Below are 43,837 nucleotides of genomic sequence, written 5' to 3'. Positions count from 1 at the left end.
GGTTTTACCATGGTCAACGTGGCCGATTGTACCCACGTTAACGTGCGGTTTTGTACGTTCAAATTTTTCTTTAGACATTGAGAGTCCCTCTAAACAAACACGGTTATCGATGGTTCAATTTACCAGACTAACCAAAGTATTAAAATTTGTAATGGAGAGATTATTAAGAAGTGGTGCTGATAGGCAGATTCGAACTGCCGACCTCACCCTTACCAAGGGTGCGCTCTACCAACTGAGCTATATCAGCGCTTGGAGCGGGCAGCGGGAATCGAACCCGCGTCATTAGCTTGGAAGGCTAAGGTAATAGCCATTATACGATGCCCGCCGTTCTTAATTCATCTGTCCCATCGGTCGCTTAGAAATGGTGGAGGGAGAAGGATTCGAACCTTCGAAGGCTGAGCCGGCAGATTTACAGTCTGCTCCCTTTGGCCGCTCGGGAATCCCTCCACTCTAAGTTGGAACTTGAATACGAGAAATGGTGCCGACTATCGGAATCGAACTGATGACCTACTGATTACAAGTCAGTTGCTCTACCTACTGAGCTAAGTCGGCGTCGTAAACAAGTGAGGCGTATTATAGGGATTTTTTTATGCCTGACAAGTTTTTTTTTAGTAAATAAAGTTTTTTTTGGTTATTCGTTTAATTATCAAGCAAAAACCCTCTAACGTCGGTGAATTTAGCTGATTATGCAAAAATTTTACTGCTCAATCCCTTATTTATAAGGTATATTTTGCAACCTATCATTGGCTAAAAAAGAGTAATTCAGCACGTGGACTTTTCGGTTTCTTCTTCTATGCCAGAACAACTGACGCCATTTTTATCATTTGATCGGCAACGTTGGGCAGAATTGCGTAAATCTGTACCATTAACACTCACCGAACAGGATCTCAAACCTCTGCTTGGGATAAATGAAGAACTTTCCCTTGACGAAGTTCGTACAATCTATTTGCCGTTAGTCCGTTTGATTAACTACTATATAGATGAAAACATTCGTCGCCAAAATGTGTTGCGCCGTTTTCTTGGTGAGAAAAGCACAAATGTGCCCTACATTATTAGTATTGCAGGCAGCGTAGCGGTAGGGAAAAGCACCTCAGCCCGGATTCTGCAATCGCTTTTAAGCCATTGGCCACAACAACGTAAAGTCGATTTGATTACAACAGATGGCTTCCTACACCCGTTAGCCTATCTTCAAGAACACAATTTATTGCATAAAAAAGGCTTTCCGATTTCTTACAACACGCCAAAACTGATTCATTTTTTAGCAGATATAAAATCCGGCAAGCCAAATGTTAGCGCGCCAATTTATTCTCACCTAACATATGACATTATCCCTGATCAATTTAATGTCATCGATCAACCTGACATTCTGATTTTAGAAGGGTTAAACGTCTTGCAACCTAACAGAAATCAAGCCAATGAGCTGTTTGTGTCTGATTTTGTCGATTTCTCTATTTATGTTGATGCGGAAGAAGACTTATTAAAAGAATGGTATATTCACCGCTTTCTGAAGTTCCGCCAAAGTGCTTTTACCGATCCGAACTCATATTTCAAACATTACGCCAATCTTTCTGAACAAGAAGCGGTTACCACGGCGGGAAAAATTTGGGATGAAATTAACGGATTGAACCTGAAAGAAAATATTCTACCTACGCGAGAACGCGCCGATTTAATTCTAAAGAAAGGCGCAAACCATGAAGTCGAATTGGTCACCTTAAGAAAATAACAAAAAAAAAGCACCGCACTTTGAATAATAAAGTGCGGTGCTTTTTTTAAATGGATTTTAAATATCCAAATTCGCTCTTAACGCATTGCTCTCAATGAACTCACGGCGAGGCTCAACTTCATCGCCCATCAAGGTGGTGAATAACTGATCTGCCGCCACCGCATCTTTGATAGACACTTTCAACATGCGGCGAGTGTTTGGATCCATTGTCGTTTCCCAAAGCTGTTCCGGGTTCATTTCACCTAACCCTTTATAGCGTTGAATCATCAAACCACGGCGAGATTCTTTCATTAACCACTCAATCGCCTGTTCAAAAGAAGTTACTGCAACTTTGCGCTCACCACGCATAACATAAGCATTTTCTTCTAATAAGCCGACCAATTTTTCACCCAATGCAATTAAGCGGGCATATTCATTACCGGTTACAAACTGGAAGTTTAAGAAATAATCCGTATCAATGCCATGGATTCTCACCGTCAATACCACTTCATGCACGTTTCGTTCAGCATTGAATTGCAAACGATAGCTATAATGTCTGCCGTCGGTTTCTTTTCCATTTAAAGAAACAACCAAAGAATCAGCCCAAGAATTGACCGCACTTTCCTGTTGCATTAACGCTGTGGTCAACGCCGGTTGATAAATCAATTCTTTCAACACGCTTTCCGGATAATAACGGCTCAAGCGGGTCGTCATTTTTTGCACTGCAAGATATTCAGAAGCGAGATTTTGTAGTGCCACACCTTGCATACCCGGCGCATTGTCATTCACATACAACGCCGCATTTTCCAACGCAATCGCCAATTCAAATTCCGCCATGGCTTCATCGTCTTTAATGTATTGCTCTTGTTTGCCTTTTTTCACTTTATACAACGGTGGCTGGGCAATATACACATAACCACGTTCAATCAGCTCCGGCATTTGACGATAGAAGAAGGTTAATAACAACGTACGAATGTGTGAACCATCCACGTCCGCATCGGTCATGATAATAATGCTGTGATAACGCAATTTATCCGGGTTATATTCGTCACGACCGATACCGCAACCTAGCGCCGTAATCAATGTCCCCACTTCTGCAGAAGATAACATTTTGTCAAAGCGGGCTTTTTCCACGTTCAGGATTTTCCCTTTTAACGGCAGAATCGCTTGGTTTTTACGATTACGCCCTTGTTTTGCCGAACCGCCCGCAGAGTCACCCTCCACGATATAAAGTTCAGATAACGCCGGATCACGCTCCTGACAATCCGCTAATTTACCCGGCAAGCCGCCTAAGTCTAATGCGCCTTTACGACGGGTCATTTCACGGGCTTTGCGTGCGGCTTCACGCGCGCGCGCCGCATCAATAATTTTGGTCACGATGATTTTTACATCGTTTGGATTTTCCAACAAATAGGTTTGCAAATACTCGTTCATCAAAGATTCCACCGCACTTTTTACTTCAGAGGAAACCAATTTGTCTTTTGTTTGAGAAGAGAATTTTGGATCCGGCACTTTCACGGAAATCACGGCCACCAAGCCTTCACGAGCATCATCACCGGAAGTCGCTACTTTAGATTTTTTGGTATAACCTTCATTTTCCATGTAGTTATTCAGCGTACGGGTCATCGCGCCACGGAAACCTGCCAAGTGCGTACCACCATCGCGTTGTGGAATGTTATTGGTAAAGCAGTAAATGTTTTCTGCATAGCCATCGTTCCACTGCAACGCAATTTCCACGCCAATGCCGTCTTTTTCTGCAGAGAAATAGAATGGTTTCGGGTGGATTGGCGTTTTACCACGATTGATATATTCCACAAACGCTTGAATACCGCCTTCATAATGGAAATGGTCTTGTTTGTCTGTACGTTCGTCAATTAAACGGATAGAAACACCGGAGTTTAAGAAAGATAACTCCCTTAGGCGTTTAGCTAAAATATCGTATTCAAATTCAATATTTGTGAAGATGGTCGAACTCGGCCAAAAACGCACCGTGGTTCCCGTTTGGGTGGTTTCGCCAATCACGGCTAACGGCGCTTGTGGATCGCCAAGGCTGTAAAATTGCTCATGCACTTTACCTTGACGACGAATAGTCAGTTGCAATTTATCGGACAACGCATTAACCACTGACACGCCCACACCGTGCAAACCGCCGGACACTTTATAGGAGTTATCGTCAAATTTACCGCCCGCGTGCAAAACCGTCATAATGACTTCTGCGGCAGAAACGCCTTCTTCCGGGTGAATATCCACCGGAATACCGCGCCCATCATCCTGTACGGAAACAGAATTATCGGAATGAATAGTCACGATAATGTCACTGCAATAACCTGCCAAGGCTTCATCAATGGCGTTATCCACCACCTCAAAAACCATATGGTGTAGCCCCGTTCCATCGTCTGTGTCACCGATATACATGCCGGGACGTTTACGCACCGCATCAAGCCCTTTCAGCACTTTAATACTGTTTGCACCATAAGTTTCTGGAGTAGTTGTTGACATAATTCTTCTCTGTGTAATTCGTAAAAAATTGGGCGAGATTATAGCAAAATTTTGTGCAATTAGCTAAACATAACTGCACTTAAATGGCACGTAGACTTATTCGGCTGCACGGGCATTTTTATGTTCGCGAATTAACGCCAGAAACGCTTGTCCGAAACGCTCCAATTTGATCGTACCGACACCGTTAATTTGCAACATTTCAATGTTGCTGACCGGTTGGTATTGCGCCATTTCTTGCAAAGTCGCATCGTTAAACACGATATACGGGGGAATGTTTTCCTTATCGGCAATTTGCTTACGCAGGAAGCGCAAGCGTGCAAATAAATCTTTGTCGTAAGAACCGACCGCACTTTTGTGCATCATGGCAGTAGTGACGATAGATGACAGACGTGGCGTTGCCAATTCCAACGGGATTTCGCCACGCAAAATCGGCTTCGCATTTTCCGTTAACTGTAACGTGTTACCGTACTCGCCGATGATTTGGCGCACAAAGCCCAAATGAATTAACTGGCGTAATACTGACTGCCAATATTCCGTGCTGTGTTCCTTGCCGATGCCGTATACACTCAGTTGGTCGTGTTGCTGGTCACGAATTTTCTGATTATTCATACCACGCAAGACAGCGATGACATAATGTGCACCATAAGATTGACCGGTGCGATAAATTGCCGACATAATTTTTTGCGCGTCCAACAACCCATCGTATTTTTTCGGTGGATCAAGACAAATATCGCAATTTTGACAGGCGGTTTGACGATGTTCGCCGAAATAATTCAATAAGACCAAACGGCGACAGGTTTGACTCTCAGCAAATTCGCCGATGGCTTGCAATTTATGCTGTTCAACTTGGCGTTGTAGCGTTTCCGGCTTTTCCATCAACATTTTATTCAACCATACATAATCCGCCGGATCGTAGAACAACACCGCCTCAGCCGGCAAATCATCCCGCCCTGCACGGCCGGTTTCTTGATAGTAGGATTCAATGCTACGCGGTAAATCGAAATGCGCCACAAAGCGCACGTTGGATTTATTAATCCCCATACCGAAGGCGATCGTCGCCACCACTACTTGAATATTATCCCGCTGAAAATCCCGCTGCACTTTTTCCCGTAAGCTATTTTCCATGCCCGCATGATACGCCGCCGCCCGCACACCTTTGTTGCACAGGGTCTCCGCAATACGCTCTACTTTGTTGCGGCTGTTGCAATACACAATGCCGCTTTTGCCTTTTTGTGCCACCACGAAACGACACAGCTGTTCCATCGGCTTAAATTTTTCCACTAAGGTATAACGAATATTCGGGCGATCGAAACTGCCCACATGAAAGTGCGGTCGATTTAGCCGGAGATTTTGCAGAATATCTTGTTGCGTTGTCTGATCCGCCGTGGCGGTAAGCGCCATAATTGGCACCTTAGGGAAACAACCTTTTAGCCCGCCCAGTTGGGTATATTCAGGACGAAAATCATGGCCCCATTGGGAAATGCAATGTGCCTCGTCGATAGCAATAAAGCTGACGTTGCAATGAGAAATAAATTGGAAAAAGCTGTTCGTCATGACTTTTTCCGGGGACAAATACAATAATTTTAACTGCCCGGAAATCGCCCTATTTTGCACCTGTTGCTGTTCTTCAAAGGTTTGCGAGGAGTTTAAATAATCCGCTTCTACGCCACTGGCGCGTAGCTGATCCACTTGGTCTTTCATCAGTGAAATCAACGGCGATACCACCAAGGTCATCCCATCAAAACATAACGCAGGAATTTGGTAGCACAACGATTTTCCCGTGCCTGTCGCCATAATGACCAAGCAGTCTTGCCCATTCAGCGCCGCCTGGATAATTTCCTCTTGCCCTTTGCGGAAAGCTTGATAGCCGAACACCGAATGCAACACATTCTTTGCCGTCGTATAAAGTGCGGTGGATTTTGCCGACGATTTATCGAGAAAATCCACCGCACTTTTCATGGGTTCGGATGAGGTAAGGTGATTCATTAACCGAGCTGCACCTGCTCACCATGTTTAGCAAGCGCTTCAGTTAGGGCTTGCCAAAAATCCAAGCCGTCGTTGCTGACCCAACGTTCGTTTTTATAGGCAAAATGGAAACCGCCATTATGGCTCGCCAACCATAATTCCAACAACGGTTCTTGTTTGTTGATCACAATTTGGCTGCGATCGCCAAGCGTAATCGTGAACACGGAGCCTTGGCGTTCACAATCGGCATCACAATCTTGCGCCTCCAGTTGCTCTTCAATTTCATCCCAAATTTGCTCGATCTTCTGATGAAACTCGACGATATTCATAAAATCACTCCAATAAATGACAGTAGGGCGGAAATTATAAAGATTTTCTGTGCGTTGTGATAGCACAAAGCCGGATTTAGTGGTAAAAAGAACAGTCAAATTTGAGCACAAGGAACAACCAATGAAAAAACTGATTTCCGTATTTTTACTCGTGACATTGTGTGCGCTAAGTACCGGCTGCGGCGTAAAAGGTCCGTTGTATTTCCCCGAACAAGACAGCGCTCAGAAAACAACCAAATAACTTTTTATAGGCGACCTTATGGACTTTTTCCAATATAAAAACAATCAACTCATGGCGGAAAATCTGCCGGTCAAACAATTGGCCGAACAATTTGGTACGCCGTTGTATGTTTATTCCCGAGCCACCCTTGAACGCCATTGGCACGCATTTAATAACGCTTTCGGCGAGCATCCGCATTTGGTGTGCTTTGCCGTAAAATCGAACCCAAATATTGCGATTTTAAACGTGATGGCAAAATTAGGATCAGGCTTTGATATTGTGTCTCAAGGCGAATTGGAACGCGTTCTTGCCGCCGGTGGTGACGCGGCCAAAGTGGTCTTTTCAGGAGTCGCAAAATCCCGCCAAGAAATCGCTCGTGCCTTAGAAGTCAATATTCGTTGTTTTAACGTGGAATCGGAAGCAGAATTATTGCGTATTAACCAAATCGCCGGTGAAATGGGCAAAATCGCACCTATTTCGTTGCGCGTAAATCCGGACGTGGACGCCCACACGCACCCTTACATTTCCACAGGGTTAAAAGAAAATAAATTCGGCGTGAGCGTAGAACAGGCTCGAGAAGTCTATAAATTAGCCGCCACCTTACCAAATATTAAAATCGTCGGCATGGATTGCCATATCGGCTCTCAACTAACGGAATTACAACCCTTTTTAGATGCCGTAGATCGCTTAATTGTCCTCATGGAACAATTAAAACAAGATGGCATTCGTTTAAAACACTTAGACTTAGGCGGCGGTTTGGGTGTGACTTACACGGACGAAACACCGCCACATCCGACAGAATATGCCAAAGCGTTATGGGAAAAGTTAAGTGCGTTCAGCGAGCTAGAAATCATTGTCGAACCAGGTCGCGCCATTACCGCCAACGCGGGTATTTTGGTAACCAAAGTAGAATATTTAAAATCTAACGAAAGTCGCAATTTTGCCATTGTGGATGCGGGTATGAACGACATGATTCGCCCGGCACTGTATCAGGCCTACATGAATATTTTAGAAATCGACCGCACTTTAGTGCGTGAAGAAAAAATCTATGATGTGGTCGGCCCAATTTGCGAAACCTCCGATTTCCTCGGCAAACAACGCAAACTTGCCATTGCGGAAGGGGATTATTTAGCCCAGCGTTCTGCCGGTGCCTACGGCGCAAGCATGTCTTCCAACTATAACTCTCGCCCAAGAACAGCGGAAGTGATGGTGGATGGCGATAAAGCATATCTTATCCGCCGTCGCGAGGCTTTAAACGAATTGTGGCAATTAGAAAGCTTATTGCCGTAACACAAGGTGAAATATAAAAAATCCCGCAAACTGATTTGCGGGATTTTTTATAAACACATCGGTTAACAAAACTACGCTCTTACGGCAATGGCCTCAATTTCTAAGCCAACATCTTTCGGCAGGCGGGCCACTTCCACACAAGAACGAGCAGGGAAACTTGGGTGATGATTTTCTTTGAAGAAACGCTCATATTCGCCATTGACTGCCGCAAAATCATTTAAATCTTTCACGAATACCGTTGTTTTCACAATATCAGCAACGGTGAGTCCGGCTTGTTCAATGATCGCTTTCACATTTTCCAAAGACTGGCGAGCTTGTGCCACAATGTCTTTCGGCACTTCACCGGTTGCCGGATTGACCGGAATTTGTCCGGAAGTCAGCACTAAATTGCCTAAATCAACGGCTTGTACATAAGGCCCAATCGCGGCCGGTGCCTTCTCTGTATGAACTACTTTCGTCATTTTTTTCTCCTAACTGATGATTTTGTGGAACGCTATTCTACGTTGAAATTCACCCTATGTCAGTTGTCATGCTAATCAAACTCTCTCGGGTCAGACCCCACATAATCCGCAAAATCCTCTTGATGAAACCCATGTGACAGCATGTATTGCCAAATTTTTTGGCGCATTTTCGGCGGTTGCTTTTCCTTATAATCAGGAAACTTTTTGCGTAACACATTTAACGCCAATGCCGACCAATCAATATCGCATTCACGGACAACCGCTTCAATGGTTGCGCTTTCAATCCCTTTTAATTGACGCAATTCTTGTTTAATTCTATTCACACCATAGCCTCGTTGAGAACGACTATTCAAATAACTTTCAGTAAAACGTTGATCACTTTGCCAATTTTTTTGCTGGCAATGTGCGATGGCCTGATCAATGTCTTCCTCGGAAAAGGCTTTTTCCTGCATTTTGCAACGCAGTTCAAATTCGCTGTATTCACGGCGAGAAAGTAAATTCATCACACAAGTTAAGGCAAGGGAGGACATATTGTGTTACTTGTTATTATGGTTAAAAACCGATAGAAAAAGTGCGGTCATTTTTGACCGCACTTTTTGACATCACTCATCTTATTCGAAGTCAGCTTCACCCGCTTCGTCTTCAACGTCAGCGGTAATGGCCGTTTCCGGATGCGCTAACAATTCATCACGCAAAGTGCTTTCAATTAATTTCGCTTGCTCCGGATTCTCTTTTAACCATTTCATTGCATTGGTTTTACCCTGACCGATTTTCTCGTTTTCATAAGCATACCATGCACCGGCTTTGCTGATGAGCTTGTGTTTTACGCCAAGATCAATCAATTCGCTTTCTTTAGAAATGCCTTCACCGTACAGAATTTGGAAATCCACTTGACGGAACGGTGGTGCGACTTTGTTTTTCACCACTTTCACGCGGGTTTCGTTACCAATCACTTCATCGCCTTCTTTAATTGAACCGACACGACGAATATCCAAACGCACAGAGGCATAGAATTTCAGTGCATTACCACCGGTAGTGGTTTCCGGGTTACCAAACATCACGCCGATCTTCATACGGATTTGGTTGATGAAAATCACTAAACAGTTGGCATTTTTAATTTGTCCGGTTAATTTACGCAACGCTTGAGACATAAGACGTGCTTGCAAGCCCACATGAGAATCACCCATGTCGCCTTCAATTTCCGCTTTCGGCGTTAAAGCTGCAACGGAGTCAACAATAATCACATCCACCGCACCGGAACGTACTAAGGCATCACAGATTTCTAACGCTTGCTCACCGTTGTCCGGTTGAGAAACCAGCAACTCTTTCACATCAACGCCAAGTTTAGAGGCATAAATTGGGTCTAAGGCATGTTCTGCATCGATAAAGGCACAGGTTTTACCTGCTTTTTGTGCTTCGGCGATAACAGAAAGCGTTAAGGTGGTTTTACCGGAAGATTCCGGGCCAAAAATTTCAACGATACGTCCCATTGGCAAACCGCCGATCCCTAACGCTAAGTCAAGACCGAAGGAGCCGGTGGAAATCGCTTCAATATCCAATTTTTGGCTGTCGCCTAATTTCATGATGGCGCCTTTACCAAATTGTTTTTCGATTTGACCTAACGCGGCTTCGAGCGCTTTTTGTTTTTCTTCTTGAGTTGCCATTTTTTTACCTCGGGAAAATCATTATCAAAATTCGCGCTTATAATAACTGTATCAATATACAGTATCAAGTGAAATTTTGATCTTTTTAAAATTTATGTGATGTCGCTTCCAAAACAAGATTATTTTTCCGTTTATTCTGCTTGAGACATGATGTCTTCTATACTTTCTTGCACTGCTAACCAGTCAACTTCCACCTCTTCCAACTGCTTTTTCACCTGCACCTGCTCGGCTAAAAGTGCGGTCAATTTTGCTTTCATTTCTGCGTCATACAAACTCGGATCCGCCAAGTCCGTTTCAATCTGTTGCAATTTAGTGCCCCATTTTTCCATTTTATTTTCCAGCTGCGTTGCTTGTTTACGTAATGGCGCAAGTTGTTGGCGAAGTTCCGCTTCTTTACGTTTTTGCTCTTTACGGTTGGCAGCAGAATTTTCATTTTCACTCAGCTCATTTTGTGCTTTTATCTCTGCTGGTTGTGCATTCTGCTCGTTCAGCCACTTCTGATAATCCGCCAAATCACCTTTAAATTCTTCCACTTGCTTGTCATGCACCAAATAGAATTCATCTACAGTATTGCGCAACAAATGGCGATCGTGTGACACCAACACCAAAGAACCTTGATAATCCACCAACGCTTCGGTTAGCGCCTGACGCATATCTAAATCTAAATGGTTGGTCGGTTCATCCAGCAACAGTAAATTAGGACGTTGCCACACAATAAGCGCCAGCACCAAACGCGCTTTTTCACCACCAGAAAAAGACGCCACCGGTTGATTCACTTTGTCGCCATGAAAAGCAAATCCACCCAAATAATCGCGCAGTTGTTGTTCTGTTTGTTGAGGCGCAATTTTTTGTAAATGCCACAAGGCGCTTTCATCCGCGCGCAACGTGTCTAATTGATGCTGGGCGAAATAGCCTAATTGTACGCCTTTGGCTAATTGAATCGTGCCACCGATCGGTGCGATCTCACCCGCCAATAATTTAATTAAGGTGGATTTCCCTGCACCATTTTTACCGAGCAGCCCGATACGTGAAACGGGCACCAGATTCAGTTTAATTTTACTTAAAATTTCCACCGCACTTTCGCCCGAGCCATAACCTGCAGAGGCATTTTCCATCATTAACAAAGGGCTTGGCAGGGAGAGCGGTTCACGAAATTCAAAATGAAACGAATTATCCACATACGCCGGCGCAATTTTTTCCATGCGTTCCAATGCTTTAATACGGCTTTGTGCTTGCTTGGCTTTGGTGGCTTTGGCTTTGAAACGGTCGATATAACGCTGCAAGTGATCAATTTTCAGTTGTTGCTGGCGATACATGGCATTTTGTTGCGCTAATTTCATTGCCCGTTGCAATTCAAAGGAAGAATAATCGCCCGTGTATTCATTGAGTTTTTGTTGTTCAATATGCAAAATTTTGCCGACAATCGGATCTAAAAAGTCACGATCGTGCGAAATTAGAATCAATGTACCCGGATATTGTTTTAACCAACGCTCCAACCAAATCACCGCGTCCAAATCTAAGTGGTTGGTCGGTTCGTCAAGCAATAATAAATCAGAGCGACAAATCAAGGCTTGGGCCAAATTCAATCGCATCCGCCAACCACCGGAAAACGCCTTCACCGGTTGCACTAATTCCGCCTGAGAAAACCCCAAACCGTGCAATAATTCGCCGGCGCGAGCTTCAATCGTCCAAGCATCAATGGCATCAAGTTGATTATGCAAAGTGGCAATCGCATTACCGTCATTGTCCGCGTTCGCTTGTTGCAATGCCTGTTGCAGACGGCTGTATTCACGGTCGCCCTGAATCACATAATCAATGGCGCGACAATCCAGTGCGGGCGTTTCTTGATTCACCCACGCCAACGCCCAAGTTGACGGGAAAGACACCTCACCACCTTCGGCGCTCATTTCATTTTTAAGCAACGCAAATAAGGAGGATTTGCCGCAACCGTTTTTGCCGACCAGGCCGACTTTTTGTCCCGGATTAATGGTGGCATTGGCGTTTTCGAGGAGCGTAGTCAAGCCCCGTTTTAGGGTTAAATTTGTGAAAAAAAGCATTGGTTTATAATGAATTTAATATAAGATATTGATTTGTAAAAAGACGCGTTATTTTCCACTTTTTTCTCGGAGTTGCCAATGTTTGATTCTCTCGTCGTTCAATTTGTGGTGCTGTGGGCGGTCATCGATCCGATCGGTTCTATTCCCGTTTATTTAACCAAAACAGTTGGCCTTTCAGTAGAAGATCGCCGCAAAATCGCGTTAAAAGCGGTCATGATTTCCGCCGGTATTTTGATTTTCTTCCTCATCGCCGGACAAGCCTTGTTAGAAGCGATGCAAATTCCCCTCACCGCCTTCCAAATTGCCGGCGGTTTGGTGTTATTACTGTTCGCCTTGACCATGATTTTCGGCGAAGGCAAACCGGAACAAGAAATCAGACTCTCATCCAATCTGAACGAACTGGCCGTGTATCCTTTAGCCGTACCGTCTATTGCCTCACCCGGCGCCATGATGGCCATTGTATTACTCACCGACAACCATCGTTTCAGCCTGTTCGATCAAACCATGACAACCTTAATCATGCTTTCTGTGTTGTTGATCACCTATCTTTTATTCCTCGCCGCCAACCGCATTCAACGTTGGATTGGTAACACCGGCGCAGCGGTGATTAGTCGCGTCATGGGATTAATTTTAGCCGCGGTTGCCATTAATAATATGTTGGTGGGCATTCGCGATTTCTTCACGCAGATGAGTTAATTCATTTATTTTCTATAAAGTGCGGTCGAAATTTACAATGAATTTTCACCGCACTTTTTGTTTGCCTTTAGCTTTTCCCTTGAAATAAAAAAGCGGCTTTAACGCCGCTTTTGTTTTTTATGTGAAATAGCCTACTTCGCGCCAATAAACCCAATGGCGTCATACACTTTCGCTAACGTTTCTTGTGCACGTGCTTTGGCTTTTTCCGCACCGTCTTTAGCAATTTGGAGGAGTAATGCCTCATTATTGCGGAAATGATGGTAGCGTTCTTGCAACGTGGTCAACATGGCGGAAACCTCGTCAGCGACAGCGCCTTTTAAGTGACCATACATTTTGCCTTCAAATTCCTGCTCAAGTTCTGCAATGGTTTTGCCACTCACGCCGGAGAGAATGTCGAGAAGATTGGACACGCCCGCTTTATTTTTCACGTCATAACGAATCACCGGCGGCTCGTCGGAGTCGGTTACCGCGCGTTTGATTTTCTTCGCAACCGCTTTCGGGTCTTCTAATAAGCCGATAACGTTGTTGCGGTTTTCGTCCGATTTAGACATTTTCTTTTCCGGTTCCAACAAGGACATCACGCGCGCACCTGCTTTCGGGATAAACACTTCCGGCACCGCAAAGTGCGGTCCGTATAAGGCATTAAAACGTTGCGCGATGTCACGGGTGATTTCCAAATGTTGTTTTTGGTCTTCGCCTACCGGCACTTGGTTGGCTTGATAAAGCAAAATGTCCGACGCCATTAACACCGGATAAGTGAACAAACCTACGTTGATGTTTTCTGCATAACGGGCGGATTTGTCTTTAAACTGGGTCATACGACTCATTTCGCCGAAATACGTGTAACAATTTAATACCCAAGCCAACTGTGCGTGTTCCGGCACATGAGATTGAATGAAAATCGTAGATTTTGCCGGGTCGATGCCACAGGCTAAATATAATGCCAACACGTCCAAAGTGGCTTTGCGTAATGCCGCCGGATCCTGGCGCACGGTGATGGCGTGTTGATCCACAATACAGAACAGGCATTCGTAATCATCCTGCATTTTCACCCACTGACGCAACGCACCGAGGTAGTTACCGATAGTTAATTCACCAGATGGCTGTACGCCGCTGAACACGATAGGTTTGGTCATTTTTACATCCTTAATTTTTAAATCTTATTATTGATAGCGCAAGCATTCACGCTTGTACTGTAGCCAAAATTAAATAAAGGCACAAACGTGGACGTTTGCGCCATCCATTCAGAAGAATCAATCAAACAAGCGTCAATAACTCCGCGAAATCCTCAAAGACCCAATCCGGATGGGATTCAGAGATTGGAATATTGTAGTTGTAACCGTAGGTTAATCCCACCACCGGGCAACCGGCATTATGGGCAGCAATAATATCGTTGCGGGAATCGCCGACGAACAGCACTTGTTTCGGGTATAAACCGAATTTGCCGCATAAATAGAACAGCGGGCCTGGGTGCGGTTTGATGGCCGGTAAAGATTGTCCGCCCAACACTTCATCGAATAAGTCTTCAATGCCGAAAGCCTTTAACACAGGGCGGGTATGTTGGGTCGGTTTGTTGGTAACCACAGCCAAACGGTAACCTTTGGCTTTGAGTTTCTGCAAAGTCTCTTTCACGTGAGGGAATAAACGGCTGCGGTTACAGATATTTTCGCCGTAAAAGACATTAAAACGCTCTTTTAATGTGGCAGTTTGGCCTTCTGTCAAGGTTTTGCCCGATTGTGCCGTTGCCCATTCCAATGCGCGTGCAATTAAAATCTGCGCACCGTTACCAATCCAAGTGAGCACCAACGTTTCAGGCGCTTGTGGCAAATCGAATTCTGCTAACGCCGAATTCACGGATAATGCCAAGTCCGGCAAGCTGTCCACCAAGGTGCCATCCAAATCAAAACCGATTAATTTAAATTGTCCTGTCATGCTTATTTTCCTACTGCGGCTAACTGCTGACGCATTTCATCAATGACTTTTTTGTAGTCCGGCTGATCGAAAATCGCCGATCCAGCAACAAACATATCCGCACCGGCACTGGCAATTTCTGCAATGTTGCTGACTTTCACGCCGCCATCCACTTCCAAACGAATATCCAATCCGCTCTCATCAATACGTTTTCTTGCCTGTTTCAGTTTTTCTAAGGTTGCCGGAATGAAAGATTGTCCGCCAAAGCCCGGATTCACCGACATCAATAAAATAATATCCACTTTGTCCATCACATAATCTAAATAGCTTAACGGCGTTGCCGGGTTAAATACTAAACCGGATTTACAACCGTTATCGCGGATAAGTTGCAAAGTGCGGTCGATATGTTCAGAGGCTTCCGGGTGGAAGGTAATGTAGCTGGCACCGGCTTTAGCAAAATCCGGGATAATACGATCCACCGGTTTCACCATCAAATGCACATCAATCGGCGCAGTAATACCATAATCGCGTAAGGCTTTGCACACGGCAGGCCCGAAAGTTAAGTTCGGGACATAATGGTTATCCATCACATCAAAATGAACGACATCACCACCGCACTTTAAGACATTTTCCACATCTTCACCCAAACGCGCTAAGTCAGCAGAAAGAATGGAAGGAGCAATTAAATAGGGTTTCATGGGCACCTCACAGGCTATTAAAAATTGCCTTATCTTACTACGATACACCTCAATTTTTAAGAAATTATTCGGCGCAGAACGGCGCAATATCGCATTTTGGTGCAATTCAAGGTAAACTAAGCGCAATTTTTTCGATTCGATTTACCGGTTTTTTATGCGCTTATTTCTCTCTTTATTATTCGCGGTTTTGGTGCTGTTCCAATACGATTTTTGGTTCGGCAAAAACGGCTATTGGGATTATAAAAACACCACCAAAGAAATCGCCGTCCATCAACAGGAAAATGAAAAACTTTCCCAACGAAATCAAATCATTGCTGCAGAAATTAAAGACTTAAAAGAAGGGGTAGATGCCATTGAAGAACGCGCCCGTTTACAGCATGAAATGGTGAAACCGAACGAAACTTTCTATCACATCGTCAAAGAACACAAATAATGACCTCAAATCGCAAGATTATCGCCGTTGTGCCGGCAGCCGGCATTGGCAGTCGGATGCAGGCGGACAAACCGAAACAATACCTTCCTATTCACGGACAACCTATTTTGCAGCACACCTTAAACGTGTTGCTTTCTTATCCACACATCAGCCAAATCGTGTTGGCAGTGGCTGCCGACGATCCTTACATTGCTCAACTTAATCTGACACAAAACCCGAAAATGACGTTGGTCGAAGGTGGGGCAACCCGTGCGGATTCGGTGTTAAACGGATTAAACGCAATACAAAATTCCGGCAAGAATGTTTGGGTAATGGTGCATGATGCGGCACGTCCTTGTTTAACCCACGGCGATTTGGATAAATTGCTTCAAATTGAGGATGACAACGGCGCGATTTTGGCCATTCCGGCGACGGATACCATCAAGCGAGCTCTGCCTTCACAACAAATTGCCCACACTGAAGATCGCAGCCAACTTTGGCTGGCGCAGACGCCACAGTTTTTCCGCGCGGAGCTATTACGAAACGCGTTAATCCACGCCCAACAGCAACAGCTTGCGGTGACTGACGAAGCCTCTGCCATGGAACTCGCGGGATTTCAACCGCACTTAGTGGCAGGACGTAGCGACAATATTAAAGTTACCCGCCCGGAAGATTTGGCGCTGGCAGAATTTTATTTAATGAGGAAGACAACATGATACGAATCGGCCATGGTTTTGACGTTCACGCTTTCGGCACCGACAACCCGCTCATTATCGGCGGCGTCACCATTCCCTTTGATAAAGGCTTTATCGCCCATTCCGACGGCGATGTGGCGCTCCATGCGCTAACCGATGCCTTACTCGGCGCAGTCGCCTTGGGTGACATCGGCAAACTGTTCCCCGACACGGATATGCAATACAAAGGCGCAGACAGCCGCGTGTTATTACGGGAAGCGTATCGCCAAGTACAGGCAAAAGGCTATGTTGTAGGCAATGTAGATGTAACCATTATCGCCCAAGCACCGAAAATGCGCCCGCATATTGACGCCATGCGCTCCCTCATTGCGCAGGATTTAGCCGTCGATATCGAACAAGTGAATGTTAAAGCCACCACCTCGGAAAAACTGGGCTTTACCGGTCGCGGTGAAGGCATTGCCTGCGAAGCCGTGGCATTGTTGGTACGCAAACCATGATGGACTTAGCCTACTTGCAAAAAACACCGCCAAAACAGACCGCACTTTTAAAAGCGGAATGTGCAGATTTTGTGGTGAAAGAACAGCTCGGCTACGACATGACCGGTGACGGCGAATTTGTTGCCGTGAAAGTGCGCAAAACCGATTGCAACACCTTGTTTGTAGGCGAACAACTGGCAAAATTTGCCGGCATTTCCGCGCGCAATATGAGCTACGCCGGTTTGAAAGATCGCAAGGCTGTTACCGAGCAATGGTTCAGTCTGCAAATGCCCGGGCAGCCAACACCAGATTTCAGCCAATTTTCCCTCGAGGGCGTAGAAATTCTCGACGTTACCCGCCACCAACGCAAAATTCGTATTGGCAGCCTACAAGGCAATCATTTTGAGATTTTGCTCCGTAATGCTGAAGAAACCGACGAACTCAAAGAGCGGTTAGATTTTCTGGCAAAAAACGGCTTTCCGAATTATTTCACCGAACAACGTTTTGGCCGTGATGGCAATAACTTAACGCAGGCATTACGCTGGGCAAACGGCGAGATTAAAGTCAAAGATCGTCATAAACGCAGTTTTTATCTTTCCGCTGCGCGTAGCGAAATTTTTAATTTAATCGTGTCCAAACGGATGGAATTAGACTTGGCACAGCAAATTTTGATCGGTGATGTTTTGCAACTGAACGGTTCACACAGTTGGTTTGTGGTGGATGAATCGGAAGATTTGGCGCAGCTGCAACGACGCTTGGCGCAACAAGATGTTTTACTCACCGCGCCACTTATCGGCGAAGAAGAGAAAAGTGCGGTGGATTTTGAAAATGAAATTTTCGCCCAACATCAAGCGTTATTCGCGTTAATGCGCCAAGAACGTATGAAAGCGGCACGCCGCCCAATATTAATGCAACCTCAGCAATTCCAATGGCAATTTGAACCAAACGGCTTGCGCCTTCAATTTGACTTACCGGCGGGCAGTTATGCCACTGCGCTCATTCGCGAACTGGTCAATGTCGAAAATTAAAATACAGGAAGAATATGAATATTTTATTGAGTAACGACGACGGCATTCATGCCCCAGGCATTCGCGCCATGGCAGACGCCTTACGCAATATCGCCAACGTCACCATTGTGGCACCGGACAGCAACCGCAGTGCCGCCTCAAGTTCGTTAACCTTAGTGAAACCATTGCAACCGTTACATTTGGAAAATGGCGATTATTGCGTTAACGGTACGCCCGCTGATTGCGTTCACATTGCGCTCAACGGTTTTCTTTCCGGGCGCATCGATTTAGTGGTATCCGGCATTAACGCCGGCGCAAACTTGGGGGACGATGTATTGTATTCCGGTACCGTGGCGGCCGCCTTTGAAGGGCGTCATCTTGGCTTGCCGTCTATTGCGGTATCTCTTGACGGCCGTCAACACTTTGAAACGGCAGCGCGGGTGGTATGCGAACTCGTCCCTAAATTACATTCTCAATTATTAGGCAAACACGAAATTCTCAATATTAATGTGCCGGATGTGCCTTATGAAGATCTCAAAGGCATTAAAGTCTGCCATTTGGGTTACCGTTCTTCTTCCGCCGAAGTTATCAAACAACAAAGTCCGCGTGGCGAAGATATTTATTGGATTGGACTGAGCGGATTACCGGAATATGAGGGCGAAGGCACGGATTTTCATGCAGTAAAAAACGGCTATGTGTCCATCACGCCAATTCAAGTGGACATGACGGCGCACCACTCAATGAAGGCTTTACAACATTGGTTAGAAAGTGAATAATTTCATCTTTCAACATAAGGAAAGTAAATGAATTTGTTTGGCGCAATGTACGATAAAACCATGGTTTGGTCGAAACACCGTTTCGCCCCATTTTGGTTATCGTTTGTCAGTTTTATTGAGGCGATTTTCTTCCCCATTCCGCCGGATGTCATGCTTATCCCAATGTCCATGTCAAAACCACAAAGTGCGGTGAAATTTGCCTTATTTACGGCGATTGCCTCCGTCTTGGGCGGCATCATCGGCTATGCATTGGGTTATTACGCGTTTGATTTTGTAGAACATTACATTAACCAATGGGGCTATCAATCACATTGGCAAACCGCTATTCAATGGTTTGAAAAATGGGGCATTTTAGTGGTGTTTGTGGCAGGTTTCTCACCTATTCCTTACAAAGTTTTCACCATTTGTGCCGGCGTGATGCAAATGGCATTTTTACCCTTTGTCATCACCGCATTTATTTCCCGTGCGGCAAGGTTCTTATTGGTCGCCAAATTAGCCGCTTGGGGTGGCGAAAAATTTGCAGCGAAACTGCGTAAATCCATTGAAGTCATCGGTTGGTCGGTGGTGCTTTTAGCCGTTGTCGCTTATTTTATTTTACGTTAATCAAGGTTATAAAATGAAAAAATCAATTTTATTATTGTCTATGGTATTAACTCTCGCGGCTTGTTCTTCTGATGACGCACGCAAAGACGAAAATTCACTTCCGCCGGGCATCATGCAACCGGTAGAAGGCACCGGCGCTATCGCAGGCGGTAGTTGGATGCCGGAAATTCAACAACAACGTATGCCAATAAATATGCAATAAGGAATATCTCCATGAAAAAATTCTTTTTACTTTTACCAATTACCCTTGCTGTTCTTACAGCTTGTAGCTCAGATTCTCCGGCCCCAGTAGAAAGTGCCGACGGCACGTTATCACCGGGCATGATGCAGCCGGTTGATAGCCCATCTATGGGGGGGAATGCGACATGGGAACCGCAAATTCAACAAAGTAGCGTGCCCAACAGCATGAATATGCCAATGCCTCAAGCCCCGGCACAATCTGCGCCACAGCCGAATTTCCAACCAACTTATCAACCGCAACCGGTGCAAAAACAACAACCAGCTCCGGCAGTGCAAAATAAACCGCAACAAACTTCTCAGGATTTCACGATTCCGCGCAATCCAACCACCAACGCACCGGATTACAGCCAAATTAACAAAGGCTTCTACAAAGGTGACACTTACACCGTGCGCAAAGGCGATACCATGTTCCTTATCGCGTACATTTCCGGTTTGGATGTGAAAGAATTGGCGGCTTTAAATAATATGAAGGAACCTTACAATTTAAGCGTAGGGCAAACTTTGAAAGTGTCTAACGGACGTACTCAAAGCGTAGCACAACCTGCTGTTGCGCCTCAACCACAAGCGCCAGTTCAACAACCGGTGAGCAGTGAGCCAACCGTCACTTACACGCCGGGTGCAAATGGCACACAATATGGTTCTGATGGCACTATCACCGGCCCGGTAAAAGCAACCGCAGGTGGTTTACCGCCGGTAAATAGCGCACCGGTAAATCAACCAGTACAAGTTCAAAACCAACCCGTGGTAAGCCAACCAATCCCACAAGACAATGCACCGGTCACCTCCACCATTGCTTGGCGCTGGCCAACAAGTGGTAATGTCATACAAGGCTTCTCCAGCTCCGATGGCGGCAATAAAGGGATTGATATTGGCGGTTCTCGTGGTCAAGCCGTTAACGCTGCGGCAGGTGGCCGTGTCGTTTACGCCGGCAATGCACTCCGCGGTTACGGAAATCTTATCATCATCAAACATAACGATGATTTCCTCAGTGCCTACGCCCACAACGACAGCATCTTAGTGAAAGATCAGCAAGAAGTGAAAGCCGGCCAACAAATCGCCAAAATGGGTAACACCGGCACCAACGATGTAAAACTTCACTTTGAAATTCGCTACAAAGGCAAATCTGTTGATCCGACACGTTATTTACCACGTCGTTAATTTCAAGTGATAAAACCAAAAGTGCGGTCAGAAATTTAATTATTTTTCTGATCGCACTTTTTATTTAATCAATTCACTCTATTATTTTTCAACTCAACTTGAATCGCCCCGACTTTTGCGCTAAAGTTCGCACCAATTTCCAAAAGGAAGATCGTCGTTTCCGGTGAAGCGGCAGGACTTCAAATCCTGTTGAGGCTGCCAGCAGTCTCGGGTAGGTTCAACTCCTACGATCTTCCGCCAATCCATGTCATCCCGCATAAATCCACATAAAAAACCCACCAAACAAACCCAGTGTTTAAAAGACTTTATTGTAAATCTACATAAACTACTAGCAACGATTTTTAGTACTATTTTTAGTACTATATTTTGCCGATAGTACTATTTTTTTCTAATTTACTCCCTAATAACTCGCTAACTATCAAAAAATTATAGTACTAAAACGCTGTTTAGTTCTTATAAATCAATATACTAGAAATCGGCAATTAACAGCCCCCTTCTGTTTTTGATGGTACTAAAATTCATGGCACGCATAATTAAACCCTTAACCGACAAAGAAATTCGCACTGCCAAAGCGGATAAATTCCCACTCAGAGACGGCAACGGATTATCTCTAGAACTTACCACCACCGGCGCGAAAATATGGCGTTTTAACTACTTTAAGCCCTTTACCCAAAAAAGAACCAATATCAGCCTAGGCAAACTATCTGATATGACATTGACACAAGCACGGGCAAAGCGTGAAGAATATCGGCAGTTATTAGCAAAGAATATCGATCCACGCACCTATGAAGCCCAAGCTAAACAAGAAAGCACCGACAAACAGAACCGCACTTTTGAGCGTATGGCGGAAGCATGGTTTAAGGATAGACAGCTTAAAGCCAATTTCACCGAACGTACCGCAAAAGACACATGGGCTTTATTTGAACGGCACATTCTCCCTGCTATCGGCAAATATCCAATCGACCAACTGACCGCACTTATCGGCATTAATGCTTTCAAGCCATTAGAGCGCGCAGGAAAATTAGAGACCGTTAGAAAAATATTAAACAACGTGAATCATGTAATGCGCTATGCCTTGCACCGTGGCTTGATTGCCACCAACAACTTAGCCGAAATTCAACGGGAATTTGATAAACCGCGTGTAAAAGGTATGAACACCATAGAACCGGACGAGCTGGCGGAATTTTTAGCGAAATTCTATCAAGCAAGAGATGACGGCAGATTTTCTCTCTTATCGTTCTATGCCGTGATGTTGGCAGTGTTAACCGGAAGCAGACCAAGTGAAATAGCGCGGGCGCAGTGGGAAGATATAGACACCTCAGCGCAAACATGGAGCTACCGAGTACAGAAAGGCAATAAGAATTTACCGGAGGGGCGATTGCATATCGTCACACTCTCCCGTCAAGCCGTGGCTATCTTTGAGAAAATGCGGGAAATTCAGACCGCACTTAATCTAAGCAGCCCTTTTGTCTTTGCCAGCACCACTGCCAAAAGTGGACATATCACTATTGAAGCCTTGCGCATGGCAATTATTCGGAGCGTTGGCGAGGGAAGATTAACAACCCACGGCATTAGACACCTATTCAGCACCTCACTTAATGACAAAAACTACAACGCAGATTGGATTGAGAAAGCGCTATCGCACAAGGATAAAAACGCCATTAGAGGAACATATAACAAGGCTTACTATATCAATCAGCGGGCGGAAATGTTGCAAGCATGGGCGGATTATGTGGAATCATTAGCCCCCTCTCCAATAGTCGGGAAATAACAATCAGCTCACATTCTTTTTACACTCGAACGGTAGTCTTTATAGGCTGCCGTTTTTTATTAATTAATTCTGTTGCGGGAGTTTTTTTTCAAATCTTAACCACTTTGCCACTTCAACCACTTATTTTCTTATAAGTCATTAAAAAATAAAGAATAGTTAGAAGTGGTTACACAAGTGGTTAAAGTGGTTACTAAGGGGTAAAAGAGCTTTTTTGACGATTTAAACCCGTTTTATTTTTTGTTTTTTGAGGATTATTTAGAATAAAAGCAAGCGGCAGGGGCAATAAAATCTCTACCACCGGCAGCAGAATAGACCGCTCATTCAATGCAATTTTCATCACCGCGAAATTAAGATTTAACATGATGGCAGATAAAACAGAACGATTCGCCAATGAATAAAGGTACTCCTGAGGGGAATAGTACTTCCACGGGGTTTAGGGCGCGCGGAGATTGACTATTTTTTGAATTTCTAACCATCATCATCTTCTAGTTAAATTGCTTTTTTTATATCGTTCCGAAACCTGTTTATTTATACAGATTTTTCTTGCAGACAGTATTGAAACACCACTTGCCTTATGAAAGAATAAACCAACGTAAAATGCCGTAAAGCCACAGAAATATGAATAAAAATTTAACCGCACTTTTACAGCAATGTGATGAATTAAAAAGCCACCTTTCCACTTTGAGACCACTCACCGGAGAGGAGCTAGCACGGTTGCGTAAAGAATTTGTTATTGAGACAACGTACAACTCAAACGCTATTGAGGGAAACTCGCTTACCTTGCGGGAAACTGCGCTTATTTTAAATGATGGCGTAACCATTGCCGAAAAACCAATAAGAGAGCATTTAGATGTTATTGGCTATAAAGACGCATTTTATTTTCTCTTTTCAATGGTGGCAGATGATGAGCCGTTAAGTGAACGCACAATAAAAGAACTGCATTCATTGGTATTAATGAGCAATGCCGAACACAAAGGGCAATATCGGAAAATTCCTGTGAAGATACTTGGGGCAGAAAATTCACCAACAGAACCGCACTTCATAGCAGAAGAAATGGCGCGTTTAATAGATACCTATCATGAGCGAATAAGCCACCACCAAGAACACCGGATAGAATCTATCTCGTGGTTACATTTAGCCTTTGAATCAATTCACCCGCTTATTGACGGCAACGGCCGCACCGGGCGTTTACTATTGAATTTTGAATTAATGAAACACGGGCTTTTACCGGTAGATATTAAATTCACCGACAGAGCAAAATATTACGCTTGTTTTGACGATTATCACCGTACAGGTAAGGTTGATATGTTGGCGGAGTTAATCGCCGGTTATGAACGGGAAAAACTGGCGCAATATGTGGCGATTTTAGAGAGTTAGAACAAAATTCAACCATTAGAAAATTTCTAATAGTTCAACAGGCTAGCAAACAAAGTGCGACTAGGTGCGGATTAATTACCCACACCGAAAGAGTGAAACCCTATTTTCATTTTGTCGCACTTCCTTTCATGAATAGGGCAACGCATAGGGGCGTTTTTATGAGCAAATTTCCATACAAAGCATGTTATGATGAAGAAGATTTTACTTGCTGGATTGAAAAAAACCAAGATTACTTTTTAAGTAAAGATGCATTTAATGAAAAAGTGGAAAGCTTAAAGCGTATTTTAGACAATGTGGTAACATTCTACGGGAGAGATATTTTTGAAGATTTTAGTGAACTTGAGGATGAACTAAGCAGAAAAATAGATCTTTTCAGTTTTAAAACTGAACTTATTTCCTTTCTGCTTTATATCGGAGAGACTGGGCAAGGTGAGTTGTTTAAAAAAGACAATATATTAAGAATTGCTCACTTAGTCGCAAAACATGAGCACTTGCTCAATTTACTAAGTATAGCTAAAAATGCAGTCGCAAAACAAAATAGAGCTAAACAAGACCGGACTAATCCTAATAAACAAAAGGCAATCGAAGAAGCTATAAGAATATGGGGAAATTCCCCTAGTTATTCGCTAGATGAGGTGGCGGAAAGAATTAGAAATGCTAGAATTACCCATAAATCACATTCCACAGTGAAACAATGGATTTCAAAATATAATCCAACTAGAAGAAAGAAAAAATAGCCGGTTTATACCGGCTTTTTTATTGCCTAAAATATTCAATCAACAGTCAATAAAACTATTTAACAGTTATTGAATTTTATCTACTGTTAATGCGATTTTATTTACCGTAAAAGCCTCCCACAATACCCCTACGCCGTCCACTGATGGCGGTTGATATTCACTTATAAACGTAAGGGGTAAAAATGACACTTCAAACACATACAGATCCAAATAAACGTTGTTCACTAGCAGAAGTAAAGAATCTTGCCGGCGGCGTATCACACACATTCATTTATCAGCAAGTGAAAAAGGGCTTATTAGCACCGCCTGAAAAATTAGGACGTATGAGCCGTTGGAAATATGCCGATGTGATGGCGTGGCTGAATGGCGAAACCGCACAGGCGCACTAATGGGGAGGGGAACGAATGAATCAAATGCCTTTTCTTTCCACCACCAGCACCGGCGAACAACGCCGATTCACTATTGAGCGATTAAAAGAGCGCCCGCACAGCACAAACGAACTGCGACAAATGGGCGTTTATTCTCCGCCGGCACGCATCAAGGAATTACGCAATCAAGGTTATCTAATCGATACGTTCTACCGAAAGGAAACAGACAACACCGGCTTAATTCACCATGTAGGTGTTTATGTTTTACATGAAAACGCAGTAAGCCAAAAACGCAATCAGACAAGCATAGAAGAAGTTTAATGATGAATAGCACAAACACAACACCAACTCAACCACAAAAGCACGGCACAGCAACACTGTGGAGCATTGAAGCTCAAATTGCCGAGATTTACGAAATCGCAGACGCAGGATTGAACGGTGCGATTTATCAAGTGAATGAACACGGCGAAAGAATCAGCAAGAGCAAAGAGGAAGTGTTAGAGCTGATTTTGGATAGGGTCACATTGGCTTTGATGGATATTGATGATCTAAAACGACAAATTGAAGCCCTAGCCATTCACCACGAAGCCAAAGCTGAGCGGGATTATTTAACGTTGCCGGTGGTGGACTTAGGAGGGGCGCAATGATTGAACAAGAAACAAACCAAGCCACCAACGAAGAACAAGAAAAGCCTACGCTGACAATGGCGCGGGCATATATCGCCAAACTGAGAGAAATTAGCGGCGCAATGGTGGCAGGAAGAAAACTTAAAGACAACCTGACACCAACCGATATATGGAATCTTGTTCATGTGCAGTTAGGTAACACAGAACGCTTGATTGAAATCGCACAAGAGCAACTAAAGAGGATTTAGATAATGAGTTACGGGCAGGAAGTACGAAGCCAATTTGCCAAAGCCTACGCCAAGATGGGAAACGCTACCCACGCTTTGCGAATGGTATTAGGGGAAGAACGCGCCGGCAGAATGAAATCGCACACACTACGGGCAAAAGCCAGCGAGTTACTGAATCATTATCAAGTAGTGGAACAAATTGAGAAAGAAAAGGCAGAAATGCAACAGCACGGGAAAGACTTGCCGCATTACCGCTTGAGAACATGGCGGGCGGATTTAATTAGTGATGAAGCCGACCAGCCGATAGAACCACCAATACGAGCTTTTACGATTCCGTGGGGAATGAAAGGACTATTGAAAAGAATGGCGAGCTTAAAAAGATCCCCCAGTAAAACCTCTCCTTTTTGAAACTGAATGGGTAAGTATTTAATGAAATGCGCAATCGCCAAACATAACCCGCTCATTTTGCTTCAAGCGGTTAAACACTATCAGAAATCAGCTCAAATCTTCACTTTTTCTAGCCTGTATAACGATTTTGAGCCTTATCCAATAAAAGAGGTGGTGGACGTATTAAAGCTCAAGGTAAGCGATTTAGAGCGCGCTATAGACACTCACCCGCTGAATGAATCGCTGAAAACAAGTTTTTACACCACAAAGAAACATTTAGACAGCATGGAAAAACGTTTAAAGGAGACTACACAATGACAACCAAAACAAACGGAAATTTAACTGCACTTTTGCCGGTAGAGAAATCCTTTTACCAAGGCATAACCACATACCACGTTAACGCGCGGGCATTGCATGGATTTTTGGAAAATAAACGCGACTTTTCTAACTGGATCACTCAACGAATTAGCCAATATGGCTTTCTCGAGGGAGTGGATTACACCATTGTTTGCCCAACAAATTTGTTGAGCAAAGAGACCAATAAAAAATCTTTAACTCACAAAATTGTGAAGCAAAAAGACAGATTACGTTACTCAAATTTGAGTAAAACTAAATCTACTTCTCGCCGTGGAGGTCACAATAAGATTGATTATTTACTTTCGTTAAACATGGCGAAGGAATTGGCAATGGTGGCGAATCGGTTTAAACAAGCGGCATAAACAAAACGCCCGAGATAACACTGCGGGCGTACTATTTAGGAAGAATAAATCAAATGTGCTTAAATTATATTCAAATCAAAGAAATTCACAATAACCACTTTACAAAGTGCGGTCAAATTTGCGAGTATATTTCCGTCTTAGCAAAATCTAAGGCCAGCCGTGGAAAGCTGAATTATTTACTGGCGAACGATAGCACGCCTTTTAACCGTGCTTTTTTTGTTCGTAACATTCGCACACCTCAAGAATTTGCGGATTTTGTTTTATCTAATCTAAAAATTCATTCAATGGTAGAGCGTAGCGGGCAACCCTTAGCGGTTGGCTGCTTTCCAGTAAAGGCAGTTTTCCACCCTGTTACGTTCTACCGCCCGACCGTGGAAAGTCTAGCGGTAGTTTCTAAAAATCTTTTACTGGAAACTACGCAAATGTATCAATTCATTTTTGCGGCTATTCGCCGTACCGATTTATCTAATCACATTCAAAAAATCCGCATCACCGCCGATACAGAACAAGCTGCGCGCACTCAATGCGCCCGTGATTTTGTTCTTGTACTTGCCGGCAAAATCAATCTTCAAAACACCGTGAAAAACGACCGCACTTTTTCGGCAATCTCTCGTGATTCTATGGAGGTGGCTCATGCTTAGTTATGGCGCTATTCAAATGGCATTAAATGACGTAGTTGCTCGTGATGATATTGATGAAATGGAGCTTATAAAGTTACGTTCAGAAAGCGAAACGCTTTGCGAAACTATCGAGTTCGGACTAATGGAATTAGGCGATATGGTAAGCCGTTTAGGGCATTTTGCTGATTCTAAGCAGGATTTTGATAATCAAGCGATGAGCAATGACAATGTAAAACATATCGGAGCATTAATTCAAGCCAACGCATATTTTCTAAACACATTGCGCAATATATCAGCAGATGCCACCTATCACCTTAACGGTGGAGATAAGGGGGTGAAATGATGAGTAACACTAAATTCCCTTACACCCTTGTTTTTACCTATGATGACGGCGACCAATTCACAGCCGGGCAATATTGTTCACTTAGAGACGCACTACAAGCCAAGATACGGGCAAAAGCTGAGATTGGCAAAATAGACGTTTTAGGCAGACGTTTAGAAGCTATTACTGTTTTAGCGGAGGGCGAAAATGAAACCAACTAACCCAATGGCACAACTTCAACAATGGAAAGCGAACAATACTAAGAGGTTAGTAAGCGATGGCGGGGTATCAGTTAACGGCGTACACCCTAACGCGCTCAAAATTGAGCTGGTTAAAAGTGCGATAAAAAACTGCGAAATTGATTGCGAAACTGCGAAACGAAGCAAAACACAGCGAACCCTTGATAATACTGGCTTTATAAAAAGAAACTGCGAAACAGGCTGCGAATTTGCGAAAGCCCAAAATGATTCGGTTAAAAATGCCAACCAAACCAATTTTGGTTTAGTTAAAAATTCGCAAGGAAACGAACATAGAGAGACTAAAAATAAATACCAAGGGAAACTATCTATCAATCCATTGGTGGCGGAATATAGCCAGCTTACGCGCCAATTTAAGCTCATTCATGATAGTAACCGCAAATGTCTAGAAGTTTACCCGGGCGACTTCCACCACAAACTAAAAATGCGTGGGGAATGTGTTGATTTAGTGGAGCGATTAAAAGGTGGTGGAAAGTTATTCAATGAATTAGCCAAAGGCACCAATTTAAACGCGGAACAGACCGCACTTTTGAAATCGTTTAATCAACTGAACGGGTATCTTATTTTCAAATTCGCTGAGGTGGCGAAACAGATTGATGAATTGAATCTTGAGCGCATGGAAAGTATCAAGTTACAAGGGGGAAATGATGAGTAAAACTGTTTTTGCGTTAACTGCCCTCTTGCCATTTTATAACGATTCAAGCCTTTCTATCGTGGTTGCCGTGCGAGAGACGAAAGAGGAAGTAAAAGCCTTGCACCATGATTATTTGCAGCAGGGGAAGATGACAGGGATAAAAGCAATTAACCTTGAGCATTACTCCTTGGCAATCGTGACCGGTAACGCTAATCCGCCAATGATTCTTGCCACAGGTAAGAAACAACGTGAAACCATGGAGGGCGCACGAGAGAATTTTAAAATGCTGCTCCCTCATGCACAAATCATTGTGGCGAAATTTGCTGATATGGCATTGATTCAACAGCGTGGCACGCTTGAGTTTATAGCGGGGTAACTTATGGCAAGATTAAAATATGCACCCAACTTAAAACTTCAAGATCAAACGGGCAATTCTGAAATTGTTATTTGCGTGGGCGTTCAAGCATGGGACTTTGCCAAATACATTAAAGAGCAAGAAAGCCCGTATATTAGCCCTGTGGTGGTGGATAACGAGATATTGGAAGAAATCGACAAGTACCGAATCGCACCGAAGAAAGCACGGTTTATTCGTCTGATTCGAGCTAATAACGCTACGTCATTGGATAAACTAGCCTTTGGGCAGTTATGCGCTAACCTTGCCGGCACGACCAAAGCAATTATGGTGGAACTGTACGATGAAGCCGGACAATTAATTGATAATTTGAATGATTATGTTGGCAAAATTCGCAAAGGAGAAAGCGCACTGCCACCAACGACAGAAAACGAAGATTATGCCACTACCTTTAACACGAAGCCTGATAACAAGCGGGTTAGTGATTTTTTGGCATGGTACCGCAAGCCTTTACGCTTAGATGAAGTTAGTGACACCCTTTACACCTACACGGGGAAGAAGTGGGAGGCATTGACGGAAAAAGCCGTAGGACGCATTGTGAGAGACTTTTTCAAGGAAAAGGGCATATCTTACAGCGCACGCCGTATTGATGGCATGGTTAAGCTCATGATTGATTATGAACTGGAATTAATGGGCAAGCGTAACCCTGATTTATTGGCATTTTCCAACGGAGTATTGAATAAGAAAACAGGAGAATTTTTACCGCATGATGATCAGTATTTTTTAACCTCGTTCATTGATATTCAATACGCCGAACAGCCACAAAATACACCGCACTTTGATAGATGGTTGCAGTGGGTTAGCGACAACGACCAAAACAAAGCACGCCGCATTTTGGCGGGGTTATATATGATTCTTACGAATCGCTATGAATGGCAGTTATTCCTTGAAGTGACGGGCGTTGGCGGTAGTGGTAAATCCATTTTTAACGAACTGGCGAAGATGTTAGCCGGCGAGGGAAACACGGCAGCAATTAGCCTGAAAGAATTAGAAAGCGTTACAGCAAGAGCAAAACTCATTGATAAAACGTTTTTCTATTCCTCAGATCAAGAATCATATATTGGCGATGGCGCAGAACTGAGAGCGATTACCGGCGGGGATAGTATCAGCGTTAAACTGCTTTATAAAAACCCGTTTGATGTGGTGGTGCGTGCGGTTTACATGATGACAAATAACACCTCGATTATTTTTAAAGAGAATAACGGGGGAATTATGCGCCGTAGAGTGATTTTTCACTTCAATAGAAAAGTACCCGATGATATGCGGGATAATCACTTGAAAGAGAAACTGAACGCCGAAGCGTCTGGGATTGTACGCCGTTTACTTGATACTTTTTCAGATCCAAGTGAAGCAGAAAAGCTATTGCACGAACAACGGGAAAGCATGGAGGCGTTAAAAGTACGGCGACAAACCGATCACATTCTCGACTTTTGCCGACACTTCACCAGTAAGCAGACAATTAACGGGTTATATGTGGGCAGTGCAAGAACGGCAGCAAATGCAGAGAAACGCTATTTATACTCAGCTTATCTTCACTACTGCGAATGCTTAAATATTACTAAACCACTAGGGAGAAACCGCTTTATTCAAGCCTTTAAGCAGGCAATGAAAGAAAGCCAATTTACCTATGAATTTGAGCAGCGTTCAAAAGATGGCTATTTGATTACTAACATTTATTTTATTGATTCAGACAGCTCATTGAATGAATGGCGGGGATAGTGAGCGTAATAAAAATGAAAGGCTTGATACTATTAAGGTATTGAGCCTTTTTTATTAAAACATGCCCTAATACTTAGTTTTCTTTGTTCACATTTTCTCTCTCCAGCATAGACAACTTTTCAAAAAAGTGCTTAACTAACGCAGTATTTTAAAATTGCGTTGTTTTTCTATGAAAGTATCAAAACCAAAACCATTAGCAGAATTGCTAGCGACAGAACTAACCCCTGAAAATATTTCATTGATAGGGCAATATAAAGCTATTGATGAAAAAGGGAGGTATTTGCATTGGGATAAATTCAAGCGGATTTACACAAAAAATACAGAATTAGCTTGGATGGCTACAAAATTAAGCCGTGGGGCGTTATTTAATCATTTAACGATTGGGCAATACCACTTTAATTATTCTGCTCCCACATCATTACTAGCCTTGTTGCATTTTATTGATAAAACCGCAGGTGGCAGTATTGGCGCGAACAATCTTGCAGGATTAAGTCACAGCGAACAATCTAGATTTTTATTGAAATCTTTAATAATGGAAGAGGCGATAACATCCGCACAGCTTGAAGGCGCAGCTACTACTCGCAAAGTGGCAAAGGAAATGTTAGAGACTGCACGGAAACCTAGAACCAAAGACGAAAGGATGATTGTCAATAACTACCGCTTAATCCAACAGGCTATTGCCCTCAAAAACACCCCTCTTTCTCTTGACGTGATTTTGAAAATGCACCGCATAGCTACAGATCAAGCAATAGAAAACAATGCAATATCAGGCGAATTTAGAAAAGATGATGATATTTATATTGCAGATTACGACGGAGACATTGTACACCAGCCGCCCAAATATGAGGATTTACCATCACTAATGCAAAGTTTTTGTGATTTTGCTAATACTAATCATAACGGCGTAGATGGGGAATTTATTCACCCTGTGGTTAAAGCAATAATTCTTCATTTTCTTATCGGCTTTATTCACCCTTTCGGAGATGGTAACGGCAGAACCGCACGCGCCTTGTTTTACTGGTTTATGCTAAAAAATGGGTATTGGTTGTTTGAGTATATTTCTATCAGTCGGTTATTAAAAGAAGCACCGTCAAAATATGCGCGGGCTTATCTTTATACAGAAACAGATGATTTAGATATAACCTATTTTCTATACTACCAAGCAGAAACAATAAAGCGAGCTATTATTGATTTAGAAAAATATATCAGTGATAAACAAAATAATTTCAAAGCTTTTAGTTCCGCAATAGCAAAATTTACCGCAAGCGTAGTGCCTAGACTAAATGACAGGCAAATTCAGCTACTGCAAAAAGCCGCCAAGGAAATGGGAACTATTTTTACTGCAAAAGAAGTTAGTATTGAATATGGCATTACAGAAAATACTGCACGAAAAGATTTGAAAAGACTCGCCGACCTAAATCTTTTTGGACAGTTAAAGAGCGGAAACCAAGTAGGATATATATCACCTAGCGACTTATTGGAAAGGTTACAACAAACTAAAAACTAGCCATTAAACGCGATTTGATCGCGTTTTTCTTCTTTGCTGGTGGTTAGAGGTGGTTACCAAGTAACGACTGAAACCCCGTGGATTGGTTACCCTGTCTTTGGAAGTGCCTTTTACCGGAAAGAGTTACAGAATTTTCAAATTAGTGCGCTCAAAAAAAAAAGACAATTTATACATTTTTATACATTCAATGTATAGTTATACAAAGCATATATAATTTTGTATAAAGGTGTATAAATTATACCAATTTACACGTACAGATCATTGAAAGCGAAACCGAATAACCCAAACAAAGCGGCTTAAACAGTCGCTTTTTTATTGCAGAAAATTCACCAAAAACACATTAAAAACGTGCTAAAAAGTGGTTACTGAGGGGTAAAAGTGGCTAAATAAGTGGTTACCAAGTGGCAACTGAAACAAGTAACCACTTCTATTTTTATATTTAAATTCAAATGGTTAAACTAAAAACAACCCTAAGAAGTGGTTGAAGTGGTTACTTTTCACAAAAAAACTTTTTCTTTTTTATTTTTTTAATTTTTTATTTGTCGTAATCTCTTTTTTATAGAGTAAAAAAACTATCATGCTGAGGTGGTGGAAATACAAAAGGTCAAAGCGAATAGCAATACAGATAACTATCAGAACAGCCGATTTAATGCCGTGAAACATGGTGGATATAGTACGGCTTTTCTCTCTTTGAGTAAGGAAGAACGGGAGCAAATTTTCGACCGGTTAAACCGTAGGGAAAAGTGCTTGCATGGGGTTGATTTTAAAAAGCCCTCATGAGCTTAAAAGTTGTGTGAAAAATAGACAAAATAAACGATTAAAAAAATTTTAGTACTATAAATAGTACCATAATTAGATGTGGTGAAAATTAAATCATTTAAAAACAATTAATTAAGTATTAAATTCAACTCCTACGATCTCCACCAATCCATGTCATCCCGCATAAATCCACATAAACAACCCACCAAACCAATATCTAAAAAGCTTTATTGTAAATCTACATAAGTTACTAGTCATCGTTTTTTAGTTCCCCGTGTAGTTCCCCAGATGAAGAATTTTTAATTACTCCCTAATTTTTATATAAATAGGTTCTTTGCGAGGACCTAAAATAGAAATTAGAAAATCGAAGCGCAAATCGAAGGAATATACGCTTTCCGATGGAGCGGTCTTATTCTACGCATAAAGCCAACTGGGGCGAAGTTATGGATTTTTAGTTACTATCATCCTCACCTCAAGAAGCGGGATAAATTAGGCTTAGGAAGCTATCCTGAATTTTCCCTTGCTGATGTGCGCGCTAAGCGAGAGGAATATCAGCGCTTATTGGCAAATAATATTGATCCGCGTACCTACGAAGCCAAGCTAAACAAGAACGCGCCGCCAAACAGAACCACCCGTGAAATGCATCAACACCATCAACCCCGACGAGCTGGTAGAATTTTTAGCGAAATTCTATCAAGCACAAGATGACGGCAGATTTTCTCTGTTGTCGTTTTATACCGCGATGTTGGCAGATAAAACAGATTTACTGAAAGGTACTCCTGAGAGAATAGCACCTCCACAGGACCTCTGACGCGCGGAGACTGCCAATTTTTCATATTTCTAACCATCATCATCTTCTGGTTAAATCGCTTTTTGATAATTCCCAAAAACCTCTTTTTTATAACGTTCCGAAACCTCCCGATTACCGCCATTTTTTATAGGCACTTTAGATTTTAGTTATACGGAATAAAAATCAAATTATACAGTTCTAGCAATAACAGTAATTAACAATTTAGATAAGCCTAGCCCAATAAACTAAAATAAAAAGCCTTTAAAACAAAAGTTTTAAAGGCTTTTTATTTCTTATAATACGGTGCGAACCTATGCGGAATTTCCTTATTTCACCGAAGACTTTACGCTAGCACCTGTTGCCGCTTGTGTTTTTTCATCCATTTTGACACTGATATTATGATCTACTACTACATTCATGTTGATAGTAATGCCTTCTTTAGGGGTGTCTAGCTGAATCGTTGGGGTACAAGCCACAAGTACAAAACAAAGCAATAAGCAAAAAAAGTGCGGTGATTTTTTCAGGTGTTTTTTCATTTTTCTAACTGCCGATAAAGTCGATGTTGTAATTTTTGTTCAAATTGCGAGCCGTAGTCTATCATGTCCCACAACTCAAACATATTTTCTCTATGCATATAATTTAAAGTTATTGGATGATGGCTTTGCTTAGTAGGATTAAACCCATTGATAGTCGCACGTAATGTCATTTGCCCATTCGGCGCTAAATCAATGGAAGCCTGAGAACCGTTTAATTCCAATTCTTTAAGTAAATCCACCAAAATACCTTCTGTCCAACCACCTTTTTTTAAGCCATCCACAACACTCTCATTCACTTTAAGGTGTAATTTACCAACTTGCTCTAACGTACCATTACAAATCAAACAAGTTTTATGTTCCAACCAAAAAGGAAATGTTGCATTTGCCCGTCCGTTTAAACTCAACTGATTATACTGCGCCATTTCTAGCACTTGTGATAAGTCAATATTTTTAAAGGAAAGGTTCGCTATTTGATGCTGAGGAATATTCAGCTTATCTACCGTTAATTCTCCATCAAACAAACCTATTTTTACTTTACTTAAAGTCAACGGATGATGCTCTGAATAAGGATATGTTCCGAATATATCAAATGCGCCATTATGCGTTGTAAGCACTCCCATTCGCATATTTTTAACAGAGAGATGAATCGGTTGGGTTGGTTTAACCTTTAATTTAAGATTTTGATAATTCAAAGGAAAAGAAATATTAAGCCCTTCAATTTCACCATCCGGCATGGTGATTTTTCCATGGTGTAAATTGAATATGCCTGTCATGGCAATGCCGTTACTATTAATAACGAAATCACTTTCCCCTTTAATACTACCTTGGTGAATAATCCATTCCCATTGTTGTGGAAACAACGATTGGAAGACTTTTGCCGATTGTTCTTTCCAACTAATTTTTCCGCTAAGCGCATTATTTTCATATGTTGCAAACAAATCTAACGGACCAAGTGAACCCGCTTTTAAATCCCCTGCAGCATTAAAGTGATCGATGCTTTTTCCATCAATCCCTAAACCAAAAACCGGTTTTTCAAACCGTCCACCATAGGCAAATTCAATCCAGTCAGTTTTTGCTTGCATCAATCCTCGAATATGTTGTTTTTCGTAATTCCAACGTAAACGATCTTTCAGCTCTAAAGAAAGAGGAGCCATTTTGACGCCATCAATACTCACTTTTCCAGAATGCGCAAAAAGTTGGTTAAGCTCAATATGATCCCCCTCCCAAAAACCAATACCTTTCATATTTACCGGCGTCTTTAAAGATTTCCACAGCGCATCACCTTCAATTGTCCAATCCCAACGATTTGCAGCCTGCAATTCAGCTACACGAAGTTTTTGTCGCTCATCACGCAATTCAAAAATTGTTTTAATACCGGCAATAAACTCATGTGCCAGCCCATCTAATTTCAAATCCAATTGTTCAAATTGTGGTGTAAATCCTTGCAACGTTGCTTGCAATCGCCCTTCTAAACCATAGCGCCCAATTAGAACATCATCTAAAGGTATGCGCACATGGATTTTTGAGTCAGGCTGTAAATTATCCATTTTAAAAATAGAGCCGGGGTAAAAACGCAATAAAGGCAAATCAAAGTCACCACCAATATGATATTTCAAGTTCGTTTGCGCCACTGTATTGTTATAACGTAAATCCCCTCGAGTCGTCAGATCAAAGAAAAGCGCATTCTTCTTTTCACCGCCTATCTCACCATTTTTACCTGAAATAACAATTTCCCCTTTGCCTTGTTCGCCAAAGGTTTGCAATATAACGTTTAAATCTAGGCCTAAAGGTAGCCAACCTTCTTGTGGCTTACGAGCAGCCAAACCCAAGAAGCCTTTTATCGGCTGATACCCATCAAACGTCCAATAAAAAGTCCCCCAAGAAATATCCAATCCGCTCTCCGTAAAAGTAAAAGGAATATCAAGCAAAGGTGCATTTCGAGTTAAATCTTGCGCGGTTATTTTTCCCTCAACCCCATTCCAAACAAATTGAAAATGTCCTTTTTCCACAGTCCATTGAGAATTCTGCCAATCCAGAATAATGTCTCCCTGTGAAGGTGGCTGCCATAATTCATCATTAAGTTGCAATGTGAAATTTAAATGATAGTTCTCTGTGGTAGAGGGATGAAAATCTGTTTGTCCACGCCATTGAAAGACAGAATGTTGACGAATAAGAGTAGAATGATGTTGTAATAGCAATCCCACATTCGTTCTAGTATTAGCATGAAGCTGCAGTTGTTCACCATCATAATGCGCGGTTACTGACATATCAGAAGAAATCAATTGATGTAACATTGGTTGTTGTATTTCATCCAGCCCTTTAATGCGTAAATGTTCAATAACCAATTCACTATCAGGAATAATGTCAAAAAGTGCGGTCAATTTTAACGGTGTTTTTGACTCTTCACTCACTGGCAAATGCTCAAAACAAGCATAATCCACTACCGTATTTTCCACCTCAAGACGAGGCGGCCACCAATTCAAACGAACATTTTGTAACCTAGCAAGTGTGCATTCTGAGGTAGCCAGCTGTAATTCAGAAAGTTGTAGTTCACTACTTTGCATCAACCATTGATCTGAAAGCTGTAAACGGTATTCAGGAAATAAAAAATGGTTAGCCATTTGTTCTACCTGTTTGGGCGTCAACCACCATGGCAGAGAACACACCCCAACCACTAACACAAATAAAACAAACAAGGCATATCGCCACCATTTTTTCATTACAACCTCATATAACATTTTAATAGCCACGCAGGCAAAACCACTGTTCTCGACACATTCTAACGGAATATTGCAGTGAAAAACACGGTAAAAACCCACCGCACTTTCTCTCTCTTTTCTTGATACCTATAATAAAAAGCACAAAGATTATTCTCACTTACGGCAAAACCTTAGAAACGTTAAATGGATCACGTTCATTAAATTTATTTTAGTTATAATTGTTTGATTATTTTTCTAAGGAGGAAATACAAATGGAAGCAAAACAAATTGCACATTACATTGATCATACCGCACTAACCGCGGAAAAAACCGAAGCAGATATTTTGAAACTTTGTGATGAGGCTATTGCCCATCAATTCTTTTCTGTATGCATTAATTCTGGTTACATTCCTTTAGCAAAACAAAAATTAGCGCATTCCAATGTAAAAATCTGTACCGTTGTAGGATTTCCGCTAGGTGCCAATTTAACTTCAGTAAAAGCATTTGAAACTGAACAGGCTATCGCTGCCGGCGCAAATGAAATTGATATGGTAATCAATGTTGGCTGGATTAAATCGGGAAAATGGCAAGCTGTAAAAGAAGATATTCAAGGTGTTCTTAATGCCTGTCATGGGGTACCACTAAAAGTAATTCTGGAAACTTGCTTGCTTACCAAAGAAGAAATTGTCCATGCTTGTGAAATTTGTAAAGCATTGCAAGTGGCTTTTGTTAAAACCTCTACTGGCTTCAACAAAGGTGGAGCTACCGTAGAAGATGTTGCACTAATGAAACAAACTGTAGGCAATATTGGCGTTAAAGCCTCCGGCGGTATTCGTGATACACAAACAGCATTAGCAATGATAAATGCCGGTGCAACTCGTATTGGGGCCAGTGCGGGTATTGCTATCGTAAACGGATTAAAAAAAACAGATGTAGATTATTAGGAAGTAGAAATAAAAAAATCTGCATTCTAAATAACGAGATAATTCGATTATAGAATGCAGATTTAATACAGGTTTTAAAGTGCGGTGAAATTAGCGTTTAGATTTCACTAACTTCTCAGTAAGTTCGTAAGCACGAAGTTTTGCCAATTCTTTAGAAAGTTTAGACATTAACAATTCGTAATCAGCATCATGGTGATGTTGATGAATGTTTTCTTCCGCACGTTTCTTAGCAGCAAGAATTCTCTCGCTATCAAGCTCTTGACCACGAATTGCTACATCCGCAAGAACAGTAACAATCGTTGGTTGAACTTCTAAAAAACCACCAGAAACATAGATAACTTCTTCGCTATCATTTTCTAAAGTAAATTTAACAATACCTGGCTTGATTGCCGTCAATAAAGGGGTGTGCCCTGGTAAAACACCGAGTTCACCCTCAATACCTGTTGCTTGAACACTTTTCACATTACCGGAAAAGATTTTTTGTTCTGCACTTACGACTGTTAAATTAAATGTTGCCATGTTTTTCTCCTTCAAGTTTGATATGCATCAGCTTGAAGTGATTACATATTTTTGGCTTTTTCTAGCGCTTCGTCAATTGAACCAACCATGTAGAACGCTTGTTCCGGGACATGATCGTATTCGCCGTTTAAAATACCTTTAAAGCCACGAATGGTTTCTTTTAACGGAACGTATTTACCTGGTGTACCGTTAAATACTTCGGCAACGAAGAACGGTTGTGATAAGAAACGTTCGATTTTACGCGCACGCGCTACCACTAACTTATCTTCTTCTGATAATTCATCCATACCAAGAATTGCAATGATATCTTTCAATTCTTTATAACGTTGTAAGATACCTTGTACGCCACGAGCAACATCATAATGCTCTTGACCAACAACTAATGGGTCTAATTGACGAGATGTAGAATCTAATGGGTCAACCGCAGGATAAATACCTAAAGACGCAATTTGACGGCTCAATACAACGGTTGAGTCTAAGTGCGCAAAGGTTGTTGCCGGAGATGGGTCAGTCAAGTCATCCGCAGGTACGTAAACCGCTTGTACGGACGTGATAGAACCTGTTTTAGTTGAAGTAATACGCTCTTGTAATACACCCATTTCCTCAGCAAGGGTCGGTTGGTAACCTACCGCTGATGGCATACGGCCTAATAATGCAGATACTTCCGTACCAGCAAGGGTATAACGATAGATATTATCCACGAAGAATAATACATCACGACCTTCATCACGGAATTTTTCCGCCATAGTTAAACCGGTTAACGCAACACGTAAACGGTTACCCGGTGGCTCATTCATTTGACCGTAAACCAAAGATACTTTATCCAATACGTTGGAATCTTTCATTTCATGATAGAAGTCGTTACCTTCACGGGTACGCTCACCTACACCTGCGAATACGGAGTAACCTGAGTGCTCAATCGCAATATTACGGATTAATTCCATCATATTTACGGTTTTACCTACACCCGCACCACCGAATAAACCAACTTTACCACCCTTCGCGAATGGACAAATTAAGTCGATAACTTTGATACCGGTTTCTAATAATTCTGTACTGTTTGATTGTTCTTCATAGCTTGGTGCAGAACGGTGAATAGACCAACGTTCTTCTTCGCCAATCGGACCTTGTTCATCAATTGGGTCACCCAACACATTCATAATTCGACCAAGGGTTTTTGTTCCTACCGGTACTTGAATCGGATCGTTTGTGTTTTCTACTTTCAAACCACGTTTTAAACCGTCGGAAGCACCTAATGCGATACAACGTACCACACCGCCACCTAATTGTTGTTGAACTTCAAGGGTCAAACCTGTTTCAACATTTAATGCATCATAAACTTTTGGTACTGCATCTTGTGGAAATTCGACGTCAATCACCGCACCGATGATTTGTACAATTTTACCTGTCGCCATTACCGTTCCTCTTCTATTAAATCGCAGCCGCACCGGCAACGATTTCATTTAATTCATTTGTGATACTTGCTTGACGAGCTTTGTTATACACCAACCGCAGGTCATTAATTAAATTGCCTGCGTTATCTGTTGCTGCTTTCATCGCTACCATTCGAGCCGCTTGTTCTGAAGCTAAATTATCTACAACCGCTTGATAAACTTGAGATTCTAAATAACGAACTAAAAGGCTGTCTAATAACACTTTTGGTTCAGGTTCGTAAATATAATCCCATGCCTGTTGTCTTTCGATTAAGTGATCGTTTTCCATTTCCGGTAAAGGAACTAATTGTTGTACAACCGGTTTTTGCGACATCGTATTAATGAATTTGTTGTATGCAATATAAATTGCATCAATTTCTCCATTACGATAAGCATCAAACATGGTATTTGCTACACCAATTAATTCTTCTAAAGAAGGGTTATCGCCCAAACCGGAAAGTTGGCTTTTTACTTTAAAACCAAGGGAACGGAAAAAACTAATCCCTTTGGAACCAATCAAGCCAAGCTCAGTCGTCGCATTTTGTGATTTCCAATCTTTAATTTGGTTAAGTGTGGTTTTAAACAAATTCACGTTTAAACCACCACACATTCCACGATCAGTAGAAATAACTAAAATACCCACTTTTTTTACATCCCGTTCAACTAAAAACGGGTGTTTATAACCGATACTTGCTTTAGACACATGGCTGATAACACTACGGATAGTTTCAGAATACGGACGAGATGCCGCCATACGGTCCTGCGTTTTACGCATTTTCGAGGTTGCAACCATTTCCATTGCCTTAGTAATTTTCTGCGTACTTTGTACGCTGGCAATTTTGGTTTTTATCTCTTTTGCACCTGCCATCTTATTTCTCCGTTACTACCAAGCACTATTAGCTTTGAAACTATCTAAAATACCTTTTAATGTATCTTTGATTTCATCATTATAGTTACCGGTTTTAGTAAGCTCTTGCATAAACTCGGCATAATTACGATTTGCATAATCTAGAAGTACAGTTTCAAAACTTGCAATTTTAGATAATTCAACATCGTCTAAATAACCAAATTCAACCGCAAATAACACTACTGCTTGCTCAGCAACAGAAAGCGGAGAAAATTGTTTTTGTTTCAACAATTCGGTTACTTTTTCACCGTGAGAAAGTTGTTTACGAGTTGCATCATCAAGATCTGAAGCAAACTGAGCAAATGCCGCTAATTCACGATATTGTGCAAGTGCAGTACGAATACCACCCGCAAGTTTCTTAATAACTTTAGTTTGTGCAGAACCACCTACCCGAGAAACAGAAATACCCGGGTTCACCGCAGGACGAATACCTGAGTTAAACAAGTTAGATTCTAAGAAAATCTGACCATCGGTAATAGAAATCACGTTAGTAGGAACGAATGCAGAAACGTCACCCGCTTGAGTTTCAATAATTGGAAGAGCAGTTAAAGAACCGGTTTTTCCTTTTACTTCACCTTTGGTGAATTTTTCTACGTATTCTTCATTTACACGAGAAGCACGTTCAAGCAAACGTGAGTGTAAGTAGAATACGTCACCTGGATATGCCTCACGACCTGGCGGACGACGTAATAATAAGGAAATTTGACGATAAGCAACCGCTTGTTTAGAAAGATCATCATAAACGATTAATGCATCTTCACCACGATCACGGAAATATTCACCCATTGCACAGCCGGCATAAGGCGCTAAATATTGCAACGCTGCAGATTCAGACGCAGACGCCGCAACCACGATAGTATTAGCTAATGCACCATGTTCTTCTAATTTACGTACTACGTTAGCAATTGTTGATGCTTTTTGACCAATAGCAACATAGATACATTTAATACCTGAGTTACGTTGGTTAATGATGGCATCAATAGCTAATGCTGTTTTACCGGTTTGACGGTCACCGATAATCAATTCACGTTGACCACGACCGATTGGTACCATGGAGTCAACCGCTTTATAACCGGTTTGTACAGGTTGATCAACGGATTTACGTTCAATTACACCTGGGGCGATAACTTCAACTGGAGAGAAACCGTCATTTTCAATTTCACCTTTACCATCAATTGGTTGGCCAAGAGTGTTTACAACACGACCTAATAAACCTCGACCAACTGGTACTTCAAGAATACGGCCAGTACATTGAACTTCCATTCCTTCAGCAAGATCTGCATAAGGTCCCATTACCACAGCACCAACAGAATCTCTTTCTAAGTTTAATGCCATTGCGTAACGATTACCCGGAAGTGTAATCATCTCTCCTTGCATTACTTCGCTTAACCCATGAATACGAATAATACCATCGCTTACAGAAACGATTGTACCCGTATTACGCGCTTCACTTTCTACATTAAACTGGGCAATGCGTTTTTTTATTAATTCACTAATTTCAGTTGAATTTAGTTGCATTTTCTAATCCTCTTATAATTGCAACTCATTTGCTAAACGGGCAAGTTGTCCACGACTACTTCCGTCAATCACAAAATCTTCTGTACGAATGATAACGCCAGCAATGAGTGAGCTATCAACGTTGCAATTTAACTTAACTTTTTGGGCTAATCTTTTTTCCATTGCGGCAGCAATTTTTTCTTGTTGCATGGCGCTTAATGGTTGAGCCGATGTTACTTTAACTTCCGCAATAGCCTTATATTCTTCAACATAATGTTGAAATTCTTTAAAAACTTGCGGAAGGGCAGCTAAACGCTTATTTTCAGCCATTAACCGAACTAAGTTTTGCCCATATTGATCTAATTGTTCACCACAAATTGAGATCACCGTATCTGCTAGTTTTTGAGCGGAAAAAGAACTTGTTAAGTAACTTTGCATTGCTTCGTTTTTCACTAATTCAGCAAGAAAACCTAACATTTCATTCCATTTTTCCACCGCACTTTTATCAGATGTACTTTGTTCAACGGCAAAATCAAACGCTGCTTTAGCATAAGGGCGAGCTATGGTAGTTAATTCTGACATAAGCTCAACCTTCTTATAGTTCTGCAACTAATTTATCAATAATGTCATTGTTGGCTGCTTCATCCACAGTACGCCCAACAATTTTTTCAGCACCTGCAATAGCCAAAGACGCAACTTTAATACGTAATTCTTCTTGAACACGTTTACGCTCAGCTTCAACTTCTGCATAGCCTTGTTCAATAATTTTAGCTTTAAGTTCTTCGGCTTCTGCCTTCACTTCGTCTAAAACTTCATTGCGACGTTTATTGGCTAAATCTAAAATTTCTTGGGCTTGAATTTTTGCTTGAGAAATTTCTTTTTCAACAAGCATTTTTGTATCTGCTTGTTCTTTTTTCGCCGCTTCAGCAGAAGCTAAAGCATTCGCAATTTGGCTTTGACGTTTTTCAATTGCATTAATAATTGGTGGCCAAACAAATTTCATGCAGAACCACACGAAAATTGCGAACGCAATAAGTTGACCAATCAATGTTGCATTTAAATTCACAACGTCCTCCTTAATCTGCTTGTTTTACGTTGATAAGCAAATAAGGTGATTATTGTAATAAACCGATGAATGGGTTTGCGAAAATGAAAAGTAAAGAAATACCAACAGCAATCATCGCAATCGCATCCAATAAACCTGCAACGAT

Annotated in this window: 51 protein-coding genes, 5 tRNA genes and 1 pseudogene (1 of these 57 running past the window's edge); 32 read left to right on the top strand and 25 right to left on the bottom strand. The window is 42.1% G+C overall.

Annotated features, from left to right (window positions below):
* From DK415_RS07885 to DK415_RS07865, 5 genes and pseudogenes are all read right to left on the bottom strand, one after another.
* Positions 1-78, bottom strand: a pseudogene (locus tag DK415_RS07885) (GTP-binding protein); the annotation flags it as partial.
* 93 nt (positions 79-171) lie between these two features.
* Positions 172-247 (bottom strand) — tRNA-Thr (locus DK415_RS07880).
* A gap of 3 nt (positions 248-250) precedes the next feature.
* Positions 251-325 (bottom strand) — tRNA-Gly (locus tag DK415_RS07875).
* A 37-nt stretch (positions 326-362) separates the two neighbouring features.
* A tRNA-Tyr gene (locus DK415_RS07870) sits at positions 363-447 on the bottom strand.
* Positions 448-476: 29 nt separating this feature from the next.
* A tRNA-Thr gene (locus DK415_RS07865) sits at positions 477-552 on the bottom strand.
* Positions 553-793: 241 nt separating this feature from the next.
* Between DK415_RS07865 and coaA the strand changes: the two genes are divergently transcribed.
* Positions 794-1,723 carry a type I pantothenate kinase gene (coaA, locus tag DK415_RS07860; protein WP_109433152.1) on the top strand — a complete coding sequence of 310 codons (930 nt, stop codon included), beginning with the start codon at positions 794-796 and terminating at the stop codon, positions 1,721-1,723.
* Positions 1,724-1,780: 57 nt separating this feature from the next.
* Here the strand turns inward: coaA and gyrB are convergent, their stop codons facing one another.
* The 3 genes from gyrB to cyaY form a co-directional block, all read right to left on the bottom strand.
* Positions 1,781-4,201, bottom strand: coding sequence for a DNA topoisomerase (ATP-hydrolyzing) subunit B (gene gyrB / locus DK415_RS07855; protein WP_109433151.1), 2,421 nt, complete (start codon positions 4,199-4,201; stop codon positions 1,781-1,783).
* Between the two features lie 96 nt (positions 4,202-4,297).
* Complete coding sequence (recQ, locus tag DK415_RS07850; RefSeq protein WP_109433150.1) at positions 4,298-6,187, bottom strand: DNA helicase RecQ; 1,890 nt, start codon at positions 6,185-6,187, stop codon at positions 4,298-4,300.
* A complete protein-coding gene (gene cyaY / locus DK415_RS07845) occupies positions 6,187-6,495 on the bottom strand; it encodes an iron donor protein CyaY (protein ID WP_021615942.1) in 309 nt (102 codons plus the stop codon). The genes recQ and cyaY overlap by 1 nt, the downstream gene beginning before the upstream one ends.
* 121 nt (positions 6,496-6,616) lie before the next feature.
* Between cyaY and lptM the strand changes: the two genes are divergently transcribed.
* Both lptM and lysA read left to right on the top strand, forming a co-directional pair.
* Positions 6,617-6,736, top strand: a complete 120-nt coding sequence (lptM, locus tag DK415_RS09545) for an LPS translocon maturation chaperone LptM (protein ID WP_006719816.1) — start codon at positions 6,617-6,619, stop codon at positions 6,734-6,736.
* 18 nt (positions 6,737-6,754) lie between these two features.
* Positions 6,755-8,005, top strand: coding sequence for a diaminopimelate decarboxylase (gene lysA, locus DK415_RS07835; protein ID WP_109433149.1), 1,251 nt, complete (start codon positions 6,755-6,757; stop codon positions 8,003-8,005).
* Between the two features lie 71 nt (positions 8,006-8,076).
* Here the strand turns inward: lysA and DK415_RS07830 are convergent, their stop codons facing one another.
* The 4 genes from DK415_RS07830 to DK415_RS07815 all read right to left on the bottom strand — a co-directional run bounded on the left by DK415_RS07830 (position 8,077) and on the right by DK415_RS07815 (position 12,187).
* Positions 8,077-8,466 carry a RidA family protein gene (locus DK415_RS07830; protein WP_109433148.1) on the bottom strand — a complete coding sequence of 130 codons (390 nt, stop codon included), beginning with the start codon at positions 8,464-8,466 and terminating at the stop codon, positions 8,077-8,079.
* 71 nt (positions 8,467-8,537) lie between these two features.
* Positions 8,538-8,996, bottom strand: a complete 459-nt coding sequence (gene recX / locus DK415_RS07825; protein WP_109433147.1) for a recombination regulator RecX — start codon at positions 8,994-8,996, stop codon at positions 8,538-8,540.
* 81 nt (positions 8,997-9,077) lie between these two features.
* Complete coding sequence (gene recA, locus DK415_RS07820) at positions 9,078-10,130, bottom strand: recombinase RecA (RefSeq protein ID WP_006719824.1); 1,053 nt, start codon at positions 10,128-10,130, stop codon at positions 9,078-9,080.
* 131 nt (positions 10,131-10,261) lie between these two features.
* A complete protein-coding gene (locus DK415_RS07815; protein ID WP_109433146.1) occupies positions 10,262-12,187 on the bottom strand; it encodes an ABC transporter ATP-binding protein in 1,926 nt (641 codons plus the stop codon).
* Positions 12,188-12,265: 78 nt separating this feature from the next.
* Between DK415_RS07815 and DK415_RS07810 the strand changes: the two genes are divergently transcribed.
* Entirely contained in the window at positions 12,266-12,883 is a 618-nt protein-coding gene (locus DK415_RS07810) for a MarC family protein (RefSeq protein WP_006719828.1), read from the top strand.
* A gap of 131 nt (positions 12,884-13,014) precedes the next feature.
* On the opposite strand, the gene trpS is transcribed toward DK415_RS07810, so the two are convergent.
* The 3 genes from trpS to rpe form a co-directional block, all read right to left on the bottom strand.
* The gene (trpS, locus tag DK415_RS07805) at positions 13,015-14,019 is read right to left on the bottom strand and encodes a tryptophan--tRNA ligase (protein WP_109433145.1); all 1,005 of its coding nucleotides are present in this window, start codon (positions 14,017-14,019) and stop codon (positions 13,015-13,017) included.
* Positions 14,020-14,140: 121 nt separating this feature from the next.
* The gene (locus tag DK415_RS07800; RefSeq protein ID WP_109433144.1) at positions 14,141-14,815 is read right to left on the bottom strand and encodes a phosphoglycolate phosphatase; all 675 of its coding nucleotides are present in this window, start codon (positions 14,813-14,815) and stop codon (positions 14,141-14,143) included.
* A gap of 2 nt (positions 14,816-14,817) precedes the next feature.
* On the bottom strand, positions 14,818-15,492 hold the full coding sequence (rpe, locus tag DK415_RS07795; RefSeq protein WP_109433143.1) for a ribulose-phosphate 3-epimerase: 675 nt from the start codon (positions 15,490-15,492) through the stop codon (positions 14,818-14,820).
* A 154-nt stretch (positions 15,493-15,646) separates the two neighbouring features.
* Between rpe and ftsB the strand changes: the two genes are divergently transcribed.
* The 10 genes from ftsB (at position 15,647) to DK415_RS07745 (ending at position 22,630) form a co-directional block, all read left to right on the top strand.
* Positions 15,647-15,925, top strand: coding sequence for a cell division protein FtsB (gene ftsB / locus DK415_RS07790; protein ID WP_032998222.1), 279 nt, complete (start codon positions 15,647-15,649; stop codon positions 15,923-15,925).
* A complete protein-coding gene (ispD, locus tag DK415_RS07785) occupies positions 15,925-16,620 on the top strand; it encodes a 2-C-methyl-D-erythritol 4-phosphate cytidylyltransferase (RefSeq protein ID WP_109433142.1) in 696 nt (231 codons plus the stop codon). The genes ftsB and ispD overlap by 1 nt, the downstream gene beginning before the upstream one ends.
* Entirely contained in the window at positions 16,617-17,096 is a 480-nt protein-coding gene (gene ispF / locus DK415_RS07780) for a 2-C-methyl-D-erythritol 2,4-cyclodiphosphate synthase (protein ID WP_109433141.1), read from the top strand. The genes ispD and ispF overlap by 4 nt, the downstream gene beginning before the upstream one ends.
* Positions 17,093-18,103, top strand: coding sequence for a tRNA pseudouridine(13) synthase TruD (truD, locus tag DK415_RS07775; protein WP_109433140.1), 1,011 nt, complete (start codon positions 17,093-17,095; stop codon positions 18,101-18,103). Before ispF ends, truD begins: the two co-directional genes overlap by 4 nt.
* 14 nt (positions 18,104-18,117) lie before the next feature.
* Entirely contained in the window at positions 18,118-18,858 is a 741-nt protein-coding gene (gene surE, locus DK415_RS07770; RefSeq protein WP_109433139.1) for a 5'/3'-nucleotidase SurE, read from the top strand.
* A gap of 27 nt (positions 18,859-18,885) precedes the next feature.
* Entirely contained in the window at positions 18,886-19,461 is a 576-nt protein-coding gene (locus DK415_RS07765; RefSeq protein ID WP_109433138.1) for a YqaA family protein, read from the top strand.
* A 13-nt stretch (positions 19,462-19,474) separates the two neighbouring features.
* Positions 19,475-19,663 carry a lipoprotein gene (locus tag DK415_RS07760; RefSeq protein ID WP_109433137.1) on the top strand — a complete coding sequence of 63 codons (189 nt, stop codon included), beginning with the start codon at positions 19,475-19,477 and terminating at the stop codon, positions 19,661-19,663.
* Between the two features lie 11 nt (positions 19,664-19,674).
* A complete protein-coding gene (nlpD, locus tag DK415_RS07755) occupies positions 19,675-20,859 on the top strand; it encodes a murein hydrolase activator NlpD (protein ID WP_109433136.1) in 1,185 nt (394 codons plus the stop codon).
* Between the two features lie 145 nt (positions 20,860-21,004).
* Positions 21,005-21,099, top strand: a tRNA-Sec gene (locus DK415_RS09470).
* Positions 21,100-21,379: 280 nt separating this feature from the next.
* Positions 21,380-22,630 (top strand): tyrosine-type recombinase/integrase, encoded by a 1,251-nt coding sequence (locus DK415_RS07745; RefSeq protein ID WP_109433135.1) that lies wholly within the window; start codon positions 21,380-21,382, stop codon positions 22,628-22,630.
* 190 nt (positions 22,631-22,820) lie between these two features.
* Here the strand turns inward: DK415_RS07745 and DK415_RS07740 are convergent, their stop codons facing one another.
* Positions 22,821-23,021 (bottom strand): hypothetical protein, encoded by a 201-nt coding sequence (locus DK415_RS07740; protein WP_109433134.1) that lies wholly within the window; start codon positions 23,019-23,021, stop codon positions 22,821-22,823.
* A 227-nt stretch (positions 23,022-23,248) separates the two neighbouring features.
* On the opposite strand from DK415_RS07740, the gene DK415_RS07735 reads away from it, so the two are divergent.
* The 17 genes from DK415_RS07735 to DK415_RS07650 all read left to right on the top strand — a co-directional run bounded on the left by DK415_RS07735 (position 23,249) and on the right by DK415_RS07650 (position 34,009).
* On the top strand, positions 23,249-24,007 hold the full coding sequence (locus DK415_RS07735; protein WP_109433133.1) for a Fic family protein: 759 nt from the start codon (positions 23,249-23,251) through the stop codon (positions 24,005-24,007).
* A gap of 158 nt (positions 24,008-24,165) precedes the next feature.
* Positions 24,166-24,744 (top strand): hypothetical protein, encoded by a 579-nt coding sequence (locus DK415_RS07730; protein ID WP_109433132.1) that lies wholly within the window; start codon positions 24,166-24,168, stop codon positions 24,742-24,744.
* Between the two features lie 182 nt (positions 24,745-24,926).
* A complete protein-coding gene (locus DK415_RS07725; protein WP_109064919.1) occupies positions 24,927-25,133 on the top strand; it encodes a helix-turn-helix transcriptional regulator in 207 nt (68 codons plus the stop codon).
* A gap of 24 nt (positions 25,134-25,157) precedes the next feature.
* Positions 25,158-25,433 (top strand): helix-turn-helix domain-containing protein, encoded by a 276-nt coding sequence (locus tag DK415_RS07720; RefSeq protein WP_109433157.1) that lies wholly within the window; start codon positions 25,158-25,160, stop codon positions 25,431-25,433.
* Complete coding sequence (locus DK415_RS07715; RefSeq protein WP_109433131.1) at positions 25,433-25,759, top strand: hypothetical protein; 327 nt, start codon at positions 25,433-25,435, stop codon at positions 25,757-25,759. Before DK415_RS07720 ends, DK415_RS07715 begins: the two co-directional genes overlap by 1 nt.
* Positions 25,756-25,986: a hypothetical protein gene (locus tag DK415_RS07710; protein WP_109433130.1), complete on the top strand. Its 231-nt coding sequence runs from the start codon at positions 25,756-25,758 to the stop codon at positions 25,984-25,986. Before DK415_RS07715 ends, DK415_RS07710 begins: the two co-directional genes overlap by 4 nt.
* A 3-nt stretch (positions 25,987-25,989) precedes the next feature.
* Positions 25,990-26,373, top strand: coding sequence for a terminase (locus tag DK415_RS07705; RefSeq protein WP_109433129.1), 384 nt, complete (start codon positions 25,990-25,992; stop codon positions 26,371-26,373).
* Between the two features lie 6 nt (positions 26,374-26,379).
* Complete coding sequence (locus DK415_RS07700) at positions 26,380-26,670, top strand: hypothetical protein (RefSeq protein ID WP_239305647.1); 291 nt, start codon at positions 26,380-26,382, stop codon at positions 26,668-26,670.
* Positions 26,667-27,071, top strand: a complete 405-nt coding sequence (locus DK415_RS07695; protein ID WP_109433128.1) for an antA/AntB antirepressor family protein — start codon at positions 26,667-26,669, stop codon at positions 27,069-27,071. Before DK415_RS07700 ends, DK415_RS07695 begins: the two co-directional genes overlap by 4 nt.
* A 53-nt stretch (positions 27,072-27,124) precedes the next feature.
* Positions 27,125-27,712 (top strand): host cell division inhibitor Icd-like protein, encoded by a 588-nt coding sequence (locus DK415_RS07690; protein WP_109433127.1) that lies wholly within the window; start codon positions 27,125-27,127, stop codon positions 27,710-27,712.
* Positions 27,705-28,034 (top strand): hypothetical protein, encoded by a 330-nt coding sequence (locus DK415_RS07685; protein ID WP_109433126.1) that lies wholly within the window; start codon positions 27,705-27,707, stop codon positions 28,032-28,034. The genes DK415_RS07690 and DK415_RS07685 overlap by 8 nt, the downstream gene beginning before the upstream one ends.
* Entirely contained in the window at positions 28,031-28,234 is a 204-nt protein-coding gene (locus tag DK415_RS07680; RefSeq protein WP_005548545.1) for a hypothetical protein, read from the top strand. The genes DK415_RS07685 and DK415_RS07680 overlap by 4 nt, the downstream gene beginning before the upstream one ends.
* Entirely contained in the window at positions 28,221-28,925 is a 705-nt protein-coding gene (locus DK415_RS07675; protein ID WP_109433125.1) for a hypothetical protein, read from the top strand. Before DK415_RS07680 ends, DK415_RS07675 begins: the two co-directional genes overlap by 14 nt.
* A complete protein-coding gene (locus DK415_RS07670; RefSeq protein ID WP_109433124.1) occupies positions 28,918-29,280 on the top strand; it encodes a hypothetical protein in 363 nt (120 codons plus the stop codon). The genes DK415_RS07675 and DK415_RS07670 overlap by 8 nt, the downstream gene beginning before the upstream one ends.
* A gap of 3 nt (positions 29,281-29,283) precedes the next feature.
* A complete protein-coding gene (locus DK415_RS07665) occupies positions 29,284-31,035 on the top strand; it encodes a DNA primase family protein (protein ID WP_109433123.1) in 1,752 nt (583 codons plus the stop codon).
* A gap of 169 nt (positions 31,036-31,204) precedes the next feature.
* On the top strand, positions 31,205-32,542 hold the full coding sequence (locus DK415_RS07660; RefSeq protein WP_109433122.1) for a Fic family protein: 1,338 nt from the start codon (positions 31,205-31,207) through the stop codon (positions 32,540-32,542).
* 1,122 nt (positions 32,543-33,664) lie between these two features.
* Positions 33,665-34,009, top strand: a complete 345-nt coding sequence (locus DK415_RS07650; RefSeq protein WP_338081944.1) for an Arm DNA-binding domain-containing protein — start codon at positions 33,665-33,667, stop codon at positions 34,007-34,009.
* 408 nt (positions 34,010-34,417) lie between these two features.
* On the opposite strand, the gene DK415_RS07645 is transcribed toward DK415_RS07650, so the two are convergent.
* Together DK415_RS07645 and DK415_RS07640 are read right to left on the bottom strand one after the other, a co-directional pair.
* A complete protein-coding gene (locus DK415_RS07645) occupies positions 34,418-34,627 on the bottom strand; it encodes a YnbE family lipoprotein (protein WP_109128938.1) in 210 nt (69 codons plus the stop codon).
* On the bottom strand, positions 34,624-37,347 hold the full coding sequence (locus DK415_RS07640; RefSeq protein WP_109433155.1) for a YdbH family protein: 2,724 nt from the start codon (positions 37,345-37,347) through the stop codon (positions 34,624-34,626). Before DK415_RS07640 ends, DK415_RS07645 begins: the two co-directional genes overlap by 4 nt.
* A gap of 251 nt (positions 37,348-37,598) precedes the next feature.
* On the opposite strand from DK415_RS07640, the gene deoC reads away from it, so the two are divergent.
* Positions 37,599-38,270: a deoxyribose-phosphate aldolase gene (gene deoC, locus DK415_RS07635; RefSeq protein WP_109433120.1), complete on the top strand. Its 672-nt coding sequence runs from the start codon at positions 37,599-37,601 to the stop codon at positions 38,268-38,270.
* Between the two features lie 90 nt (positions 38,271-38,360).
* On the opposite strand, the gene DK415_RS07630 is transcribed toward deoC, so the two are convergent.
* The 7 genes in view from DK415_RS07630 to atpE are tightly spaced (at most 49 nt apart) and all read right to left on the bottom strand, a layout consistent with a single transcriptional unit that may run on beyond the window.
* Entirely contained in the window at positions 38,361-38,789 is a 429-nt protein-coding gene (locus DK415_RS07630; protein ID WP_109433119.1) for a F0F1 ATP synthase subunit epsilon, read from the bottom strand.
* 41 nt (positions 38,790-38,830) lie between these two features.
* Entirely contained in the window at positions 38,831-40,204 is a 1,374-nt protein-coding gene (gene atpD / locus DK415_RS07625; protein WP_006719891.1) for a F0F1 ATP synthase subunit beta, read from the bottom strand.
* Between the two features lie 16 nt (positions 40,205-40,220).
* Entirely contained in the window at positions 40,221-41,090 is an 870-nt protein-coding gene (atpG, locus tag DK415_RS07620) for a F0F1 ATP synthase subunit gamma (RefSeq protein ID WP_048749161.1), read from the bottom strand.
* Between the two features lie 15 nt (positions 41,091-41,105).
* Positions 41,106-42,647: a F0F1 ATP synthase subunit alpha gene (gene atpA / locus DK415_RS07615; protein WP_109433118.1), complete on the bottom strand. Its 1,542-nt coding sequence runs from the start codon at positions 42,645-42,647 to the stop codon at positions 41,106-41,108.
* Between the two features lie 12 nt (positions 42,648-42,659).
* Positions 42,660-43,208, bottom strand: coding sequence for a F0F1 ATP synthase subunit delta (gene atpH / locus DK415_RS07610; protein ID WP_109433117.1), 549 nt, complete (start codon positions 43,206-43,208; stop codon positions 42,660-42,662).
* A 13-nt stretch (positions 43,209-43,221) separates the two neighbouring features.
* Entirely contained in the window at positions 43,222-43,692 is a 471-nt protein-coding gene (gene atpF, locus DK415_RS07605) for a F0F1 ATP synthase subunit B (RefSeq protein ID WP_006719898.1), read from the bottom strand.
* Positions 43,693-43,741: 49 nt separating this feature from the next.
* Positions 43,742-43,837, bottom strand: the 3' end of a protein-coding gene (gene atpE, locus DK415_RS07600) for a F0F1 ATP synthase subunit C (protein WP_005702422.1). 159 nt of this gene lie beyond the right edge of the window; only the last 96 of its 255 coding nucleotides appear in the window; the start codon falls outside the window, past its right edge; the stop codon is at positions 43,742-43,744.

Source organism: Aggregatibacter segnis, from assembly GCF_003130075.1.
Lineage (GTDB): Bacteria > Pseudomonadota > Gammaproteobacteria > Enterobacterales > Pasteurellaceae > Aggregatibacter > Aggregatibacter segnis_A.
The sequence above is the reverse complement of the archived record's forward strand: the minus strand, read 5'-3'. Positions and strand labels throughout refer to the sequence as shown.

Bases quoted from the DNA above. Each gene is read 5' to 3' on its own strand.
- DK415_RS07810 (WP_006719828.1), top strand. From the start codon at position 12,266: ATGTTTGATTCTCTCGTCGTTCAATTTGTGGTGCTGTGGGCGGTCATC.
- cyaY (WP_021615942.1), bottom strand. From the start codon at position 6,495: ATGAATATCGTCGAGTTTCATCAGAAGATCGAGCAAATTTGGGATGAA.
- DK415_RS07715 (WP_109433131.1), top strand. From the start codon at position 25,433: ATGATGAATAGCACAAACACAACACCAACTCAACCACAAAAGCACGGC.
- DK415_RS07725 (WP_109064919.1), top strand. From the start codon at position 24,927: ATGACACTTCAAACACATACAGATCCAAATAAACGTTGTTCACTAGCA.
- recA (WP_006719824.1), bottom strand. From the start codon at position 10,130: ATGGCAACTCAAGAAGAAAAACAAAAAGCGCTCGAAGCCGCGTTAGGT.
- DK415_RS07645 (WP_109128938.1), bottom strand. From the start codon at position 34,627: ATGAAAAAACACCTGAAAAAATCACCGCACTTTTTTTGCTTATTGCTT.
- DK415_RS07695 (WP_109433128.1), top strand. From the start codon at position 26,667: ATGACAACCAAAACAAACGGAAATTTAACTGCACTTTTGCCGGTAGAG.
- deoC (WP_109433120.1), top strand. From the start codon at position 37,599: ATGGAAGCAAAACAAATTGCACATTACATTGATCATACCGCACTAACC.
- lysA (WP_109433149.1), top strand. From the start codon at position 6,755: ATGGACTTTTTCCAATATAAAAACAATCAACTCATGGCGGAAAATCTG.
- DK415_RS07800 (WP_109433144.1), bottom strand. From the start codon at position 14,815: ATGACAGGACAATTTAAATTAATCGGTTTTGATTTGGATGGCACCTTG.
- DK415_RS07710 (WP_109433130.1), top strand. From the start codon at position 25,756: ATGATTGAACAAGAAACAAACCAAGCCACCAACGAAGAACAAGAAAAG.
- DK415_RS07830 (WP_109433148.1), bottom strand. From the start codon at position 8,466: ATGACGAAAGTAGTTCATACAGAGAAGGCACCGGCCGCGATTGGGCCT.
- DK415_RS07730 (WP_109433132.1), top strand. From the start codon at position 24,166: ATGAGCAAATTTCCATACAAAGCATGTTATGATGAAGAAGATTTTACT.
- atpA (WP_109433118.1), bottom strand. From the start codon at position 42,647: ATGCAACTAAATTCAACTGAAATTAGTGAATTAATAAAAAAACGCATT.
- DK415_RS07680 (WP_005548545.1), top strand. From the start codon at position 28,031: ATGATGAGTAACACTAAATTCCCTTACACCCTTGTTTTTACCTATGAT.
- DK415_RS07700 (WP_239305647.1), top strand. From the start codon at position 26,380: ATGGGTAAGTATTTAATGAAATGCGCAATCGCCAAACATAACCCGCTC.
- ispF (WP_109433141.1), top strand. From the start codon at position 16,617: ATGATACGAATCGGCCATGGTTTTGACGTTCACGCTTTCGGCACCGAC.
- gyrB (WP_109433151.1), bottom strand. From the start codon at position 4,201: ATGTCAACAACTACTCCAGAAACTTATGGTGCAAACAGTATTAAAGTG.
- DK415_RS07670 (WP_109433124.1), top strand. From the start codon at position 28,918: ATGAGTAAAACTGTTTTTGCGTTAACTGCCCTCTTGCCATTTTATAAC.
- DK415_RS07735 (WP_109433133.1), top strand. From the start codon at position 23,249: ATGAATAAAAATTTAACCGCACTTTTACAGCAATGTGATGAATTAAAA.
- atpG (WP_048749161.1), bottom strand. From the start codon at position 41,090: ATGGCAGGTGCAAAAGAGATAAAAACCAAAATTGCCAGCGTACAAAGT.
- DK415_RS07640 (WP_109433155.1), bottom strand. From the start codon at position 37,347: ATGAAAAAATGGTGGCGATATGCCTTGTTTGTTTTATTTGTGTTAGTG.
- coaA (WP_109433152.1), top strand. From the start codon at position 794: ATGCCAGAACAACTGACGCCATTTTTATCATTTGATCGGCAACGTTGG.
- lptM (WP_006719816.1), top strand. From the start codon at position 6,617: ATGAAAAAACTGATTTCCGTATTTTTACTCGTGACATTGTGTGCGCTA.
- trpS (WP_109433145.1), bottom strand. From the start codon at position 14,019: ATGACCAAACCTATCGTGTTCAGCGGCGTACAGCCATCTGGTGAATTA.
- DK415_RS07630 (WP_109433119.1), bottom strand. From the start codon at position 38,789: ATGGCAACATTTAATTTAACAGTCGTAAGTGCAGAACAAAAAATCTTT.
- DK415_RS07720 (WP_109433157.1), top strand. From the start codon at position 25,158: ATGCCTTTTCTTTCCACCACCAGCACCGGCGAACAACGCCGATTCACT.
- recQ (WP_109433150.1), bottom strand. From the start codon at position 6,187: ATGAATCACCTTACCTCATCCGAACCCATGAAAAGTGCGGTGGATTTT.
- truD (WP_109433140.1), top strand. From the start codon at position 17,093: ATGATGGACTTAGCCTACTTGCAAAAAACACCGCCAAAACAGACCGCA.
- ispD (WP_109433142.1), top strand. From the start codon at position 15,925: ATGACCTCAAATCGCAAGATTATCGCCGTTGTGCCGGCAGCCGGCATT.
- ftsB (WP_032998222.1), top strand. From the start codon at position 15,647: ATGCGCTTATTTCTCTCTTTATTATTCGCGGTTTTGGTGCTGTTCCAA.
- DK415_RS07690 (WP_109433127.1), top strand. From the start codon at position 27,125: ATGTGCTTAAATTATATTCAAATCAAAGAAATTCACAATAACCACTTT.
- DK415_RS07705 (WP_109433129.1), top strand. From the start codon at position 25,990: ATGAGTTACGGGCAGGAAGTACGAAGCCAATTTGCCAAAGCCTACGCC.
- atpH (WP_109433117.1), bottom strand. From the start codon at position 43,208: ATGTCAGAATTAACTACCATAGCTCGCCCTTATGCTAAAGCAGCGTTT.
- surE (WP_109433139.1), top strand. From the start codon at position 18,118: ATGAATATTTTATTGAGTAACGACGACGGCATTCATGCCCCAGGCATT.
- DK415_RS07745 (WP_109433135.1), top strand. From the start codon at position 21,380: ATGGCACGCATAATTAAACCCTTAACCGACAAAGAAATTCGCACTGCC.
- atpD (WP_006719891.1), bottom strand. From the start codon at position 40,204: ATGGCGACAGGTAAAATTGTACAAATCATCGGTGCGGTGATTGACGTC.
- DK415_RS07760 (WP_109433137.1), top strand. From the start codon at position 19,475: ATGAAAAAATCAATTTTATTATTGTCTATGGTATTAACTCTCGCGGCT.
- DK415_RS07665 (WP_109433123.1), top strand. From the start codon at position 29,284: ATGGCAAGATTAAAATATGCACCCAACTTAAAACTTCAAGATCAAACG.
- rpe (WP_109433143.1), bottom strand. From the start codon at position 15,492: ATGAAACCCTATTTAATTGCTCCTTCCATTCTTTCTGCTGACTTAGCG.
- DK415_RS07765 (WP_109433138.1), top strand. From the start codon at position 18,886: ATGAATTTGTTTGGCGCAATGTACGATAAAACCATGGTTTGGTCGAAA.
- DK415_RS07815 (WP_109433146.1), bottom strand. From the start codon at position 12,187: ATGCTTTTTTTCACAAATTTAACCCTAAAACGGGGCTTGACTACGCTC.
- DK415_RS07660 (WP_109433122.1), top strand. From the start codon at position 31,205: ATGAAAGTATCAAAACCAAAACCATTAGCAGAATTGCTAGCGACAGAA.
- DK415_RS07675 (WP_109433125.1), top strand. From the start codon at position 28,221: ATGAAACCAACTAACCCAATGGCACAACTTCAACAATGGAAAGCGAAC.
- recX (WP_109433147.1), bottom strand. From the start codon at position 8,996: ATGTCCTCCCTTGCCTTAACTTGTGTGATGAATTTACTTTCTCGCCGT.
- nlpD (WP_109433136.1), top strand. From the start codon at position 19,675: ATGAAAAAATTCTTTTTACTTTTACCAATTACCCTTGCTGTTCTTACA.
- DK415_RS07685 (WP_109433126.1), top strand. From the start codon at position 27,705: ATGCTTAGTTATGGCGCTATTCAAATGGCATTAAATGACGTAGTTGCT.